Source organism: Terrabacter sp. FW104-15G4B, assembly GCF_058790095.1.
The window spans coordinates 1-56,636 of record NZ_JBYTCI010000003.1 but is presented as its reverse complement, the minus strand read 5'-3'; the positions used below and the strand labels follow the sequence as shown (position 1 = coordinate 56,636).

At 70.5% G+C, this 56,636-nt stretch carries 52 protein-coding genes (1 of these 52 running past the window's edge); 36 read left to right on the top strand and 16 right to left on the bottom strand.

What is annotated here, in order from left to right; genetic code table 11:
• The 7 genes from AC3WRT_RS03675 to AC3WRT_RS03645 form a co-directional block, all read left to right on the top strand.
• Window positions 1–441, top strand: partial view of an ABC transporter permease gene (locus AC3WRT_RS03675; RefSeq protein ID WP_492719244.1) — the 3' portion only. It extends 372 nt beyond the left edge of the window; the window shows 441 of its 813 coding nt (coding positions 373–813); the start codon falls outside the window, past its left edge; it ends in the stop codon at window positions 439–441.
• A 36-nt stretch (window positions 442–477) separates the two neighbouring features.
• Window positions 478–1,296 carry an ABC transporter permease gene (locus AC3WRT_RS03670; RefSeq protein ID WP_492719242.1) on the top strand — a complete coding sequence of 273 codons (819 nt, stop codon included), beginning with the start codon at window positions 478–480 and terminating at the stop codon, window positions 1,294–1,296.
• A gap of 243 nt (window positions 1,297–1,539) precedes the next feature.
• Window positions 1,540–2,556, top strand: a complete 1,017-nt coding sequence (locus AC3WRT_RS03665) for an ABC transporter permease (protein WP_492719240.1) — start codon at window positions 1,540–1,542, stop codon at window positions 2,554–2,556.
• A gap of 103 nt (window positions 2,557–2,659) precedes the next feature.
• Window positions 2,660–4,390 (top strand): ABC transporter substrate-binding protein, encoded by a 1,731-nt coding sequence (locus tag AC3WRT_RS03660; protein ID WP_492719238.1) that lies wholly within the window; start codon window positions 2,660–2,662, stop codon window positions 4,388–4,390.
• Window positions 4,391–4,554: 164 nt separating this feature from the next.
• Window positions 4,555–5,571: an ABC transporter permease gene (locus tag AC3WRT_RS03655; RefSeq protein WP_492719236.1), complete on the top strand. Its 1,017-nt coding sequence runs from the start codon at window positions 4,555–4,557 to the stop codon at window positions 5,569–5,571.
• Between the two features lie 40 nt (window positions 5,572–5,611).
• On the top strand, window positions 5,612–6,664 hold the full coding sequence (locus AC3WRT_RS03650) for an ABC transporter ATP-binding protein (RefSeq protein ID WP_492719234.1): 1,053 nt from the start codon (window positions 5,612–5,614) through the stop codon (window positions 6,662–6,664).
• Entirely contained in the window at window positions 6,661–7,743 is a 1,083-nt protein-coding gene (locus AC3WRT_RS03645) for an ABC transporter ATP-binding protein (RefSeq protein WP_492719232.1), read from the top strand. The genes AC3WRT_RS03650 and AC3WRT_RS03645 overlap by 4 nt, the downstream gene beginning before the upstream one ends.
• Before the next feature lie 10 nt (window positions 7,744–7,753).
• Here the strand turns inward: AC3WRT_RS03645 and AC3WRT_RS03640 are convergent, their stop codons facing one another.
• From AC3WRT_RS03640 to AC3WRT_RS03630, 3 genes are all read right to left on the bottom strand, one after another.
• Complete coding sequence (locus AC3WRT_RS03640) at window positions 7,754–8,767, bottom strand: hemolysin family protein (RefSeq protein ID WP_492719230.1); 1,014 nt, start codon at window positions 8,765–8,767, stop codon at window positions 7,754–7,756.
• Window positions 8,764–10,305 carry a hemolysin family protein gene (locus AC3WRT_RS03635; protein WP_492719228.1) on the bottom strand — a complete coding sequence of 514 codons (1,542 nt, stop codon included), beginning with the start codon at window positions 10,303–10,305 and terminating at the stop codon, window positions 8,764–8,766. The genes AC3WRT_RS03640 and AC3WRT_RS03635 overlap by 4 nt, the downstream gene beginning before the upstream one ends.
• A gap of 148 nt (window positions 10,306–10,453) precedes the next feature.
• On the bottom strand, window positions 10,454–10,780 hold the full coding sequence (locus AC3WRT_RS03630) for a 4a-hydroxytetrahydrobiopterin dehydratase (RefSeq protein ID WP_492719226.1): 327 nt from the start codon (window positions 10,778–10,780) through the stop codon (window positions 10,454–10,456).
• Window positions 10,781–10,848: 68 nt separating this feature from the next.
• On the opposite strand from AC3WRT_RS03630, the gene AC3WRT_RS03625 reads away from it, so the two are divergent.
• The 5 genes from AC3WRT_RS03625 to AC3WRT_RS03605 all read left to right on the top strand — a co-directional run bounded on the left by AC3WRT_RS03625 (window position 10,849) and on the right by AC3WRT_RS03605 (window position 18,030).
• Window positions 10,849–11,304 (top strand): (deoxy)nucleoside triphosphate pyrophosphohydrolase, encoded by a 456-nt coding sequence (locus AC3WRT_RS03625; protein ID WP_492719224.1) that lies wholly within the window; start codon window positions 10,849–10,851, stop codon window positions 11,302–11,304.
• 103 nt (window positions 11,305–11,407) lie between these two features.
• Window positions 11,408–13,306 (top strand): translational GTPase TypA, encoded by a 1,899-nt coding sequence (gene typA / locus AC3WRT_RS03620; RefSeq protein WP_492719222.1) that lies wholly within the window; start codon window positions 11,408–11,410, stop codon window positions 13,304–13,306.
• Between the two features lie 67 nt (window positions 13,307–13,373).
• Window positions 13,374–15,134: an ABC transporter substrate-binding protein gene (locus AC3WRT_RS03615; protein WP_492719220.1), complete on the top strand. Its 1,761-nt coding sequence runs from the start codon at window positions 13,374–13,376 to the stop codon at window positions 15,132–15,134.
• A 33-nt stretch (window positions 15,135–15,167) separates the two neighbouring features.
• Window positions 15,168–16,088, top strand: coding sequence for an N-acetyl-1-D-myo-inositol-2-amino-2-deoxy-alpha-D-glucopyranoside deacetylase (mshB, locus tag AC3WRT_RS03610; RefSeq protein WP_492719218.1), 921 nt, complete (start codon window positions 15,168–15,170; stop codon window positions 16,086–16,088).
• Window positions 16,089–16,269: 181 nt separating this feature from the next.
• Entirely contained in the window at window positions 16,270–18,030 is a 1,761-nt protein-coding gene (locus AC3WRT_RS03605) for a VanW family protein (RefSeq protein WP_492719216.1), read from the top strand.
• Window positions 18,031–18,055: 25 nt separating this feature from the next.
• On the opposite strand, the gene AC3WRT_RS03600 is transcribed toward AC3WRT_RS03605, so the two are convergent.
• Complete coding sequence (locus AC3WRT_RS03600) at window positions 18,056–19,186, bottom strand: GNAT family N-acetyltransferase (RefSeq protein ID WP_492719214.1); 1,131 nt, start codon at window positions 19,184–19,186, stop codon at window positions 18,056–18,058.
• Window positions 19,187–19,250: 64 nt separating this feature from the next.
• Here AC3WRT_RS03600 and fdxA point away from each other — a divergent pair, with 64 nt between their 5' ends.
• From fdxA to AC3WRT_RS03585, 3 genes are all read left to right on the top strand, one after another.
• Window positions 19,251–19,577: a ferredoxin gene (gene fdxA, locus AC3WRT_RS03595; protein ID WP_020143133.1), complete on the top strand. Its 327-nt coding sequence runs from the start codon at window positions 19,251–19,253 to the stop codon at window positions 19,575–19,577.
• Window positions 19,574–20,698, top strand: a complete 1,125-nt coding sequence (gene dapC, locus AC3WRT_RS03590; RefSeq protein WP_492719211.1) for a succinyldiaminopimelate transaminase — start codon at window positions 19,574–19,576, stop codon at window positions 20,696–20,698. Before fdxA ends, dapC begins: the two co-directional genes overlap by 4 nt.
• Window positions 20,699–20,838: 140 nt before the next feature.
• Window positions 20,839–22,119: a citrate synthase gene (locus AC3WRT_RS03585; protein WP_492719209.1), complete on the top strand. Its 1,281-nt coding sequence runs from the start codon at window positions 20,839–20,841 to the stop codon at window positions 22,117–22,119.
• A 101-nt stretch (window positions 22,120–22,220) separates the two neighbouring features.
• Here AC3WRT_RS03585 and AC3WRT_RS03580 read toward each other — a convergent pair whose 3' ends face one another.
• Together AC3WRT_RS03580 and dapD are read right to left on the bottom strand one after the other, a co-directional pair.
• Window positions 22,221–23,051: a hypothetical protein gene (locus AC3WRT_RS03580; protein ID WP_492719207.1), complete on the bottom strand. Its 831-nt coding sequence runs from the start codon at window positions 23,049–23,051 to the stop codon at window positions 22,221–22,223.
• A gap of 185 nt (window positions 23,052–23,236) precedes the next feature.
• Window positions 23,237–24,169: a 2,3,4,5-tetrahydropyridine-2,6-dicarboxylate N-succinyltransferase gene (gene dapD, locus AC3WRT_RS03575; RefSeq protein WP_492719205.1), complete on the bottom strand. Its 933-nt coding sequence runs from the start codon at window positions 24,167–24,169 to the stop codon at window positions 23,237–23,239.
• Between the two features lie 93 nt (window positions 24,170–24,262).
• Between dapD and dapE the strand changes: the two genes are divergently transcribed.
• The 4 genes from dapE (at window position 24,263) to AC3WRT_RS03555 (ending at window position 27,876) form a co-directional block, all read left to right on the top strand.
• Window positions 24,263–25,405, top strand: a complete 1,143-nt coding sequence (gene dapE, locus AC3WRT_RS03570) for a succinyl-diaminopimelate desuccinylase (protein ID WP_492719203.1) — start codon at window positions 24,263–24,265, stop codon at window positions 25,403–25,405.
• Between the two features lie 82 nt (window positions 25,406–25,487).
• Complete coding sequence (locus AC3WRT_RS03565) at window positions 25,488–26,201, top strand: LOG family protein (RefSeq protein ID WP_492719675.1); 714 nt, start codon at window positions 25,488–25,490, stop codon at window positions 26,199–26,201.
• Complete coding sequence (locus AC3WRT_RS03560; protein ID WP_492719200.1) at window positions 26,198–26,665, top strand: cell division protein DivIVA; 468 nt, start codon at window positions 26,198–26,200, stop codon at window positions 26,663–26,665. The genes AC3WRT_RS03565 and AC3WRT_RS03560 overlap by 4 nt, the downstream gene beginning before the upstream one ends.
• Complete coding sequence (locus tag AC3WRT_RS03555) at window positions 26,662–27,876, top strand: hypothetical protein (protein WP_492719198.1); 1,215 nt, start codon at window positions 26,662–26,664, stop codon at window positions 27,874–27,876. The genes AC3WRT_RS03560 and AC3WRT_RS03555 overlap by 4 nt, the downstream gene beginning before the upstream one ends.
• A gap of 235 nt (window positions 27,877–28,111) precedes the next feature.
• Here the strand turns inward: AC3WRT_RS03555 and AC3WRT_RS03550 are convergent, their stop codons facing one another.
• Complete coding sequence (locus AC3WRT_RS03550; RefSeq protein ID WP_492719195.1) at window positions 28,112–28,924, bottom strand: enoyl-CoA hydratase/isomerase family protein; 813 nt, start codon at window positions 28,922–28,924, stop codon at window positions 28,112–28,114.
• Window positions 28,925–29,075: 151 nt separating this feature from the next.
• Between AC3WRT_RS03550 and AC3WRT_RS03545 the strand changes: the two genes are divergently transcribed.
• Window positions 29,076–29,249 carry a DUF3117 domain-containing protein gene (locus tag AC3WRT_RS03545; RefSeq protein WP_013493416.1) on the top strand — a complete coding sequence of 58 codons (174 nt, stop codon included), beginning with the start codon at window positions 29,076–29,078 and terminating at the stop codon, window positions 29,247–29,249.
• 119 nt (window positions 29,250–29,368) lie between these two features.
• Here the strand turns inward: AC3WRT_RS03545 and AC3WRT_RS03540 are convergent, their stop codons facing one another.
• A complete protein-coding gene (locus tag AC3WRT_RS03540; protein ID WP_492719192.1) occupies window positions 29,369–29,992 on the bottom strand; it encodes an O-methyltransferase in 624 nt (207 codons plus the stop codon).
• A gap of 72 nt (window positions 29,993–30,064) precedes the next feature.
• On the opposite strand from AC3WRT_RS03540, the gene AC3WRT_RS03535 reads away from it, so the two are divergent.
• The 7 genes from AC3WRT_RS03535 (at window position 30,065) to AC3WRT_RS03505 (ending at window position 37,785) form a co-directional block, all read left to right on the top strand.
• Window positions 30,065–30,523, top strand: coding sequence for a hypothetical protein (locus AC3WRT_RS03535; protein ID WP_492719190.1), 459 nt, complete (start codon window positions 30,065–30,067; stop codon window positions 30,521–30,523).
• A gap of 132 nt (window positions 30,524–30,655) precedes the next feature.
• Window positions 30,656–31,312: an RNA polymerase sigma factor SigE gene (sigE, locus tag AC3WRT_RS03530; protein WP_492719187.1), complete on the top strand. Its 657-nt coding sequence runs from the start codon at window positions 30,656–30,658 to the stop codon at window positions 31,310–31,312.
• Between the two features lie 19 nt (window positions 31,313–31,331).
• Window positions 31,332–32,054, top strand: coding sequence for a hypothetical protein (locus tag AC3WRT_RS03525; RefSeq protein WP_492719185.1), 723 nt, complete (start codon window positions 31,332–31,334; stop codon window positions 32,052–32,054).
• Window positions 32,051–33,685, top strand: a complete 1,635-nt coding sequence (locus AC3WRT_RS03520; RefSeq protein WP_492719183.1) for a S1C family serine protease — start codon at window positions 32,051–32,053, stop codon at window positions 33,683–33,685. Before AC3WRT_RS03525 ends, AC3WRT_RS03520 begins: the two co-directional genes overlap by 4 nt.
• Before the next feature lie 55 nt (window positions 33,686–33,740).
• Window positions 33,741–34,097, top strand: coding sequence for a Sec-independent protein translocase protein TatB (gene tatB / locus AC3WRT_RS03515; protein ID WP_492719181.1), 357 nt, complete (start codon window positions 33,741–33,743; stop codon window positions 34,095–34,097).
• A gap of 53 nt (window positions 34,098–34,150) precedes the next feature.
• Window positions 34,151–35,959: an ABC transporter ATP-binding protein gene (locus tag AC3WRT_RS03510; protein ID WP_492719179.1), complete on the top strand. Its 1,809-nt coding sequence runs from the start codon at window positions 34,151–34,153 to the stop codon at window positions 35,957–35,959.
• Window positions 35,956–37,785, top strand: coding sequence for an ABC transporter ATP-binding protein (locus AC3WRT_RS03505; protein WP_492719177.1), 1,830 nt, complete (start codon window positions 35,956–35,958; stop codon window positions 37,783–37,785). Before AC3WRT_RS03510 ends, AC3WRT_RS03505 begins: the two co-directional genes overlap by 4 nt.
• A gap of 129 nt (window positions 37,786–37,914) precedes the next feature.
• Here AC3WRT_RS03505 and AC3WRT_RS03500 read toward each other — a convergent pair whose 3' ends face one another.
• From AC3WRT_RS03500 to AC3WRT_RS03485, 4 genes are read right to left on the bottom strand one after another with little or no spacing between them, the layout of a single operon-like run.
• The gene (locus tag AC3WRT_RS03500) at window positions 37,915–39,057 is read right to left on the bottom strand and encodes an Mrp/NBP35 family ATP-binding protein (protein WP_492719175.1); all 1,143 of its coding nucleotides are present in this window, start codon (window positions 39,055–39,057) and stop codon (window positions 37,915–37,917) included.
• A gap of 57 nt (window positions 39,058–39,114) precedes the next feature.
• Window positions 39,115–39,675, bottom strand: coding sequence for a DUF1003 domain-containing protein (locus AC3WRT_RS03495; protein WP_492719173.1), 561 nt, complete (start codon window positions 39,673–39,675; stop codon window positions 39,115–39,117).
• The gene (locus tag AC3WRT_RS03490) at window positions 39,672–40,979 is read right to left on the bottom strand and encodes a magnesium transporter MgtE N-terminal domain-containing protein (RefSeq protein ID WP_492719171.1); all 1,308 of its coding nucleotides are present in this window, start codon (window positions 40,977–40,979) and stop codon (window positions 39,672–39,674) included. Before AC3WRT_RS03490 ends, AC3WRT_RS03495 begins: the two co-directional genes overlap by 4 nt.
• Before the next feature lie 18 nt (window positions 40,980–40,997).
• Complete coding sequence (locus AC3WRT_RS03485) at window positions 40,998–41,681, bottom strand: hypothetical protein (protein WP_492719169.1); 684 nt, start codon at window positions 41,679–41,681, stop codon at window positions 40,998–41,000.
• An 89-nt stretch (window positions 41,682–41,770) separates the two neighbouring features.
• Between AC3WRT_RS03485 and AC3WRT_RS03480 the strand changes: the two genes are divergently transcribed.
• Window positions 41,771–42,844, top strand: a complete 1,074-nt coding sequence (locus AC3WRT_RS03480; protein WP_492719167.1) for an HpcH/HpaI aldolase/citrate lyase family protein — start codon at window positions 41,771–41,773, stop codon at window positions 42,842–42,844.
• A gap of 6 nt (window positions 42,845–42,850) precedes the next feature.
• Window positions 42,851–43,732 (top strand): HpcH/HpaI aldolase/citrate lyase family protein, encoded by an 882-nt coding sequence (locus tag AC3WRT_RS03475; RefSeq protein ID WP_492719165.1) that lies wholly within the window; start codon window positions 42,851–42,853, stop codon window positions 43,730–43,732.
• Window positions 43,733–43,741: 9 nt separating this feature from the next.
• Here AC3WRT_RS03475 and AC3WRT_RS03470 read toward each other — a convergent pair whose 3' ends face one another.
• The 3 genes from AC3WRT_RS03470 to AC3WRT_RS03460 form a co-directional block, all read right to left on the bottom strand.
• On the bottom strand, window positions 43,742–44,623 hold the full coding sequence (locus AC3WRT_RS03470; protein ID WP_492719163.1) for an RNA polymerase sigma-70 factor: 882 nt from the start codon (window positions 44,621–44,623) through the stop codon (window positions 43,742–43,744).
• A complete protein-coding gene (locus AC3WRT_RS03465) occupies window positions 44,620–45,222 on the bottom strand; it encodes a carboxymuconolactone decarboxylase family protein (protein WP_492719161.1) in 603 nt (200 codons plus the stop codon). The genes AC3WRT_RS03470 and AC3WRT_RS03465 overlap by 4 nt, the downstream gene beginning before the upstream one ends.
• A 125-nt stretch (window positions 45,223–45,347) precedes the next feature.
• A complete protein-coding gene (locus AC3WRT_RS03460) occupies window positions 45,348–46,130 on the bottom strand; it encodes an alpha/beta hydrolase-fold protein (protein ID WP_492719159.1) in 783 nt (260 codons plus the stop codon).
• Between the two features lie 82 nt (window positions 46,131–46,212).
• Here AC3WRT_RS03460 and AC3WRT_RS03455 point away from each other — a divergent pair, with 82 nt between their 5' ends.
• The 3 genes from AC3WRT_RS03455 to AC3WRT_RS03445 are packed head-to-tail and all read left to right on the top strand — an operon-like array spanning window position 46,213 to window position 49,193.
• Window positions 46,213–47,088, top strand: a complete 876-nt coding sequence (locus tag AC3WRT_RS03455; protein WP_492719157.1) for an extensin family protein — start codon at window positions 46,213–46,215, stop codon at window positions 47,086–47,088.
• Between the two features lie 48 nt (window positions 47,089–47,136).
• Window positions 47,137–48,546 carry a proline--tRNA ligase gene (gene proS / locus AC3WRT_RS03450; protein ID WP_492719155.1) on the top strand — a complete coding sequence of 470 codons (1,410 nt, stop codon included), beginning with the start codon at window positions 47,137–47,139 and terminating at the stop codon, window positions 48,544–48,546.
• Complete coding sequence (locus AC3WRT_RS03445) at window positions 48,546–49,193, top strand: nitroreductase family protein (protein ID WP_492719153.1); 648 nt, start codon at window positions 48,546–48,548, stop codon at window positions 49,191–49,193. The genes proS and AC3WRT_RS03445 overlap by 1 nt, the downstream gene beginning before the upstream one ends.
• 84 nt (window positions 49,194–49,277) lie before the next feature.
• Here the strand turns inward: AC3WRT_RS03445 and AC3WRT_RS03440 are convergent, their stop codons facing one another.
• A complete protein-coding gene (locus tag AC3WRT_RS03440; RefSeq protein ID WP_492719151.1) occupies window positions 49,278–50,186 on the bottom strand; it encodes a serine protein kinase RIO in 909 nt (302 codons plus the stop codon).
• 260 nt (window positions 50,187–50,446) lie between these two features.
• Between AC3WRT_RS03440 and AC3WRT_RS03435 the strand changes: the two genes are divergently transcribed.
• From AC3WRT_RS03435 to AC3WRT_RS03420, 4 genes are all read left to right on the top strand, one after another.
• Window positions 50,447–53,713: a DUF7379 domain-containing protein gene (locus tag AC3WRT_RS03435; protein WP_492719149.1), complete on the top strand. Its 3,267-nt coding sequence runs from the start codon at window positions 50,447–50,449 to the stop codon at window positions 53,711–53,713.
• A 64-nt stretch (window positions 53,714–53,777) separates the two neighbouring features.
• A complete protein-coding gene (locus AC3WRT_RS03430) occupies window positions 53,778–54,653 on the top strand; it encodes a caspase family protein (RefSeq protein WP_492719147.1) in 876 nt (291 codons plus the stop codon).
• Window positions 54,654–54,808: 155 nt separating this feature from the next.
• The gene (locus AC3WRT_RS03425) at window positions 54,809–56,008 is read left to right on the top strand and encodes an acyl-CoA dehydrogenase family protein (RefSeq protein WP_492719145.1); all 1,200 of its coding nucleotides are present in this window, start codon (window positions 54,809–54,811) and stop codon (window positions 56,006–56,008) included.
• A 42-nt stretch (window positions 56,009–56,050) separates the two neighbouring features.
• Complete coding sequence (locus AC3WRT_RS03420) at window positions 56,051–56,611, top strand: YflT domain-containing protein (protein WP_492719143.1); 561 nt, start codon at window positions 56,051–56,053, stop codon at window positions 56,609–56,611.
• Window positions 56,612–56,636 lie beyond the last annotated feature (25 nt).

The window sequence follows — 56,636 nt, the reverse complement described above, 5'->3', positions numbered from 1 at the left end:
GTGGCGCCGGGTGGGGTGCTCGATGCCACGGTCGGGTGGACGCCGGGCTACGGTTTCGGCGCCCTCGTGCTCACGCTGACCTACCTGTGGCTGCCCTACATGGTGCTGCCCGTCTACGCCGCGTTCGAGCGGCTGCCGGAGAGCCACCTCGAGGCGAGCGCCGACCTGGGCGGGCGGCCGACCACGACCTTCCGCCGCGTCGTCGTGCCGGCGCTGCTGCCCGCGGTCGCGGCCGGCTCCGTCTTCACCTTCTCGCTCTCGCTCGGGGACTACATCGCGGTGCAGATCGTCGGGGGCAAGCTCCAGGTGCTCGGCACGGCCGTGCTGCAGAACATCACGCTCGACCTGCCCTTCGCGGCAGCCCTCGGCACGGCGTCGGTCGTGATCATGGTCCTCTACCTGCTCGCCGTCCGGCGCACGGGCGCGCTCGAGAGCCTGTGAAGCCGGCGATGAGGGGACTGCGATGAGGAGGCGACCATGAGACCGGGACGCGGCGCCAAGGTGGCCCTGACCGCCTTCGCCACCCTGGTGCTCGCCTTCGTCTACGTGCCGCTCGTCGTCGTGGCGGTCAACTCGTTCAACAGCGACCGCACGTTCGGGTGGCCGCCCCCCGGCTTCACGACTCAGTGGTGGCGGGCAGCGTTGCAGGCACAGGGCCCTCGCGACGCCCTGCTGACGTCGGTGAAGGCGGGACTCGGCGCGACGGCGATCGCGCTCGTCCTCGGCACCCTGCTCGCGCTGGCGCTGACCCGATACGACTTCTTCGGGAGGCACTCGATTTCGATCCTGGTCATCCTGCCCATCGCGTTGCCCGGGATCGTCACCGGCATCGCCCTGCAGTCGGTCATCCAGAACATCCTGAGCCCGGTCTTCGGTATCGGGGCCGGCCTCTTCACGATCATCGTCGGCCACGCGACCTTCTGCATCGTCATCGTCTTCAACAACGTGACGGCTCGCATGCGCCGGCTCGGGGGGTCACTCGAACAGGCGTCCGCCGACCTGGGTGCACGTCCGATCACGACGTTTCGACGCGTCACGTTCCCGCTGCTGCGCTCGAGTCTGCTGGCCGGGGCCCTGCTCGCCTTCGCGCTGAGCTTCGACGAGATCGTCGTGACGACCTTCACTGCCGGTCCTGACACCCAGACGCTCCCGATCTGGATCTTCAACAACCTCTTCCGCCCCAACCAGGCCCCGGTCGTCAACGTTGTGGCCGTCGTGCTCATCCTCGTGTCGATCGTCCCGGTCTGGGTGGCCCAGCGGCTGGGCGGCGCGGACGCCGCGGAGAGCCGCCTGTAGCCACCGCTGGCGGGCGCTCGAGCCGGCCGTCTTCGGCCCGGCGCCGCCCTGGCTCACATCGCGAGACGGTAACGGTTCGGGTTCAGCGAGGGCGCAACTTCAGCGTTTCGGGCTAAGAACCTGTTGCAGGGATGCTCGGTGCGTTAGCGTCCCCGAGACGAGACGCATTCGCAGCTGCGCTCGAGACGATCGTCAGGTTCAGCGACGACCGAAGGGAACCCTGAGCAACGGAGGTGCGACGCCTTGTCCGAGATCCACAGAGACGTCGAGGTCGGTGGCCGTACAACGGTTGAGACGCTCGACCTCGCGCAGGAACCCGGCGGGAAGAAGATCGAGGGTCGCACTCCGTGGCAGCTGGCGCGGATGCGCCTACGCCGCGACCGGCTCTCGATGATTGCCCTCACGATCTCCTGTCTCGTCGTCCTCATGGGCGTCCTGGCGCCCATCCTCGGCGCGCTCGGCATCCTCAAACCCTATGACTTCAACCCGGAACTGATCGACCCGGCCCTCGGCGGCTACCCGATCGGGCCGCTGGGCGGTATGTCGTGGACGCATCCGCTGGGGGTCGAGCCCGGCACCGGGCGCGACACGCTGTCCCGAGTCGCGCTCGGGCTGACGTTCTCGCTCATCGTGGCCCTCAGTGCGACGCTCATCGCCGTCGTCGTCGGGACGGTGCTCGGACTCATCGCCGGCTTGCTCGGCTCCTGGGCCGACTGGTCCATCTCGCGCTTCGCAGACATGGTGCTGGCGTTCCCGCTCGTCCTGATGCTGCTCGCACTGTCCGGCATGTTCATCGAGGTCATCGGAAAAGTGGTCCCGAACGACAACGTGGCGACCGGGATGTACATCATCTTCGTCCTCGGCTTCTTCGGCTGGCCGGTCTTCGCCCGCATCATCCGGGGCCAGGTGCTCTCGATGAGGGAGCGTGAGTTCATCGAGGCCGCGCGCAGTCTCGGCGCGTCCAACGCGAGGATCTACTTCAAGGAGCTCTTGCCGAACCTGTGGGCGCCGATCCTCGTCTACGGCACGCTGGTCCTTCCGGCCTACGTCTCGGCCGAGGCAGCGCTGTCCTTCCTCGGGGTCGGCATCAAGCCCCCCACGCCGACGCTCGGCAACATCCTGGCCAACTCGGTCAACTACGCCTCGAGCGTCCCCGTCTTCTTCCTCGTCCCCGGTCTGGCGATCGCCACCGTCGTCCTGAGCTTCAATCTGCTCGGCGACGGCCTCCGCGACGCCCTCGACCCGAAGGCGGACCGATGATGCCTGCAGTCTCAGCTTCTGTGAGGCACATGGAAGATTGCCCTCGGCAACCGCCCGAGGGTGGGTGCGCCGCTACAACGGTGCGTTTCATCAAAGGAGTGGTATGAGCAGCAGCAAGAGGACTACGGCCCTCGCGGCTCTGGGGATCGCTTCCGCGCTCGGAGTTTCCGCGTGCGGCGGGGGTGGCACCACAGGTGGCACGACATCCGGATCCGGTGCAGCAGGGGGCGCCCAGAAGGGCGGCACGATCTACTGGCTCACGAAGCGGCCGGCCGAGCACATGGACCCACAGCGGACCTACATCGGCCGCGACATCTTCAACCAGCAGCGCCTGGTCTACCGCAACCTTGTGCAGTTCCCGTCGGGCAAGTCGGGCGCTGCTGCGATCGTCCCCATGGCCGACGTGGCCACCGACGCGGGCAAGAGCTCGGACGGCGGCAAGAAGTGGACGTTCACGATCAAAGACGGCGTGAAGTGGGAGGACGGCAAGCCCACGACGTGTGAGGACTTCAAGTACGGCTTCTCGCGCAACTTCGCCACCGACGTGCTCACAGGCGGACCCTCGATCTACCCGCTCAACTTCATGCCGTCCGTCGCGAAGGCCTACAAGGGGCCCTACCTCAAGACTGGCCAGGAGGTCTACGACAAGGCCGTCACCTGCAACGGCAACGTGCTGACGTACAACTTCGAGAAGCCCTGGGTCGACTTCCCGCTGGCCGTCGCGGGCCTGAACTTCGCCGCACCGTTCCGTCAGGACAAGGACCAGGGCGACAAGAACAACTACGTCATCTTCTCCAACGGTCCCTACAAGGTCCAGGGGGGCAAGTGGACGAAGGGCACGGGCGCGACCTTCGTGCGCAACGACCAGTACGACCCCAAGACGGACGGCGGCCGGCAGGCGAACCCCGACAAGTTCGTGTTCACCGAGGGACTCACCAACGAGATCATCACGCAGCGTCTCATCGCTGACGGTGGCAACGACAAGTACGCGGTCACCGACCGCGTGATCCCGCCGGCGTTCTACAACCAGATCACCGGTGATGTCGCGAAGCGTGCGACCAACGTCGTCTCCCCGTACACCTTCTACATCCTGCCCAACTTCAACAAGATGAAGGACCCCAAGGTCCGGCAGGCTCTCGCCATGTCGACCGACCGGGCGGGCTACATCAACGCCCTCGGCGGTCAGAAGGCGGCGACGATCGCGAAGAGCATCATCGCTCCGGATCTGCCTGGCTACAAGGACAACCCGGCCTTCACCATGCCACCGCAGGGTGACCCCGCGGCCGCGAAGAAGCTCCTCCAGGAGGCCGGTGTTCCGGTGCCCTACCCGATCACGTACACGTACCAGGGCGGCACGCCGACCAGTGACAACGCGGCGGCGGCCCTGAAGGCCGGTTGGGACAAGGCTGGCTTCAGTGTCAAGCTCGCGCCCCTGACCGACACGTACTACGACGTGATCCAGAACCCGGCCAACAACTCCTTCGACGTCACCGAGGGTGGCTGGGGTGCTGACTACCCGTCCATCTTCACGGTGCTGCCGGCGCTGTTCGACTCGCGGATCAACCTGACGGGGAAGTCCAACGGCCAGGACTACGGCAACTACAAGAACCCCGACGCCGAGAAGATCATGGACGAGGCTGCTGCGGCGACGACCCAGGATGCCGCGAACATCAAGTGGCAGGAGCTCGACGCGTTCCTCGGAAAGGACGTTGCCTACATCCCGAACTACATCCAGAACTTCTACTACCTGCGCGGTTCTGGTGTCGGCAACTACAACCAGAACCCGGCAGTGAGCATGTACCCGGACCTCGGCGTGATCAGCGTCAACAAGTGAGCGGCTGACCACGGATCGGTGCGTCGGTCCTGAACTGGACCGGCGCACCGGTGGGGGGCGAAGGACTCCGCCCCCACCCTCACCGTTGATGGTCCGCCATTCTCCGCACTCCAATTCACACCCACTACCGGAAGGACGAGCCCCAACACGGGGCGACAACGTACATGTACTCGTACATCGTCCGCAGAGTGGCTGTCGGCATGGTCATGATCCTGGCCATGTCGCTCGTCACGATGTTGCTGTTCTTCGCCAGCCCCGCCGACCCGGCTCGCTTCACGTGCGGCAAGAACTGCACGCCGGAGCTTCTCGAGCAGAACCGCAAGGCGCTCGGCTATGACCAGCCGGTCCTTTCCTACTGGGTGGACTTCACCAAGGGACTCTTCGTCGGCAGTGAGTTCCCCAAGGATCCGGAGCTGAAGAAGTCGGCGCCCGAGACCATCGCCGAGTGCCCGGCGCCCTGCCTGGGATACTCGCCGCTGGCGAGTCGACCGGTGCGGGACATCGTTGCCGAGAAGCTCCCGGTCTCGGTTTCCCTTGCCATCGCGGCCTTCATCATGTGGATGGTCGTGGGAGTCGGGCTGGGGATCGTGTCCGCCTTGCGCAAGGGTCAGGTTGCCGATCGTGCGATCGTGGGGACCGCCCTGATCTTCTACGCCTTCCCGACCTTCTTCATCGGCTTGTGGCTCTACATCTTCCTGGCGCTCAAGTGGGGCCTTGTCCCCGTTCCGACATACACCCCCATTGCCGAAGGTGGTGTGCTGACGTGGCTCCAAGGACTCTTCCTGCCCGCGCTGGCCCTTGCCCTCGTCTACATCGCGGGCTACATCAGGCTCACCCGGGCCTTCGTCCTCGAGGTCCAGGGGGAGGACTACCTGCGGACTGCGCAGGCGAAGGGACTCACGTCCGGACGCATCCTGTTCAAGCACACGCTCCGCGGAGCGTTGACCCCGATCGCCACGGTGGCGGGTCTGGACCTCGCGGGTCTCCTTGGCGGCGCCATCATCACCGAACAGATATTCAACTACGACGGACTCGGCCGGGAGGCGGTGAGTGCAGCCACGACCTATGACCTCCCGGTCACGGTCGGTATCGTGCTTGTTGTGGCGACATTCGTGATCGTCGCCAACATCGTGGTCGACGTGCTCTACGCGGTCATCGACCCGCGCGTCAAGTACAGCTGACCACGACCCGGCCGCTGCGCCACGAAGGATTGGACAACGCATGAGCACATGGGTGCCCTCCGAGGGGACCAGCGACGCGCTGCTCTCCGTGCGCGACCTCAAGGTGACCTTCCCGACCGAGGACGGACTCGTCAAAGCCGTCGACGGGCTCACCTTCGACCTTGACGCGGGGCAGACGCTCGGCATCGTGGGAGAGTCCGGATCGGGCAAGTCCGTCACGAGCCAGGCCATCATGGGCCTGCATCGAGGGACCCGCGCCGTGGTCGAGGGCAGCATCAACTTCGAGGGCAAGAACCTGCTCAAGCTCAACGACGACGACCTGCGGGCCATGCGCGGACGCGACATCGCGATGATCTTCCAGGACCCGCTCTCGGCCCTGCACCCGTACTACTCGGTGGGCAACCAGATCATCGAGGCGTACAGGGTGCACCACCGCTCGGCCTCCAAGGCTGCGGCGCGCGCGCACGTCATCGACATGCTCGGCAAAGTGGGCATCCCCAACCCGCAGAAGCGCATTGACGCGTACCCCCACGAGTTCTCGGGTGGTATGCGCCAGCGCGCGATGATCGCGATGGCACTCGTCAACACACCGCGCCTCGTCATCGCCGACGAGCCGACGACGGCCCTGGACGTCACCGTGCAGGCCCAGATCCTGGATCTGCTCGTGGACCTGCAGAGCGAGATGGAGTCGGCGATCATCATCATCACCCACGACCTCGGGGTCGTGGCCGAGATGGCTGACAAGATCATGGTGATGTACGGCGGTAAGGCGGTCGAGGGCGGCACGGCCGACCAGACCTTCTACTCAGCCGAGCACCCGTACACCTGGGGTCTGCTGCAGTCGATGCCCCGCATCGACCAAGAGCGCCTGGCACGGCTCCGGCCGATCCAGGGCAACCCCCCGTCGCTCATCAACCCTCCGTCGGGTTGTGTCTTCCATCCGCGCTGTGCCTACCGGGACGACGAGGAGCTCGGCTGTTCGACCATAGTCCCCGAGTTCGACGTAGGCGACTGGCACCCGGTGCGGTGCCTGATCCCGGCACCGAAGCGCAAGTTGATCTTTGACACGGAGATTAGGACGCCCTCATCGTGACGAACCAACCGGACTCCGACGTGGTCAGCCAACCGGACTCCGACGTGACCAACCAACCGGACTCGGACGTGATCCTCGAGGTTAAGGACCTCAAGAAGCACTTCCCGACCCGAACCTCCGGGATCATCCGCCGGCCGTCCGACCCGGTCAAGGCTGTTGACGGCATCTCCTTCACGGTGCGCCGCGGCGAGACCCTCGGCCTCGTGGGCGAGTCGGGATGTGGCAAGTCCACGGCCGGCCGCACGATGCTGCAGCTGCTCCCGCCGACCGGCGGCTCCATCCACTACAACGGTCGTGACATCACGGGCGCCCACGGCCGCGACCTGCGACGGCTGCGCACCGAGATGCAGATGGTCTTCCAGGACCCCTACGGCTCGCTCAACCCACGACAGACCGTCGGCGCCATCGTCGCTGCCCCCTTCGACATCCAGGGCATCAAACCGGAGGGGGGCGTCAAGGCCGAGGTGCAAGGACTCATGGAGCGCGTGGGCCTCAACCCGGAGCACTACAACCGGTACCCGCACGAGTTCTCTGGGGGCCAGCGCCAGCGCATCGGCATCGCCCGCGCGGTCGCCCTGCGCCCCAAGCTGATCGTGTGCGACGAGCCCGTGTCGGCCCTCGACGTGTCGATCCAGGCGCAGGTCGTCAACCTGCTCGAGGACCTCCAGGCCGAGTACGACCTCACCTACGTCTTCGTCGCGCATGACCTGTCCGTCATCCGACACATCAGCGACCGGGTGGCCGTGATGTACCTCGGCAAGTTCATGGAGGTTGCCGAACGCGACGAGCTCTACAAGAACCCGCTCCACCCCTACACGCAGGCCCTGCTCTCAGCTGTGCCGCTCCCGGACCCGCGCAAGGAGAACAAGCGCGAGCGCATCCTGCTCACGGGTGACCTGCCCTCGCCCATCAACCCGCCCTCGGGTTGCGTCTTCCACACGCGCTGTCCGAGGCACCGCGAGGAGCTGAGTGAGACAGAGCGGAAACGGTGCACAACCGAGGTTCCTGTGCTGGAGAACCGGGGCGGTCACGAGGTCGCCTGTCACTTCGCCGGTCCCCCCAAGGTCGCGGTGCTGTAGCCCCGGGCCGTCAGGCATCGGTCTCGTCGTCGAACTGGCCGAGGACCCGTTCGAGGAGGTCCTCCATCGTGACGAGCCCGATCGGGCCGGCCGGCCCGTCGACGAGGACGAGCTGGGCGTGCTGGACCCGCATCGCCGACACGGCGTCGAGCAGCGAGAGACCGGCGTCGAGGTGAGTCGTGGGAGCCGTGACGGTGGTGACCGGCGCGCCGGGCGCGGCTCGCACGATGTCGCGGACGTGTGCGATGCCGAGCGGCGCGCCCCCCTCGCGGACGACGAGCCGCGAGCGGCCCGTCTCGCGCGAGACCGCCTCGGCCTCGGAGCACGTTGCGGTCGTGGCGACCCCGACGGCCCGGTCGATCGGCACGACGACGTCGACCAACGGTGTCGAGTCGAGGTCGATGGCCCCGGTGAGCACCCGGTGCTCCGGCTCGGCGAGCATGCCGTGGTCCTTGGAGCTCGCGATGAGCAGCTGCAGCTCCTTGGGGCCGTGGACCTGGCCCAGCTCGTCCTGCGGGGTGACGCCGACGAGCCGCAGGCACCCGTTGGCCATGGCGTTGAGCAGGCTGAGGGCCGGGCGCATCACCCAGGCGAACCCGCGGAACGGCAGCGCGAGCAGGACGGCGGATCGTTCCGGGTGCGCGATGGCCCAGGACTTCGGGGCCATCTCGCCGACGACCATGTGCAGGAAGACCACGATGCCGACCGCCAGCACGACCGAGACGACGTATGCCGCGGCCTCCGGGACGCGCACGAAGCTGAAGACGGGGGTGAGCAGCTCCGCGACGGCAGGCTTGGCGAGGGAGCCGAGGCCCAGGGTGCAGAGGGTGATGCCGAGCTGGGCGCCGGCGAGCATGAGCGAGAGCTCGCGGCGGCCTCGGACCGCGGCCCGGGCTGCGACGCTGCCGCGCTCGGCGAGGTCCTCGAGCCGGTGCCGCTTGCTCGCGACGAGGGCGAACTCAGCGGCCACGAAGAAGGCGTTGAGCACGAGGAGCAGGAGCGAGACGAGCAGGGCGGTGATCATCGGCCCGCCTCCGTCCGCGCGTCGGCCGGGCGGTCCGCGGCAGCACCGTCGCTGGTGTCGACGCCTCCCGGGCCGCTGGAGTCGCTCTCGAGCGACTCCAGGTCGGACATCAGGTCGAGCACCTCCACGCGGACGGACGACGGCACGTGCCGCGCGACGGCCTCGACGGTGAGGCGCACCGAGACCGGCAGGTGCCGGGTCTCGGGTTCGTGCTGGTGGTCATGGGCCCTGGCGTCGTCGTCGAGATCCGCTGCGGCGTCGTCGGACTGGTCGCCAAGGTGGCGCTCGCGGACGACCTCGCGGCGTGCCTGGAGGCGCACCTCGTCGCCCACCACGGCCATCCGCCCGAGGTCCTCGAGGATCAGCCCGCTGAGGGTCGAGTACTCGTCGCTGCTCTGCAGCCGCAGGTCCGTCGCGGTGTCGAGCTCGTCGAGGCGCAGGTGGCCGGGCACCACCCAGGTGCCGGCGGCGGCCTCGACGACTCCCGGCTCCGGCGCGTCGTCCTCGTCGAGGATCTCGCCGACGACCTCCTCGGCGATATCCTCGAAGGTCACGATGCCGGCGAAGCCACCGTGCTCGTCCACCACGACGGCGAGCTGCCGGTGGTCGGCGCGGATCTGTTCGAGCACCCGCGGCAGGGGCGCGCTCGTCGGCACGACCGTGGGGTCGGACACGACCGAGCCGACCGCCGTGGTGCTGCGCCGCGCGGGCTCGACCGACAGCACCTCGGCGATCCCGGCCACGCCGACGATGTCGTCACCGTCGCGGCCGGTCACCGGGAAGCGGGACCAGCCGGTGTCGAGAAGGTCCACGAGCTCGGAGACTGGGGCGTCCGCGTGGATCGTCGTGACGCGGACGCGTGGGGTCATGACGTCGCCCGCATCGAGCTGGCGGAAGCGCAGTCCGCCCTCGAGGACGTCGGACAGGTCGTCGTCCAGCAGGCCGCCTGCGTGCGACTCGTCGATGATCCGCGTGAGATCCTCGGCCGTGGCGCCCTGCTCGAGCTCCTCGACCGGCTCGATGCCGGCCTTGCGTAGCAGCGTCGTCGAGGCCCGGTCGAAGAGGCGCACGACGGGACCCGCGACCCGGAGGTAGACGAGGGTCGAGCGGCTGAGGGCACGGGCGAGCGGCACGGTGCGGGCGATGGCGTAGTTCTTGGGGGCGAGCTCGCCGAAGACCATCTGCACGACGGTGGAGAAGACGAGGACGGCCGTGACCGACAGGCTGAGCCGGGCGGCATACGACATCGAGGAGTCCAACAGCTCGGCGAGGCCGGTGCCCACGAGCGGCTCGGAGACATAGCCGACGAGCAGCGCGGTGACCGTGATGCCGAACTGCGCGGCCGAGAGCGTGAAGGACAGCTGCGAGGTGACGCGCAGCGCCCGCGCCGCCGCGGGGTCCCCACCCTCGGCGAGCTGCTTCAGGGCGTTGCGGTCGACAGCGACGTAGGCGAACTCCTGGGCGACGAAGTAGCCCGTCGCCGCCGTCAGCACCAGGATCAGTGCGACACCGAGCCCGATGCCCAGAGCGGTGCTCATGCGATCACCACCCGAGGGGACGAGTGGTGGGGGAGAGGTGGCCGGACCGGGTCCGGCCAGGGACTATGGCCCTCCCGGGACTCGGACCGCGAGTCGGAGCGTGACTGGGATCGCATGCCGACAATCCTAGGTGACCGTGCCGGGGCGCTCAGCCGCTCGCGGGAGCGCTCCCGGCGGCTCGGGCACCGAGCCGGGCGGCCTCCTGGCTGATCTGGTGGGCCAGCTCGACGTCGAGCTGGGTGAGCCCGCCCTCGGAGTGGGTGGACAGCGCGAAGGACACCGTGCGCCAGCGGATGTCGATGTCCGGGTGGTGGTCCATCGTCTCGGCCGCGGCCGCAACCTCCTGCACGAGCGAGATGCCGGTCAGGAAGGCCGGTGCCTCGAAGGAGGCCCGGATGGTGTCGCCGTCCCGTGTCCATTCGGGCAGCGCAGCCAGCAGGCGCCCGACCTCCTCATCGGTGAGCAGTCGTGTCATGCGTCCAGTAAACGCCTCCGGCACGCACGGGGTCAGGTCCACGTTCGTGTGAGAGCATCTCTCCCGCCATGAGCAGCCCTGTCCCCGTCCCGCACCCGGTCCGCCTCGTCGTGGGAGCGGCCGTGGTCGACGACCTGGAGCGCCCGACCCGGCTGCTGTCTGCCCGCCGCACCGAGCCGTCGGCGCTCGCCGGCGGCTGGGAGCTGCCCGGCGGCAAGGTCGACGACGGTGAGTCCCCGCTCGCGGCCCTGCACCGCGAGCTGCTGGAGGAGCTCGGCGTGCGCGTGCGCCTCGGCGCCCACGTGCCGGGTCCGCAGCCCGGCGCCACGTGGCCGCTCGGCGAGAGATACGAGATGCTGGTGTGGCTCGCCGAGGTCGTCGAGGGCACGCCCGAGCCGATCGAGGACCACGACGAGCTGCGCTGGCTGGGCCTGGAGGAGCTGCGTGCCGTGGCCTGGCTGCCCGCAGACCTACCCATCGTCGAACGGCTCGAGGCGATGCTCGGGGCCGGCCCGCGACCCTGACCACCACCGAACGACCCGTGACGCACACCGCCCCTGTGACCCGTCACACGACCCACGACGCCGTGGTCCGAAGCACCTCCGAAACCCTGAGAGACTGTTCCTCATGCCCATGAAGACCCGCGCGGACATCCGCAACGTCGCCATCGTCGCCCACGTCGACCACGGCAAGACCACCCTCGTCGACAAGATGCTCTGGCAGTCCGGCGCGTTCGGCGAGCACCAGCACGTCGACGAGCGCGCGATGGACTCCGGTGACCTCGAGCGGGAGAAGGGCATCACGATCCTCGCGAAGAACACCGCCGTGCACTACACCGGCAAGGCGGCCGCCGACCGCGGGCTGACCGACGGCGTCACCATCAACATCATCGACACCCCCGGCCACGCCGACTTCGGCGGTGAGGTCGAGCGCGGCCTGTCGATGGTCGACGGCGTCGTCCTGCTCGTCGACGCGTCCGAGGGCCCGCTTCCCCAGACCCGCTTCGTGCTCCGCAAGGCGCTCGCCGCGAAGATGCCGGTCATCCTCTGCATCAACAAGGTCGACCGTCCCGACTCGCGCATCGCCGAGGTCGTCGACGAGGCGTACGAGCTGTTCATGGACCTCGACGCCACGGAGGAGCAGATCGACTTCCCGATCGTCTACGCGTCGGCCAAGGCCGGTCGTGCGTCGCTCGAGCGCCCCGACAACGGTGGCCTCCCGGTCGGTGAGGACCTCGAGGCCCTCTTCGACACGATCCTCGAGACCATCCCCGCGCCGACCTACGACGACGAGGCCCCGCTCCAGGCCCACGTCACCAACCTCGACGCCTCCAACTTCCTCGGCCGCCTCGCCCTGCTTCGTGTCTTCAACGGCACGATCAAGAAGGGCCAGCAGGTCATGTGGTGCCGCCACGACGGCTCGCAGCAGCGCGTCAAGATCACCGAGCTGCTCATGACCGAGGCTCTCGAGCGCAAGCCCGCCGAGGAGGCGCGTCCCGGCGACATCATCGCCGTGGCCGGCATCCCCGAGATCACCATCGGCGAGACCCTCGCCGACCCGGAGAACCCGATCCCGCTGCCGCTCATCACCGTCGACGAGCCCGCCATCTCGATGACCATCGGCACCAACACCAGCCCGATGGTCGGCCAGGTCCGCGGCTCCAAGGTCACCGCCCGCATGGTCAAGGACCGCCTCGACAAGGAGCTCATCGGCAACGTGTCGCTGCGCATCCTCAACACCGAGCGTCCCGACGCCTGGGAGGTCCAGGGCCGTGGTGAGCTCGCGCTCGCCATCCTCGTCGAGCAGATGCGACGCGAGGGCTACGAGCTGACCGTGGGCAAGCCCCAGGTCGTGACGCGCGAGGTCGACGGCAAGGTCCACGAGCCGGTCGAGCGCCTGACCATCGACACCCCCGAGGAGTTCCTCGGCGCGATCACGCAGATCATGGCCGCCCGCAAGGGCCGCATGGAGCAGATGACCAACCACGGCACCGGCTGGATCCGCATGGAGTTCCTCGTGCCCAGCCGTGGCCTCATCGGCTTCCGCACCGAGTTCCTCACCGAGACGCGCGGCACGGGCATCGCCCACCACGTCTTCGAGGACTACGAGCCGTGGTTCGGCGCCATCACGACCCGCACCAGCGGCTCGCTCGTCTCGGACCGCAAGGGCGTCGTGACGTCCTACGCGATGGTCAACCTCCAGGAGCGCGGCACCCTCTTCGTGGAGCCGACCACCGAGGTCTACGAGGGGATGATCGTCGGCGAGAACTCCCGCGCCGACGACATGGACGTCAACATCACCAAGGAGAAGAAGCTCACCAACGTGCGCGCCTCCTCCTCGGACAACTTCGAGAAGATCGTCCCGCCGCGCAAGCTCAGCCTCGAGCAGAGCCTCGAGTTCTGCCGCGAGGACGAGTGCGTCGAGGTGACGCCCGAGTCGGTCCGCATCCGCAAGGTCGTCCTCGATGCGGGCGAGCGCGCGCGCACCGCCTCGCGGGCGCGGTCGGCAGCAAAGGCCGAGGGCTGACCGACCCGTGCGTGTCGGAGGACGTGTCGCAGGACGTGTCGGAGGGCAGGTCGCGGGACCCGGCGTCGTGGGTCGGCTGAGGCGGTCACTGGCCGTCGCAGCCGGCGCTGCCCTCCTCGTGGCGGGCGCAGTGGCGTGCTCGGGCGAGTCCCAGCCCACGTCGACCCAGGGCGCCCTCGGCGCGGCCTCGTCGCCGCCGGAGGGGCGCCCCCAGTCGGGAGGCACCCTGCAGGTGCTCGTGTCCGGCACCGTCGCCACATGGGACCCGCAGCTGATGTACGTCGGCCCCGAGGCGTTCTTCGCCCAGCGCACCTTCGCGCGGGGCCTGACGGCATACGGCACGGGCGCACAGCAGCGCGCGGTCCAGGCGGACCTGGCGACGGACACGGGCCGCCCGAGCAACGGCGCCCGCACGTGGGCGTTCACGCTGCGTGAGGGGGTGGCGTGGGAGGACGGTTCGCCGATCACGTGCGACGACGTGCGGCACGGCGTCGCACGGACCTTCGACCGCCGCACCCACGTCGGCGGCACCAACTACGCCAGCTACCTGCTCGACATCTCGACGACGGTGACGCCCGAGGGCGTCGAGAAGCCGGTCTACGCCGGGCCGGCCGACCGGGCGCACCAGGCTGACTTCGACCGGGCGGTCTCGTGCGCGGGACGCACGATCACCTTCCGCCTGCGCGATGCCGAGCCGGACTTCCCGCACATCGTGGCGCTGCCGGAGTTCGCGCCACGCAAGGCGTCCGCCGACACGTCGAGCGACAAGGCGGGGTATGCCGTCGTGTCGAGCGGTCCGTACCGTCTGGCGAAGCCGTGGGTCGTCGGCACGGGCGGCACCTTCGTGCGCAACCAGCACTGGGACCCCCGCACCGACCCGATCCGCAAGGCCTACCCCGACGAGATCCGGGTGAGCTCGGGGCTCGGGGAGGCGTCCGTCATCCAGCGCCTGCTGAACCAGGAGGGGGACGACGCGTATGCCGTCTCGTGGGTCCAGGCGAGCCCGACCCTGCGCAACCAGGCCGGCACCGACCTGCGGGCCCGGCTGACCTTTCCCTACACCGGCAACGTCGACTACCTCGCGGTCAACATGCGCAGCCCGGTCATGGCCAACCCGGCCGTCCGCCAGGCCCTGGCCCTGTCGACCAACCGCGCGACCTACGTCGCCGCCACGGGCGGCGAGGGAGCCGGCACGCCGAGCTGGTCGATCCTCTCACCCTCGGTCGACCCCCGCTTTGTCCAGGTGCCGTCCGGCTCCCGCGTGGAGGGCGACCCCGAGGCGGCCCGCCAGGTGCTGCACCGGGCCGGCGTGCGGCTGCCGGTGCGGCTGCGCGTCGTGTACGCGCGCTCGGTGCTGGCCGACAAGGCGTATGCCGCCCTCGCTGCAGGGTGGGAACGCGCCGGGTTCGACGTGGAGCTCACCGGAGTCCCGCCGGAGGAGTACTACGAGACGGTCGAGAAGCCGAGCTCGGTCGGGTCCTTCGACCTCTTCCGAGGCGTGTGGACCCCGGACTGGCCGTCTGCCGGTGGAGTCCTGCCGGCTCTGTTCGACCCGCGCATCAACATCGACTCCTCGGGTCCCGGGCAGGACGTGGGCTACTTCAGCAGCGACGCCGTCAACGCCCTCATCGACAAGGCCGACGCGACCGGCGACCCGGCCGCCCGCGCCAGGGTGTGGGAGCAGGCCGACCAGGCGATCCGCGACCAGGGCGGCTACCTCGCCCTGGCGGCCACCAAGGCGCTGTACCTGCACGGCTCGGGAGTCAGCTCGTACGAGGACCACGCCGTCGGCGGCATCGTCGACCTCGCCACGGTGTCCGTGCGCTGACGCCCCGACCACCCCTTCCCGGAGAGGACCCTCGTGCCGCGACTGCTCTTCGTCCACGCCCATCCCGACGACGAGACGCTGACGTGCGGCATCGCGATGGCTCACCACGTCTCGCGGGGGCACGAGGTGCACGTGCTCACCTGCACCTTGGGGGAGGAGGGCGAGGTCATCCCGCCCGGCCTGGCCCACCTCGAGGGCGACCCGGACGACCGACTGGGTCCCCACCGCCACGGTGAGCTGGCCCGGGCGCTCGCGCGCATCGGGGCGCAGGGCCACCTGCTCGGGGCCGACCCCGCGGCCGGGCGACTCTCGCGGTTCCGGGACTCGGGCATGGTCGGATCGCGCGCAGCCGCGAGGCCGGAGGCGTTTGCCGGTGCGGACCTCGACCTGGTCGGCGGCCTGGTCGCGGACCTCCTGCGCGAGCTGCGCCCGGACGTCGTCGTCACCTACGACGAGCACGGCGGTTATGGCCACCCGGACCACGTGCAGACCCACCGGGCCACGCGCCGCGCCTTCGAGCTGCTCGACGACTCCCAGCTGCCCCGGCGAGCCTACGAGATCCTGACGCCGTCGAGCTGGGCCGTGGAGGACCGCTCCTGGCTCCGCTGCGCCGACCCGGCCCTTCTCGACCCCACCGGCTGGTGGGCGCACCAGGACCTCGGGCGCGGCGCGCCCGATGCGCCGCGGCTCGTCGTACCAGCCCCCGGCGACGCGTTCCCGCCGTCCGTCGTCGACGACGACCTCGTGACGCACGTCGTGCTCGATCAAGCCGCCCGCGCCGTCAAGAACGACGCTCTGCGGGCCCACGCCACGCAGGTCATCGTCGCCAGCGAGGACGTGCACGCCCTCTCCAACCTCGTCGCGGCGCGCACCACCGGGCGCGAGGGCTTCCGGCAGGTCAACCCGCGCACGTGGCGGCCCACCGGCCGCCGGGGGAGCGACCTGCTCGACTGACTGATCGAAAGGGCGATCCGTCCGCTCTGGCCTGCTGGTGACGGCGTCCGCCGGACGGACTGCACTTTCGATCGGGGACGGAGTGCTCTTTCGATCGTCGGGGGACTCGGCGCGTCGGTTGGCGGCCGTCGGGCACCGGGAGCGCTACCTTCGTGCCACTCGACCCCTGCACGGAGAGCCCATGTCCGACCACTGGCACGACCGGCGCAACGACGAGCGCCGCGAGGAGCGCCGCGACCGACGTCGAGAGCGACGCTCGACGGCCGCACGCCTCCTCGCCTCCGTCGTCGTGCTCGGGGGCGGCTATGCCGGCCTGTGCCTCTGGTCCTCGCAGCACGTGCCGGCGACGGCCTCCGTGGGAGGCATCCAGATCGGTGGCATGACCCCCGAAGCCGCCCGCACCTCCATCGCCAGGGGCGCGCACTCGCTGCTGCAGAGCCCGATCGCCCTGAGCGTGCCCGGCCGGCCGGAGCCGGTGCAGGTGGTGCCCCAGGAGGCTGGCCTCTCGGTCGACACCGAACGCTCGCTCGAGGGGCTCACAGGTCTCGTGCTCGACCCCAGGGTGGTCTGGGACAAGCTGACCGGAGCGGTCCGCGAGCCGCTGCTGACAACGACCGACGACGCGGCGCTCACCACCTATCTGGCCCGGCTGGCGCCGAGCCTGGCCGTCGCGCCCGTCGAGGGGCGAGTCACCTTCCCGGGTGGGCTGGTGTCGGTCGACCTTCCCGATCCGGGACGAGCTCTCGATGTCGCAGCCACGAAGCTCGCGCTGCGCCGGGCGTTCCCCGACTACTCATCAGCGGCGGCCGTCTTCCGTGAGATCCCGCCACAGGTCAGCGCAGAGCGGCTCCAGCAGGTCGCCTCGCAGTTCGGGAGCACCGCTATGTCCGGCTCCCTCACCGTCGTCGCCGGGAGCACGCAGGTCCTGGTGCCACCAGCGGCGTACGCCCCCATGGTGTCGGTGGTGCCCGACGGCGCAGGCGGCCTCGCGCCGCACTTCGACATGCCGGCCCTGGCTCGGCTCGTGCTGGGCAAGGTCAAGGTGACGACCCGAGCGGCGAGCAGTGCGCGGTGGGTCTTCGAGCCAGGCAACGGCAAGCCGCGGCTCGTTCCCTCGGTCGACGGCCTGGCCGTGGATGAGCAGGCCCTCGCCGACCGGGTGGTCGCTGCCATCTCGGGGCCCGACCGGACCGTCGACGTGCAGGCGTCGGCGGCCCGCCCACCGTTCACGACCGAGGACGCGCAGAGGGCGGGCGTCAGGAGCCTCGTCGTCGACTTCCAGTCTCCGTTCCCGACCGATGACACGTCGCGGACCCACAACCTCGTCGTGGCGACGCAGCGCATCAACGGCACCTACATCCCACCGGGAGGCACCTTCAGCCTCAACGGGATCCTCGGCGAGCGCACCGAGGACAAGGGGTATGCCGACGGCACCGTCATCATCGACGGCCGCCTCACCCGAGGCACCGGCGGCGGCATCAGCCAGGTCTCCACGGTCGTCTACAACCTGGCGTACTTCGCCGGGGTCGACTTTCTCGAGTTCAGCCCTCACGCGTTCTTCATCCCCCGCTACCCCGAGGGTCGCGAGGCCACTGTGTACTGGCCGACGATCGACAACAAGTGGAAGAACGACACGTCCTTCGGGATGCTCCTGCAGACGTGGGTCGACGGCGGCGTCGTGCACGGCCGGGTGTGGAGCACGAAGACCTGGGACATCGCCTCGGTCAAGGGGCCTCGCCGAAACGTCGTGCCGCCCAAGACGGTTCGCACCGACAGCGTCAAGTGCTACCCGCAGCAGCCCAACCCGGGCTTCGACGTGACGGTGACCCGCCAGTGGCGCCGTCCCGGCTCCCCAGCGGTCGTCAGGAGCGAACCGGTCACCACGCACTACGTGCCGGAGGACCACATCGTCTGCACGAACCCGGCCGCCACCCCGCCGTGACCGGAGCTTGTGGGAGCGCTCCCCGTCAGGAGGCGGGGCGCGCGAGGTAGGTGTAGTGGTGGTGCACGCCGAAACCCAGCCCCTCCCAGAACGCCACGCCGTCGGCGTTGTCGGCCGAGACCTGGAGGTAGATCGCCGGCATGTTGTTCTCGCGGGCGACCATCGCGACCGCCGACACGATCGTGGCGCCGAGGCCCTTGCGGCGGTGGTCTGGGTGCACCCACAGCCCGAAGATGCCGGCCCAGCCGGGGTGGATCGCCATTCGGGCCAGCGCGACGATGCGGCCGCTCTCGGGGTCGTGCACCGACAGGAAGAGCTGGCCCTCGCTGCCGGTGAGCACGGCCTCGGTCGCGCCCGGCACGATGGAGCGCTGCTCGCCGTAGCTCATCAGCCAGTCGAGCTTCAGCTCGGCATCAGCCGTCACGGGCACGGACTGCTCGGTGAGCGGCGGCACGGCGGCCGACAGGCCCGTCATGACGAGCACCCGCTGCCACTCCGGGCGGTCCCCGCCGACCACGTAGCCGCGCTCCAGCAGCGCAGCGGCCGCGGGCACCTGCTCGAGCTGCGAAGCGCGCTCGCCGTGGACCTGGAAGATCGGCGGGCGCCCGCGGTCGGCATACCAGCGCTCGACGAAGTCGATCGCCTTGTCGAGCGGCAGGCTCGGGTCGCCCACGACGAGCGCGGAGTTGGCCCGACCGGTGAAGCCCTCGGAGGAGCGCAGCACCCAGTCGCCCAGGCCGCCGCGGTCGAGGGCCTGCCAACCCTTGGCCATCAGCTTCTCGAGGTCGTCGGCGGAGATGCGCTCGTGGGCACGGCCCGGCCGGCTCGCCGGCGGCGGGACGTTCTTGGCCGCCACGACGTCGGCACGGATGAGCTTGACCCGTTCGGTCCTCGTGTCGACGACGAGGAAGTCCTCGTTCCGCGCGACGAGCTCGCCCAGGAAGTCGGTGGCGGCTGCCTCCGAGCCCTCCTGGAGCCGGTAGCGTACGACCACACGACTGCCGACCGTCAGCCCCGCGCTGAGGCGGTGCCCGTCGGTGTCGTCGCTGCGGGCCGAACCCTGGTCCAGGCGGTTGCCCTCGATGCTCTCGGGGCCCTCGAGGCCGCCCTCCGGGGTGGTCTCATCCGTGGGGTCGTGCATGGGCTCGCCGTTCATGTCCGGCATAATAGGCGGTGCAGCATCCGCTCCCGAACGCTCCATAGCAGGAGGCCCGCTCCCCATGACCTACGTCATCGCCCAGCCTTGCGTCGACCTCAAGGACCGCGCCTGCATCGAGGAGTGTCCGGTCGACTGCATCTACGAGGGCAAGCGGTCGCTGTACATCCACCCCGACGAGTGCGTCGACTGCGGCGCCTGTGAGCCCGTCTGCCCGGTCGAGGCGATCTACTACGAGGACGACGTCCCGGAGCAGTGGGCCGACTACTACAACGCGAACGTCGAGTTCTTCAACGACCTCGGCAGCCCCGGCGGAGCCGCGAAGCTCGGCGTCATCGACAAGGACCACCCCCTCATCGAGGCCCTGCCGCCGCAGGAACACGACGAGTGACGGCTCCGGTCCGAGGACTCGACCTCCCGGACTTCCCGTGGGACTCGCTCGCGCCCTACAGGGCGCGAGCGGTCGCACATCCGGACGGCATCGTCGACCTGTCGGTCGGCACCCCGGTCGACCCGACCCCCGAGGTCGTACGCCGGGGGCTGGCCGAGGCGGCCGACGCGCCGGGCTACCCCCTCACCGTCGGCACCACGGACGTGCGCGCGGCGATCTGCGAGTGGTTCGAGCGACGTCGCGGCGTGACCGGCCTCGGCCCTGACGCCGTCCTGCCCACCATCGGCAGCAAGGAGCTCGTCGCCTGGCTGCCGACGATCCTCGGCCTCGGCACCGGTGACCTCGTCGGCATCCCCGAGGTCGCCTACCCCACCTACGACATCGGCGCGCGCATCGCCGGCGCGTCCAGCGTCGTGGCGCAGTCGCTGACGAGCCTCGGCCCGCTGACGGCGGCCACCACGCCGAAGCTGTTGTGGCTCAACAGTCCCGGCAACCCCAACGGCCAGGTGCTCGGCGTCCCGCACCTGCGCAAGGTGGTCGCCTGGGCCCGCGGGCACGGCGTCGTCGTGGCCAGCGACGAGTGCTACGCCGAGCTGGACTGGCGAGAGGGCCAGGTCGGCACGTCGACGCCCAGCGTCCTGCACCCCGACGTGAGCGGTGGATCCCATGAAGGCCTCCTGGCCGTCTACTCGCTCTCGAAGCAGTCCAACCTCGCCGGCTACCGCGCGGCGTTCCTGGCCGGCGACCCCACCCTCGTGCGCAGCATCCTCGAGGTCCGCAAGCACGCCGGAATGATCATGCCGGCACCCGTCCAGCACGCCATGGCGGTCGCCCTGCGCGATGACACCCACGTCGAGTCGCAGCGAAAGGCGTACGCCCGCAGGCGCGAGCAGCTGCTCGCCGCGGTCACCCGCGCGGGGCTGCGCATCGACCACTCCGAAGCGGGGCTCTACCTGTGGGCCACGCGCGAGCAGGACTGCTGGACAACGGTTTCGGAGCTGGCCGACCTCGGCATCCTCGTGGCTCCCGGCTCCTTCTACGGCGCCGCCGGCGCCCAGCACGTGCGCATCGCACTGACCGCGACCGACGAGCGCATCGCGGCTGCCTGCTCACGGCTCTGACCGCTGGGCGGCGGGCGCCGGGGTACGTCGGAGGTGCCGCCGCGGCGAGGACCTGTTTTCTCAGCCGCCCCGACGCTGGGGTAACGTCGCTCGCGGATACGTCCGGCGACGTTGGCCGGAGTTACAGGAGGCGAGGAACAGTGACGAAGGCAGTGGACGCGACACTCAAGGTCGCAGACAAGGAACTCACGTTCCCGGGAGTCGATGCCGTCGACGGCAACGACGGGCTCGGAGTGGGGTCCCTGCTCAAGGAGACCGGTCTCGTCACGTACGACGTCGGTTTCGTCAACACGGCGTCGTGCAAGAGCGCGATCACCTACATCGACGGCGACGAGGGAATCCTGCGCTACCGCGGCTACCCCATCGCCGAGCTGGCGGAGAAGTCCTCGTTCGTCGAGGTTGCCTACCTGCTCATCTACGGCGAGCTGCCCACTCCCGAGGAGCTGACCCGCTTCGAGGACCTCATCCGCCGGCACACGATGCTGCACGAGGACCTCCGCGCGTTCTTCAACGGCTTCCCGCGCGACGCGCACCCGATGCCCGTGCTCAGCTCGGCCGTCTCGGCCCTCGGCACGTTCTACCAGGACAGCCTCGACCCCTTCGACCAGGAGCAGGTCGAGATCTCGACCGTCCGACTGCTCGCCAAGCTGCCGACCATCGCAGCCATGGCGCACAAGAAGAGCGTCGGGCAGCCCTACATGTACCCCGACAACTCGCTGTCGTTCGTCGAGAACTTCCTGCGGATGACGTTCGGCTACCCCGTCGAGCCCTACGAGGTCGACCCGACCGTCGCCAAGGCCCTCGACCTGCTCTTCATCCTGCACGCCGACCACGAGCAGAACTGCTCCACGTCGACGGTGCGCCTCGTCGGCTCCGCCCACGCCAACCTGTTCAACTCGGTGTCGGCCGGCATCCACGCACTCTCTGGCCCGCTGCACGGCGGCGCCAACCAGGCCGTCCTCGAGATGCTCGGCAAGCTCCACCAGTCGGGCGACGACCCGAAGAAGTTCATGGAGAAGGTCAAGAACAAGGAGGACGGTGTCCGCCTGATGGGCTTCGGGCACCGCGTCTACAAGAACTACGACCCCCGCGCGGCGATCATCAAGAAGGCCGCTGACGACATCCTCGAGAAGCTCGGCCAGAACGACCCGCTCCTCGAGATCGCCAAGGGCCTCGAGGAGATCGCCCTGGCCGACGACTACTTCGTCGAACGCAAGCTCTACCCGAACGTCGACTTCTACACCGGTCTGATCTACAAGGCCATGGGCTTCGAGTCGAAGATGTTCACGGTGCTCTTCGCCATCGGCCGCCTGCCGGGCTGGATCGCCCAGTGGCGCGAGATGATGCACGACCCCGAGACCAAGATCGGCCGCCCCCGCCAGATCTACACCGGCGAGCCGGAGCGCAGCTACCCCGCCTGAGCCCCCTGGCTCGGCCTACACCGTCGAAAGGCCACAAACCGGGCCGTTCGTGACGCCGCTGGGCGTCCGGAGAGCCCGGTTTGTGGCCTTTCGACGTTGGGTCAGTGCAGGTCGACGGTGACGGTCTTGCCGGCCGCCCCCGAGGACCAGCCCTTGTCACCGGAGGCGCGGTCCCAGACGCGACCGCCGATGGTGACCTTCGTGGCGCCGTAGAGCTCGGCCCGAGCAACTGCCCAGTGGGCGACGGCCCAGGCCGTCGTCGCGTCCGGCGCAGTGACCGTGAGCGTTCGCTCGCCGGCCCGGACCGACGTCACGCCCATCTGCTCGGCGAGGTCGCTCGCCACCCGCTGCGGCGACAGGCTGGTCCGGGCGGCGTCGAGCCGGCACGTCAGCCCGGCGGGGGAGCGGCCGGTGAGGGTGGAGGCGAGGACCCGGCCCTGGCTCTCGTGGTCGCGGTACGCCTCGGGGAAGCCGCTCTTCTGCACGCGCTGTGCGATCTTGGTGATGTCCGCGGACTCGTAGCCCTGGTACTTCTCCAGGGCGTCGTAGAAGGCGTTCGTGGCGTGCACCGGGTCGAGGATCTGCTTCTCGCTGCCCCAACCCTGGCTGGGCCGCTGCTGGAAGAGCCCGAGCGAGTCCCGGTCGCCGTAGCGCAGGTTGCGGATCTTCGACTCCTGGAAGGCGGTCGTCAACGCGATCGTGGCGGCTCGGGGTGGCATGTCCCGCCTCATCGACAGCGCTGCGATGAGCGCGGCGTTGGCGGTCTGCTCCGGGTCGAAGGTCTCGGTCATGCCGGACGCCGCGATGGTGCACTGCGGGCTCACGACGCTCTGGATGAGGTAGCGGCCGCCGAACCACGCGCCCGTCGCCACCAGGGCGAGCACCGCCAGGACCACGACCCAGCGGCGCCGGCGACGCCGGGCTGCCGGCATACGACCCCGCGGTGCCCGGCGTGCAGGAGCCCGGCTGCCGGACGCACCGCTAGCCCTGCCCGGCGTCGCGCTGCGCGCCGGGACGCGGCGCCTGGAGTCGGCGAGGGTCGGGCCCGGTCGGTTCTTCGGCATGGGGTCCTCAGCTGTGCGGCTCTGGTCTGAACCGGGTCGGGGGCCGGTATCGGTCAGTCGTTGGAATGGAGCGCGGCGTTGAGGGTGATCCCCGTCCCCGCCCGGTCGCGAGCCTCGACGGCGCCGGTGACGCTGTTTCGGAGGAACAGGATGTTGCTCGCTCCCGACAGCTCCTTTGCCTTGACCACGGTGCCGTCGGGAAGGGTCACCTTGGCGCCGGCCGTGACGTAGAGCCCGGCCTCGACGACGCAGTCGTCGCCGAGTGCGATGCCGATGCCTCCGTTGGCTCCGACGAGACAACGCTCGCCGATGCTCACGCGTTCCGTGCCGCCGCCCGAGAGCGTGCCCATGATGGAGGCGCCCGCCCCGATGTCGGAGCCGTCACCGACGACGACGCCCTGCACGATGCGCCCCTCGACCATCGAGGTGCCCAGGGTGCCGGCGTTGAAGTTGCAGAAGCCCTCGTGCATGACCGTCGTGCCCGCCGCGAGGTGCGCGCCGAGGCGCACCCGGTCGGCGTCGGCGATGCGCACACCCTGGGGCACGACGAAGTCGGTCATCCGCGGGAACTTGTCGATGCCGTGGACCGAGACGTGCTGACCGGATGTGCGCAGCCGCAGTCGCGTCTGCTCGAACCCCTCGACCGGGCAGGCGCCGAGGCTGGTCCACACGATGTTCGGCAGGACTCCGAAGATGCCGTCGAGGTTGATGGTGTTGGGCTGGACCAGGCAGTGCGACAGCAGGTGCAGGCGCAGGTAGGCGTCAGGCGCGTCCGCGGGGGCGGCGTCGAGGTCGATCTCGACGAGGCGTACCTCGGTGCTCACCCGCCGCACCGTGTCCTGGCCGGCGAGCGACGCAAGTCCCGTCGGGGCGGGCGCATCGGCAGGCGGCGTGCCGAGCGCCGGCTGCGGGAACCAGGTGTCGAGCACCTGACCGTCCTCCGTGATGGTGGTCAGTCCGTGTCCCCATGCGCTGCGCTCCGACATGCCGGCAAGGATATGGGGACGGCGCGAGACGTGCGACGTGGACCCGCCGGACCGCGACGCTCGGGGCCGCCGGCTCCGGATAACCTTCCGCGTATGCCGTCGACCCCGCAGTCCTCCGACCTGACCGCTGACCGGACCGCCGAGAAGGCCGTCGCCACGGAGCCCCGTGGCTCCGCGACGCTCGACCTGTCCACCGACGTCACGACGCTCACGGCAGCGGTCTGCGACATCGAGTCGGTCAGCCAGAACGAGGCGGCCCTCGCCGACGCCATCGAGGCGGCCCTGCGCCCGCTGGCGCACCTCGAGGTCATCCGGGACGGCAACACCGTCATCGCCCGGACACACCTCGGCCGGGCCGAGCGCGTCGTGCTCGCGGGGCACATCGACACGGTGCCGCTGACCGACGTGCCCAACCTGCCCACCAGGCGCGACAACGGTGATCTCTGGGGTCGCGGCACGGTCGACATGAAGGGTGGCGTGGCCGTCATGCTCCGCATTGCGGCGCAGGTCACCGAGCCGACTCGCGACCTCACCTTCCTCTTCTACGAGTGCGAGGAGATCGACGCCGCCTTCAACGGTCTGGCGCGCCTTGCCGACACCGCACCGCAGCTGCTCGCCGGCGACTTCGCCGTGCTCCTCGAGCCGACCAACGGCGCCATCGAGGGCGGCTGCAAGGGGACGCTGCGTGCCGAGATCGTCACCAAGGGCGTCGCTGCCCACTCCGCCCGCCCCTGGAAGGGCCACAACGCCATCCACGACGCCGCCGCGGTGCTCGCACGCCTGACGGCCTACGCAGCCGAGACGATCACCGTCGACGGACTGGACTACCACGAGGCGCTCCAGGCCGTCGGGATCAGCGGCGGCGTCGCCGGCAACGTCATCCCGGACCGGTGCACGGTCACCGTCAACTACCGCTACGCGCCCGACAAGGACACCGAGCAGGCCCTCGCGCACGTGCGCCAGGTCTTCGAGGGCTTCGAGGTGACGCTCTCCGACGCGGCCGACGGCGCCCGGCCGGGCCTGCACCTGCCCGCCGCCCGGGCCTTCATCGAGGCCCTCGACGTCCCGGTCGACGCCAAGGAGGGCTGGACCGACGTCGCGCGCTTCACGGCCCTCGGCATGCCGGCCGTCAACTACGGCCCCGGCGACCCGAATCTCGCGCACATGGACGACGAGCGCTGCCCGGTGCAGCAGTATGCCGACGCCGAGGCCGCACTGCTGCGCTGGCTACGCTGACGCGGCCGCATAGGCTGGCGCCGTGAACGACCACGAGCCCGCGGCCACCGCGGCCGGGCAGCCCTCCGAGGACCGCCGACAGATGGGGCCGGTGACGATGCGCCGGCACAAGGTGCCGCCGACCACCACGGACCAGCGGCTCCTCGAGGCGCACCAGCCCAACGAGTGGCTGCACGCCGACCCGTGGCGGGTGATGCGCATCCAGTCGGAGTTCGTCGAGGGTTTCGGGACCCTGTCCGAGCTCGGTCCGGCGGCCGCCGTGTTCGGTTCCGCGCGCACCCGAGCCGACGACCCGGCATACGCCCTCGGGGTGAAGGTGGGCCGGCTGCTGGCCGAGGCGGGCTACGCCGTCATCACCGGCGGGGGACCGGGCGCCATGGAGGCGGCCAACAAGGGCGCCTTCGAGGCGCGGGGCACGTCGGTCGGCCTCGGCATCGAGCTGCCCTTCGAGACCGGTCTCAACGAGTACGTCGACCTCGGCATCAACTTCCGCTACTTCTTCGCCCGCAAGGTGATGTTCCTCAAGTACTCCCGCGGCTTCATCGTGCTACCGGGCGGCTTCGGCACCCTCGACGAGCTCTTCGAGGCCGTGACCCTCGCGCAGACCCAGAAGGTCACCGAGTTCCCCATCGTGCTGATGGGCGTCGCCTACTGGCAGGGCCTGATCGACTGGCTGCGGGACACCGTGCTGGAGAGCGGCATGATCGGCACGACCGACCTCGACCGGCTGATCCTCACCGATGACGCGCAGGAGGCGGTCAGGGCGATCCGCACCTACGAGGAGCCGACGTCGTGAAGTGGTTCATCCTGTTCGTCGGGATCGTCGTGCTGTGCTTCGTCGTCGCCCTGATCCTCGGCCTGGCCGGTGGCGGCATGGGCCGTCCGGCGCCGAGCCTCAGCCACGAGCCACTGCCGGACGAGCCGATCCGCGATGCCGACTTCGACGAGCTCGTCTTCGACGTCGGTCTTCGCGGTTACCGCATGAGCCAGGTCGACGGCGTCGTCGACCGCCTCCGGCGCGAGCTGCGCGAGAAGGAGGAGGAGATCGCCGTCCTGCGTGGTGACGCTCCGGTCTCCGAGACCGAGCCCGCGGAGCCCGCCGAGCCCGCCGAGCCCGCCGAGCCCGCCGAGCCAGCTGAGCTGGCAGAGACCGCTGAGCCAGACGAGCCCGCAGAGCACGCCGAGCCCGCGGCCCCGGGATCGCCCGACGAAGCCGCCGCGCAGTCCGATCGGACGGTCGGCCGCGAACGCACCACATGACCGAGGTGCTCGCCCTGCGACCGCGACGCGTCTTCCTCGGCTGGGTGCTGGCGATCTACGCCCTCGCCCGCGTCGTCACGACCACGATCCTGCTGCTCGTCATGCAGCACCAGGTGCCGTCCGGCATGACCGGCGGCGAGCACGCGCCGGTGACGTACTTCCCCTTCACGGCGTTGTGGGACGGGCAGTGGTACCAGGTCATCGCGCAACACGGCTACCCCTCACAGCTGCCCGTCGGTCAGGACGGCGTCGTCCAGCAGAACCCGTGGGCGTTCTACCCCCTCTTCCCGCTCATGGCCCGAGCCGGGATGGCCCTCACCGGGCTCGGCTTCCCGGCCGTCGGCTCGACGATCGCACTGCTCTGCGGTGCCGGGGCCGCCGTGCTCATGGGGCTGCTGCTGCGCGATCGCATCGGTGAGCCCGCGGCATACCTCGTCGTCGCGCTGTGGGCCAGCTTCCCGGCGGCGGTGACGCTGCAGTTGGCCTACACGGAGTCCTTGGCGATGCTCCTCCTCGTGGCGTACCTGTACGCGCTGGCCAGGGAGAGGTGGCTGGTGGCGACGGTCGTGGCGCTGCTCGTGGGCCTCTCGCGGCCGATCGGCGTGCCGCTCGTGCTGGTCACGCTCGTCGTGGTGGTCCTGCGCTGGCGGCAGCGACGGGCGCGCCCGCTCACCAGGGCAACGTATGCCGCCATGGGCGCCGCGCTCGTCGGCTGCGGTGTCGCGGGGCTGCTCTGGCCCGCCATCGCCTGGTGGCGCACCGGGGTCCGCTCGGCCTACACCGACACGATGGCGTCCTGGCGCGGCTCGGGGACGGTCGAGCCCTTCAAACCGTGGGCCGGCATGTCGGACTACGTCTTCGGCGACACGTGGGGCCCGGTCATGCTCGTGGCCGTGCCGCTCTTGATCGTCGCCATGGTCGCCGGGCCGTGGGCGCGTAACCTCGGAGCCGACCTGCGCACCTGGACACTGGCCTATCCGGCCTACCTCGCCGCGGTGCTCGACCCGTACACGAGCATCTTCCGCTACCTCGTGCCGCTCTTCCCGCTCCTCGTCGTCATGCTGGGAGCCGGGTGGGCCGACCGTCGCGGCAACGGCTGGAAGCGGCTGTTGTGGCGGTTCGTGCCACTTCTCGTGCTGTGCATCGTCGGGCAGTACTACTGGACCGACATCCTGTGGCGCTTCATCCCCCCGAGCGACTACCCGCCGTGACCTGAGGGGCCGCCCGCTCCGGGCTCCGAGGGTGGTAGACCTGCTGATGATCCGGCGTCGGGTGGGGTGATCACCCCACCGGCACGCAGACCATCGCGCAGACCATCGGGTTCGCGTCCACACCTCTCCGGCGCCGCGCCGCCTCCACAGGGGAGCGACTGCGCCAGCGAGGACCGGCCTGTCACGAGCAGTCTTGGCACACCGTCGCGCCGCCGAGGGGAGGCTCAGGCTCGAATCAGGAACCGGTGTAGGTGGGCTTCTCCTTGGCGAGGAAGGCGTCGACGGCCGCCCGGTGGTCGCTGCTGCCACCCGTGAGGGCCATCAGCTGCGCCTCGTTGGCCAGGGCGTCGGCGAGGTCCGTGCCCGCGGAGTGGGCCACGGCGCGCCGGATCGAGCCGTAGGCCAGGGTCGGGCCGTCGGCCAGGGTGCGGGCCAGCTCGGCGACCGTGCCCTCGAGCTCGTCGGCGGGCACGACCTTCGTGACCAGGCCCATCGCGAGCGCCTCCTGCGCCGACACGGTGCGCGGCATGAGCAGCAGCTCCTTCGCCCGGGCCGGCCCGACCAGGCGTGGCAGGGTCCACGAGGCGCCCGAGTCGCACGAGAGCGCGATGCCGGCGAAGGAGGTGTTGAGCCCCGCCTGCTCCGACGCGATTCGGAAGTCGCAGGCGAGCGCGAAGCTCATCCCGGCTCCTGCCGCCACCCCGTTGAGGGCGGCGACGACCGGCTTGTTCATCGTGGCGAGCGCGAGAACGATGGGGTTGTAGTGGTCGGTGACCGTCGTCGCGAGCGTCGAGGTGGGGTCATCGAGGCTGCGTACGTGCTCCTTGAGGTCCTGCCCGACGCAGAAGGCGCGACCGCTCCCGGTCAGCACCACGCACCGCACGCCGCGGTCCTCGCCCACCTGCGCCAGGGCTGCCACGAGGGCGTCCTTCAGGGCGTTGTCGAGGCTGTTCATCGCCTCGGGGCGGTTCAGCCGCAGCCACGCCACACCGTCGGCGACCTCGACGAGAAGTGGTGCGGGGGCGGGGGAGCCAGGCGTCTGCGTCATGGGCGCCACTCTGGCCCAATCCGTCTCGCGGTGGAAGCGCGGCAGGCCCCGCAGGCCCGCGACGTGCGGTCAGTCACATCTCAATTAGGTCTCGCAAACGAGACACGGGATAATGGGGCCAAAGACCGAGGATTCCTAGGGAAGGGGAACCATGGCAGCAATGAAGCCGAGGACCGGCGATGGCCCGCTCGAGGTCGTCAAGGAGGGCCGCGGCATCGTGCTGCGGATGCCCCTTGAGGGCGGCGGGCGTCTCGTCGTCGAGATGACCCCCGACGAGGCTGCGGCTCTGCGTGACGCGATCCAGGGTTGTGACGGCGTCAACTGACCCTTCGCCGGATCCAGGTTCGACGGCCCCCGACCTCACGGTCGGGGGCGGGCCCCGTCTCCCATTCCCCTCGAGCAGCGGGCGTATGCCGTCCGGCCGGCCGGACGTCATACGTGTTCTCAGCGCTTGACCGCCACGAGCAGGCCCTCGCCGACGGGTAGCAGTGACGCGGTGAACTGGTCGTGGTCGCGGATGGTGCGGCCGACCTCGCGCAGGGTCCGGGTCTCGGAGTCGCGGTTGGCGGGGTCGGACTCCTTGTCGCTCCATGTCATGACGAGGGTGCCGCCGCGGCGCAGCAGGCGCGTGGCCTGGGCGAGGTAGTCGGGGTACTCCTGCTTGTCGGCGTCGACGACGACGAGGTCGTAGGCGCCGTCGGTCATGCGGGGGAGCACCTCGAGGGCGCGGCCGGCGATGACGCGGGTGCGCTGGTGGGCGATCCCGGCGGCGCCGAACGCGTCCCGCGCCGCACGCTGGTGCTCGGTCTCGAGGTCGATCGTCGTGAGGATGCCGTCGGTCGGCATGCCGCCGAGCAGCCACAGGCCCGACGCGCCGGCGCCCGTGCCGACCTCCATGACGGCCTTGGCTCCCGTCGCCGCGGCGAGCATCTGCAGGACGCCACCGACACCGTTGCCGACCGGTGGCGCACCGAGCTCCTCCCCGCGGCGGCTGGCCTCCTCGACATGCTCGCTCGGGGTGACGAAGTCCTCGGCGTGCGACCAGGCGGCGACCTTCTGCGAGCTCATGTTCGTCACCCTACTGTGACCACGTCGGACGACTCGGCACACCGCCGCGGGAGACCGGGTAAGGATTGTCGTATGGACGAACAGGACCAGCCGATCCCGCAGCACCGTCGGCCGGAGGGCGTCGACGACGCCACGGTGGAGGCCCTCGGCAAGCTGTCGGAGGCGTTCGAGGTCGTCGAGGACGCCCGCGGTCACCTCTACCGGTTCCACCGGCTGACCGGCACGGCGGACCTCGCCCTCGGGGATGCCGTCGACCTCTTCCGCCAGGCCGGTCACGACGACCTCGCCGACCGGCTGGAGACCGAGCTGGTCGGCCGCAACGTGCTCGAGGGCCGGTGGACCTTCCAGATCGTCGAGGACTACGACGACGACTACTACGCGACGTTCAAGAGCCTCGAGGCCGCAGCCCGCGACGAGCTCGTCGGCGGGCGTCGTCACCTCTACGAGGCGGAGATGAAGGAGGACCGGCGCACCCACGGCCGGCGTCACCATGAGGCGGTGCCCCACGACGGAAGCCCGCAGGCGCCCTGAGCGCGGCCCACAGGTGCCGCACAGGTTGCGGCTGGCCACCCGACAGCCCCATCCGAGACCATCATCGGGAACGAATGGCCGACTGATGACGTTCAAGTCGTTGAAACCCCTGCGTGAAAGGGCCACCCCCTCGTGAGCACCAGCGTGACATCCACCTCTCCCACCCCGGTGGAGGCCGAGTCGACGTGGACTCCTCCCACCTGGGAGGAGATCGTCGAGCAGCACTCAGCGCGCGTCTACCGCCTGGCCTACCGGCTCACGGGCAACCCGCACGACGCGGAGGACCTCACGCACGACGTCTTCGTCCGGGTCTTCCGGTCGCTGAACTCCTACCAGCCCGGCACGTTCGAGGGCTGGCTGCACCGCATCACGACCAACGTGTTCCTCGACAAGATGCGCCGCAAGCAGCGCATCCGCTTCGACTCCCTCCCGGAGGACGCCGCCGGCCGGCTCGCCAGCCTCGAGAAGGGCCCGGAGCAGACGTACCACGACTCCCGTTTCGACGACGACGTCCAGCGCGCCCTCGACGCCCTCGCCCCGGAGTTCCGCGCGGCGGTCGTGCTCTGCGACATCGAAGGTCTCAGCTACGAGGAGATCAGCGCGACGCTCGGCGTCAAGCTCGGCACCGTCCGTTCGCGCATCCACCGCGGCCGCGCCCAGCTCCGGGAGGCGCTCGCGCACCGTGCGCCCGAGGTCGCCGCCGCGGCCCGTCCCGCCAAGCCCGAGTCCCGCGCCGCGCGCGCCGGCCTGCGCCTTCCCGGTCGTCGCGTCGCCGCGAGCTCACGCTGATGGAGCCGGAGGTCATGTGGTGACGCCGCACCTCAAGGGCTATGTCCGGGCGTACGTCGACAGGGCGCTGCCGCCCGCGATGTTGCACCTCTACGACAAGCACCTCGTGTGCTGCGAGGTCTGCCGGGCAGCCGCTGACCAGGAGCGCCGGATCGTCGCCGCGCTACGTTCCGACACCGGAGTGCCGATGAGCCTGCGCAGCTCGCTCATCGGTCTGGCGTCCTCGGCGCAGGACGAGCGCCGGCCGGCGACGACCGGCCCACGCACCTCGCGGGCCCCGGGAGTTCCGGTGCCGCCCGTCGGGTTCCGTATGCCGTCCGCCGCGTCGTACGACCCCGTCCCCACCGTGCGTCCGACTGCTCCGGCGCTGCACCGCTCGCCGATGCGCGCCGCCGTCGTGGCCTCGATCGCGGCCGGTGCGTCGGTGGCCGCAGCGTGGGGCCTCGCGGTCTCGCCCGTCCCCGGGTCCCGCGCCCCGCTGGTGCGCGGGCCTGTTGCGACGTTCGGCGCGAGTCCCGTCAGTGCGGTCGATCTCGGTGCGACGGTGCTGCCCGGGAGCCAGGTCCTGTCCTCCTCGGGCGATGCGCGGCGGTCCGGGGCGGCTGGCGCCGGCAACCTGCCCTACTGGGTGATGACGACTCGCTCGTCCACCGTGGATGCGCCCCCGACACCCGGCTTCCCGACCGTCACCGTGGCCCCTGTTCGGGTGGTCAACGTCGGTTCGGCACAATCAGGCCCATGAGCGACGAGTCGAGGACGCCGGCCCCCGAGCCGACCGCAGCTTCCGAGCCGGCCGAGCCGACCTCAGCTCCCGAGCCCGGGCCGGCTCCGGAGCGCGAACAGACCGGCATCATCGACCTCCACGACACGCGAGCCATCCGGACCGATGCGCCGTCGCCCGCGCCTGTGCCCGCGCCTGCCGGTCCCGCTGAATCGGGCGACGCCTGGTTCGACGTCTTCGGCAGCGAGCACCCGACCGAGGGGCCGTCCGTCCCGGCCCGGGCCGACGCGTCGTGGGGCAGCGACCGCGCCGATGCGCTCGCCGAGGATGCACACCACCGGTCCGCGTACGCCCCGCCGGTCGCCGACACGCCCGCACCTGCCGTTTCGGGGTCGCGCGTCGCGTCGCCCGCCACCGGTCCCCGCAGCGCCGCCGACGCGCAGCCGAGCAGTGACCACGCCTCGAACCAGCCGGCATACGTCGGCCCGGTGCCGCACCAGCCCGACGGCGAGCCGGAAGCGGGCCTCCCTGCGCCGGGCGGCGTGCTGCTGACGGACGAGCGCACCTCGGCACGACGGCCTCGTGGCCGCGGCAGACTCGTCGCGGCCGTCGTCGGCCTCTGCCTGCTCTCGGGCGTCATCGGGGGCGTCACCAGCCAGCTCGCCGAGGACCACGTCAACCTCGCCGGCTCGACCCTGCCCGACCCGGGGCCCGGTGCCACTCAGCGCCCGGCCGGCTCGGTCGCGAACATCGCCGCCGTCGCGCTCCCGAGTGTCGTCACCATCAAGGTCGACGGCGGCAGCGAGGGATCGGCCACGGGCTCCGGCTTCGTCATCGACGGCAAGGGCCACGTGCTGACCAACAACCACGTCGTCGAGGGCGGCGTCAACGGCGACATCGAGGTCGTGCTGAGCAACGGCGACACGGAGAAGGCCTCGATCGTCGGCCGCGACGCAAGCTATGACCTCGCCGTGCTCAAGATCGCTCGCAGCGACCTCACGCCTCTGCAGCTCGGCCCGTCCGACAAGGTGGTCGTCGGCGACCAGGTCATTGCCGTCGGTGCCCCGCTCGGTCTGGACCAGACCGTGACGACGGGCATCATCAGCGCCCTGAACCGGCCCGTCACGCCCGGTGAGGGCAGTGAGTCCTCCTACATCAACGCGATCCAGACCGACGCTGCGATCAACCCCGGCAACTCGGGCGGCCCGCTGCTAGACCTCAACGGCAAGGTCATCGGCGTCAACAGCGCCATCGCCCGGGTACCGGGCACGAGCGGCTCGACGGGCGGCAGCATCGGCCTCGGCTTCGCCATCCCCAGCGACCAGGCGCGGCGCACCGCAGACCAGCTCATCGCGACCGGCAAGGCCACACACCCGATCATCGGCGTGAAGCTCGACCGCACCTTCTCCGGCGAGGGCGCCGAGGTCGTCGCGACTCCCGACGCCGTCACCTCCGGCGGGCCTGCGGCCAAGGCGGGCGTCAAGGCCGGCGACGTCATCGTCGGCTTCGAAGGCAAGCGCGTCCGCACCCCTGACCAGCTCATCGTCTCCATCCGCGCGCGGGCCGTCGGCGACACCGTGACGCTCAAGGTCGAGCGCGGCGGCAAGGAGCTCGAGCTGCGGATGACGCTGGAAGCCGATCCGGCCAGCTAGAGCTCAGCGCGCCGCCATAGGATGGCCCAGCCGGTACGCGTGGAAGCGAGGGACTGTGTTCGACATCAACGGGTGGGAGCTGCTCCTGCTCGGTGTCCTGGCGATCCTCATCCTGGGTCCCGAGCGACTGCCCGAGTATGCCGCGAAGTTCGGCAAGTTCGTCCGCCAGGCCCGCAGCATGGCCGACCGTGCCAAGCAGCAGCTCAAGGACGAGATGGGCCCGGAGTTCTCCGACGTCGACTGGCGGGCCTACGACCCGCGCCAGTACGACCCGCGCAAGATCGTGCGCGACGCACTGTCGTCACCGCCCGACGAGGACTACGAGCCGTCGCCCGCCGCCGACAAGCCGGTCAGCACGCCGCAGGGGCACAACCCCCTGATGCCGACGCCCTGGGACGACGAAGCCACCTGAATCTCTGACCCAGAGGTATCACTGTCCCCTTCGGGCGTTATGGTCAGACCTTGATGCCTGCCGACCCGACCTCGCACCCGCCCGCCTCCGTCCGGTCCCTGTGGCGCCTGCGGGGATACCTCCGCCCGCACCGCTGGGCCCTCGTCGCCATGTTCGCGGCCTCGATCGCCGGCGTCGGCCTGTCGATCGCCATCCCGCTCGTGACCCGAGCCATCATCGACGGACCCATCACCCGGCACGAGCTGGGGCCGGTGCTGCCGCTCGGCCTGGCCGCGCTCGCCCTCGGCATCCTCGAGGCGGTGCTGATCTTCGTGCGGCGATGGGTCCAGTCCAACGCCGTTCTCGGGCTCGAGACCGACCTGCGCCGCGACCTCTACGAGCGGCTGCAGTCACTGCCCATGAGCTTCCACACGCGGTGGCAGTCGGGCCAGCTGCTGTCCCGCGCCACCACCGACCTCTCGGCGATCCGGCGCTTCAGCGGGTTCGGCCTGCTCTTCCTCGTCATCAACGTCCTGCAGGTCGTCGTGGTGACGACCGTGCTGCTCACCATGTACTGGCCCCTCGGGCTCGTCGTCGCGGCGACGGCCGTTCCCATCATCTGGCTCTCGATGCGCTTCGAGAAGGCCTACGTCCTCGTCTCGAGGCGGGTGCAGGACCAGCAGGGCGACCTCGCGACGCAGGCGGAGGAGGGCGCCGTCGGCATTCGCGTCATCAAGTCGTTCGGACGCAGCGACCACGTCGCGCGCCGCTACGACGAGGCCTCCCTGGAGCTGCGCGCGACGAGCCTCGACAAGGTCCGGCTGTCGGCGAAGTTCTGGACGTTCCTCGAGGTCATCCCCAACCTCGCCGTGGTCATCGTGCTCCTGCTCGGCGCCATCGGGGTCGGCAAGGGCGCGCTGACCCCCGGTGAGCTGGTCGCCTTCATCACCCTGATGCTCTCGCTGGTCTGGCCCGTGTCGTCGCTCGGTGTCATCCTCGCCATGGCGCAGGAGGCCATGACGGCGGCAGCTCGCGTCCTCGAGATCTTCGACACCGAGCCAGACATCGTCCCCGGTGACCGCCACGTGCCGGCTCCACGGGGGCACCTGCGCTTCGAGCACGTCGACTTCGCCTTCCCGGACGCCCCTGACGAGCCGGTGCTCCGCGACGTCAACCTCGACCTGCCACCCGGAGAGACCGTGGCCCTCGTCGGCGCAACGGGCTCGGGCAAGACCGCCTTGACCGCCCTCGTGCCGCGCCTCTTCGACGTCACCGCCGGTCGCATCACCATCGACGGGGTCGACGTGCGCGACCTCGAGCTCGTCGAGCTGCGCAGCCTGGTGGCGACCGCCTTCGCCGAGCCGACCCTCTTCTCCATGAGCGCCCGTGAGAACGTCACGCTGGGCCGGGCCGACGCCCCGGAGGAGGAGGTCCTGGCGGCCCTCGAGATCGCCCAGGCCGGCTTCGTCCACGATCTCCCGTGGGGCCTCGACACCCGCATCGGCGAGCAGGGCATGTCGCTCTCGGGTGGCCAGCGCCAGCGCCTGGCTTTGGCCCGCGCAGTGTTATCGCGACCGGCGGTGCTCGTCCTCGACGACACCCTGTCCGCTCTCGACGTGCACACGGAGAAGCTCGTCGAGCAGGCGCTGTCGAGCGTGCTGTCCGAGACGACCGGCCTCGTGGTCGCGCATCGAGCCTCGACCGTCATGCTCGCCGACCGGGTGGCGCTGCTCGAGCGCGGCACCATCACCCACGTCGGCACGCACCGGGAGCTGCTGGACACCGTCCCGGCCTACCGCGAGCTGCTCGCCGCAGACTCGTCCGACCCGTCCGACTCGTCCGCGCCGTCTGACGCGCCGGCCTCCGAGGGAATGCACGTATGAGCACACCGGCCGAGCAGTGGCGCGGTGTCGCCGACGGCGACGTCGAGGGGGACCTGACGGCCGAGACGTCGGCGCGGCTCGAGGGCCGCTCCCGCCGCCTGCTGGGCGAGGTCCTGCGCCCTTGGCGACGGGCGCTGTGGTGGCTCATGGTCGTCGTCGTCATCGAGAACGCCGCCCGGCTGTCGATCCCGTATCTCGTCAAGGAGGGCATCGACACCGGGATCCCGCCGATCCGCGAGTCCGGCGACCTCGAGCCGCTGCTGCTGGTCGTCGGCCTCGTGCTCTTCGCGACGGTCGCTCAGGCCGTGGCCCGCAACCTCTTCCTCGTCCGCTCCGGCCTCATCGGCCAGGACATCCTGCTCTCGATCCGCCGACGCGTCTTCCGGCACTTCCAGCACCTGAGCCCGGCCTTCCACGACCGCTACACCTCCGGTCGCGTCATCTCGCGACAGACCTCCGACGTCGACGCCATCTACGAGATGCTCGAGACCGGCTTCGACGGCCTCGTCACGGCAGCCCTGACGCTCGTCGGTACGTCGATCCTGCTGCTCGTGCTCGACGTCAAGCTCGGCATCGTCGCGCTGCTCTGCGGTCCGGCCCTGGCGCTGCTGACCAACTGGTTCCGCAAGGAGTCCGCGAAGAGCTACCGGGCCACGCGTGAGAAGGTCGCCCTGGTCATCGTGCACTTCATCGAGTCGATGAACGGCATCCGCGCGGTCCAGGCCTTCCGCCGCGAGCCGCGCAACCAGGAGATCTTCGACGACGTCAACGACCAGTACCGCCGCGCCAACCTCGTGGCCTTCCGGCTCGTCGCCTGGTTCATGCCCGGCATACGGCTCATCGGCAACGTCACGATCGCCGCCGTGCTGCTCTACGGCGGCTACCTCGCCTACCACGGCGAGGTCACCGTTGGTGTACTCGCGGCGTTCCTGCTCTACCTGCGACAGTTCTTCGAGCCGATGATGGAGATCTCGCAGTTCTACAACACCTTCCAGTCGGCCTCCGCCGCGCTCGAGAAGCTGGCCGGCGTCCTGGACGAGGCGCCCGACGTGCCCGAGCCGACCGATCCGGCGGAGCTGGCCGACCCGCAGGGCGAGGTGCGCTTCGACGGCGTGCAGTTCTCCTACGTCGACGGTGCCACGGTGATCCCGGGCCTCGAGCTGACCATCCCGGCCGGGCAGACGGTGGCGCTCGTCGGCACGACAGGGGCCGGCAAGACGACGATCGCGAAGCTGGCCACCCGCTTCTACGACCCCACCCGAGGAGCTGTGCTCCTCGACGGCATCGACCTGCGGCGGCTGGCCTCCGACGACCTGCACCGGGCCGTCGTCATGGTGACCCAGGAGAACTACCTCTTCAGCGGCACCGTCGCCGACAACATCCGGTTCGGTCGTCCGGACGCCACCGACGAGCAGGTCGAGTCGGCCGCGCGCTCGCTCGGAGCGCACGACTTCATCGCCGCCCTCCCGCAGGGCTATGACACCCCGGTCTCCAACCGTGGTGGCCTGCTCAGCGCCGGGCAGCGCCAGCTCGTCGCCTTCGCGCGCGCTTTCCTCGCCGACCCTGCGGTGCTCATCCTCGACGAGGCGACGTCATCGCTCGACGTTCCCTCCGAGCGGCTGGTGCAGCAGGCGCTGGGGACCATCCTCGCCGGGCGCACGGCCATCGTCATCGCCCACCGGCTCTCGACGGTCGAGATCGCCGACCGCGTCCTCGTCCTCGAGCACGGCCGGGTCGTCGAGGACGGCGCGCCGGAGCAGCTCGTCGCCGCCGGGGCCGGCCGCTACTCCGACCTGCACCACGCCTGGGTCAGCTCCCTGGCCTGACGCCCGCCCCGATCAACCAAGAGAGCAATTCCCCCGAGCGAAGGAGCAGTTCGTCCGATCGGACGAACTGCTCCTTCGATGTGGGGGTGCGAGGTCAGGGGTGGAGACGAAACGCTCTTTCGGTCGGAGTCAGCGGCCGGCGGGGGTCAGGCCGAGGGAGCGGCCGGCAAGGCCGCGCGCTCGTGACCCGAGCCGGCGGGCGATGCCCCGCAGGGCCACTGCCGCGGCGGAGTCCGGCGTGCTGAGCACGACAGGAGTGCCCGAGTCGCCCCCCTCACGCAGTCGCGTGTCGAGCGGGATCTGGCCGAGCAGCTCGACCGGGGCCCCGATGCTCTTCGTGAGCGAGTCGGCGACCGCCTGGCCGCCGCCCGAGCCGAAGATCTCCTGGCGGGTGCCGTCGGGCAGCTCCAGCCAGCTCATGTTCTCGATGACACCGACAACCCGCTGGTGGGTCTGCAGGGCGATGGAGCCGGCGCGCTCGGCCACCTCGGCCGCCGCCTGCTGCGGGGTCGTGACGACGAGGATCTCGGCGGTCGGGATGAGCTGCGCGACGGAGATGGCGATGTCGCCGGTGCCGGGCGGCAGGTCGAGCAGGAGCACGTCGAGGTCGCCCCAGAACACGTCACCGAGGAACTGCTGCAGCGCGCGGTGCAGCATCGGGCCACGCCACACGACGGGCTGGTTGCCGGGGACGAACATGCCGATCGAGATGACCTTCACGTCGTGGCTGATGGGCGGAAGGATCATGTCGTCGACCTGCGTCGGGCGCTGCTGGACGCCGAGCATCCTCGGCACCGAGAAGCCGTAGACGTCCGCGTCGACCACGCCCACCCGCAGGCCCTGCTCCGCCATCGCGGCAGCGAGGTTGACCGTCACCGACGACTTGCCGACGCCACCCTTGCCGGATGCGACGGCATACACCCGCGTGAGGCTGTTGGGCTTGGCGAAGGGGATCTCCTTCTCCGGGGCGCCACCACGCAGCTGCGAGCGCAGCTCGGCACGCTGCTCGTCGCTCATGACGTCGAGCTCGACCTCGACGGAGGTCACACCCGGGAGGGCCAGCAGCGCGTTGCTGGAGTCCTTGGTCAGGGTGTCCTTCATGGGGCAGCCGGACACGGTCAGGAAGATGGCGAGGTCGACCTTGCCCGCGTCGTCGATCTCGACCGACTTGACCATGCCGAGCTCGGTGATCGGCTTGCGGATCTCGGGGTCGTTGACCTTCGAGAGCGCCGTGAGCATGGCGTCACGGCTGGGCAGTACGGCGACAGACATGTGTTCCATCGTATGCCGGGTCCTGCTTGACCCAGACCACGGCGGGGGTGCGCTCGCTCACCCTCCGTGGCGCGTGTCCTGGGCCTCGTCGTCGGCACGGCGGATGAGCGACCGGTCCTCGAGCTCGTCGAGGAGCGAGCGCAGCTCGGACCGCACGAAGTCACGAGTGGCCTGCTCGCGCAGCGCCAGACGCAGCGACGCCACCTCGCGCGTCAGGAACTCGGTGTCGGCGAGGTTGCGCTCGTCGCGGGCCCGGTCCTGCTCGAGGGCCACGCGGTCGCGGTCGGCCTGGCGGTTCTGCGCGAGAAGGATGAGGGGCGCGGCATACGAGGCCTGGAGGCTGAGCATGAGCGTCAGGAAGATGAACGGGAACGCGTCGAAGATCAGCGGCGGCGGGGCGAGGACGTTCCAGGCGATCCACGCCGCGACGAACACCGTCATCCCGATGAGGAACTGGGCCGTGCCCATGAAGCGCGCGAACTTCTCGGACAGGACGCCGAAAGCCTCCTGGGTCATGGGCACCCGGGGCAGCACGCGGGCGCGCTGCTCCTGCGGCTGGTCGAGCTTGTCGAGGCGCACCGCCCGCGTGCTGGTGCGCCGCTCGGCGCGCTCGCTCACGGCTTGACCCCCAGCTCATGGCGTTCCTCGCGCCAGTCCTCGGGCAGGATGTGGTCGAGCACGTCGTCGACCGTGACGGCGCCGATGAGCCTGCCGTCGTCGTCGACGACGGGCAGGGAGACCAGGTTGTAGGTCGCCAGGGTGCGGGTCACGGTCTCGAGCGACGCGCTGGCGGCCACGGGCTCGATCTCCTTGTCGATGATGGAGCCGACGGCGGCGTGCGGCGGCTCGCGCAGCAACCGCTGGATGTGCACGAGCCCGAGGTAGCGGCCCGTCGGAGCCTCGAGCGGCGGCCGGCAGACGTAGACCATCGAGGCCAGCGCAGGCGCCAGCTCCTCACGGCGCACGGTGGCCAGGGCCTCGGCGATGGTCGCCTCGGGCCCGAGGATCACCGGTTCGGTCGTCATCATTCCGCCGGCGGTGTTCTCGTCGTACGCCAGCAGCCGGCGCAGGGGAGCGGCCTCGTCCGGCTCCATCAGCTGGAGCAGCTGCTCGGCCTGCTCGGGCGGCAGGTCGGCGAGCAGGTCGGCGGCGTCGTCGGGCTCCATGGCCTCGAGGACGTCGGCGGCCCGCGAGTTGGCGAGGCCGGCGAGGATCTCGACCTGGTCGTCCTCGGGCAGCTCCTCGAGGACGTCGGCGAGCCGCTCGTCGTCGAGGGCGGCCGCCACCTCGGCACGGCGCTTCGGGTTGAGGTCGTGGATGACCTCGGCGAGGTCGGCCACCTTGAGGTCGTCGTAGGTCTCGAGGAGGCGCTCGGCGCTCTGTGCGCCCGCCTGCTGGTGCAGCCCCACGACGTCCCGGATGTCGACGAGCATCGTCTTGCCCGAGCGGCGACGGGTCAGGCGCGACATGGCCTTCGAGGCCGAGGAGACGCCGGCCGGGGCCTGCCGCACGAAGACGCGGGTGCCGAGCCAGTCGCGGCGGGGCCCCTGCTCGATCGCGAGATCCTCGACGAGCGCGTCGGCGAAACCGGCCTCGACGGCCTCCGGCGTCGTGACCTTGACCGTGCGGTCGAACAGCTCGGCTGCGACGAGGACCTCGTTGGTGCGCTGCTCGAAGCGGCGCATGTTGACCAGGCCCGTCGTGATGACGGCACCGGCGTCGATCGAGGTGACCCGAGTCATGGGCACGAAGACGCGGCGCCGGCCGGGGACCTCGACGACGAGACCGATGACGCGGGGCTGCGGCCGGTTGGCCGAGAACATCACCACGACGTCGCGCACGCGCCCGACCTGGTCACCGAGCGGGTCGAAGACGCTCAGTCCGGTCAGGCGCGCGACGAAGACGCGGGTGCTCGCACTCATGGGGCCTAGGCTAGGGGGTCAGCGTCCGCGTCGACGGCTGCCACGGCGTTGGCGCTTCTTGCGCAGCTTGGCGCGTTCCTTCGCGGCGCGGCGGGCGGCCTTGGCGTCGGCGCGGGCCCGCTTGCGCTGAGCCTTCTCCTCGCCTCGGCCACCCCAGTGCCACGGTCGCCAGGAGGTCGTCGTCGCGGCGGTCCTGGCGGGGGGCTCCCGGTGGTCGGTGGCGGCATACGACCCGGGGGACTCGAGCGGGCTGTCGAAGGGCACGAGTGCCGTCACGGTGCACTCCGCGGCCCACCGCGTCACCGAGTCATCGACTGAGTTGAGCCGCGAGCCGCGCAGCACCTCGGTGGCGCGCTGCCACTCGGGTGTCCCGGGCTCGAGCACATGGGTCCGTGCCCGGACGGTGAGCAGCCGGCCGCCGGTGTCCTTGCTGCGCAGGATGAGCCGGACCTCCTCGGGCAGCCACGGCAGGGGCTGCTCGCCCGGGCCGCTCACGACGAGGGCCGCGCCGTCGTCCCAGGCGTGCCACGCAGGCCACGTGCGGTCGCCCGCGACCTCGATCCACAGCAGTCCGGACTTGGACATCGCCTCTCCGAGCAGCGCCGTGGCGCTCGCAGCCGGGGAGACGGTCGCCTCCGGCGACGGCCGAGCGCCAGCGGGAGTCGTCTGCTGGGTCAGCCGCTCGGGTGCGCGCTCGGTCACACCGCCACCCTAGTGATCCCGCCCTCATCGGTGGAGTGCGTGACTGTCGTCATAACGCGGTTCGCCGGCCCGTTGCTACGTTGACGCCCATGCGCAGCGCCAAGGACTTCTTCCGGCCGCTCGCGGTGGGGGCGCCGATGCCCCTGACGCAGGTGCCCGCCCGCCCGTCACGGGTCATCCACTTCTTCGACCCCAGCAACCCCAAGATGGCCGCGAAGGTGCCGAGCCTCGTCGGCACCGTCGACGTGCTCCTCGGCAACCTCGAGGACGCCGTCAAGGCCGACCGCAAGGAGGCAGCGCGGGCCGGGCTCGTCGAGATCGCGAAGGCCACCGACTTCGGCGAGGACACGCAGCTCTGGACACGCATCAACGCACTCGACAGCCCGTGGGCGCTCGACGACCTGACCACCCTCGTCACCGAGATCGGCAACACGCTCGACGTCGTCATGGTCCCCAAGGTGCAGGGCGCCGAGGACATCCACTACGTCGACCGGCTCCTCGCCCAGCTCGAGGCCAAGGCGGGGCTGACCCGACCGATCCTCGTGCACGCCATCCTCGAGACCGCCCGCGGCATGGTCAACGTCGAGGAGATCTGCGGCGCCTCGCCCCGCATGCAGGGGCTCTCGCTCGGACCCGCCGACCTCGCGGCAGACCGGCGGATGAAGACGACCCGTGTCGGGGGCGGGCACCCCGGCTACCTCGTGCGCACGGACCCGGTCGGCGGCGACATCACGGGAGAGCGCGCCACTGCGCAGCAGGATCTGTGGCACTACACCATCGCCCGCATGGTCGACGCGTGCGCCATGCATGGCATCTACCCCTACTACGGCCCCTTCGGCGACATCCAGGACGTCGTCGCCTGCGAGGACCAGTTCCGCAACGCGTTCCTGCTCGGCTGCGTCGGCACGTGGTCGCTGCACCCGGTGCAGATCGAGATCGCCAAGCGGGTCTTCAGCCCCTCCGCCGAGGACGTCGCCCACGCGCGCCGCGTCGTGGCCGCCATGGGCGACGGCACCGGCGCGGTGATGCTCGACGGCAAGATGGAGGACGACGCCAGCCTCAAGCAGTGCCTCGTCATCGTCGAGCTCGCCGAGCGCCTTTCGAAGGCCGATCCAGCGCTGGCCGAGCTGTATGCCGTCGCGCCCGTCGCACAGGAAGGCTGAGCTGCCATGCCCGCCGAGCCCGCGGCATACCGCCCCCGTCGTTCGGTGCTCTACCTGCCGAGCTCCAACGAGAGGGCCCTGGAGAAGGCGAAGTCGCTCCCGGTCGACGCGCTGATCCTCGATCTCGAGGACGCGGTGGCGCCCGAGGCCAAGGTGGCCGCACGCGAGCAGGCCTGTGCTGCAGTGCAGTCCAGCGAGTATGGCCGGCGTGAGCTGACGATCCGCGTGAACGGTCTCGGCTCCGAGTGGCACGACGCCGACCTGGCGGCCGCTTGTACGGCCGGTCCCGACGCCGTCGTGGTGCCCAAGGTGAGCTCGGCCGACGAGGTGCGCGGGCTGGTCGCTGCGATGGACGCCGCGGGCGCGCCGGAGCGCACGCGGCTCTGGGCGATGGTCGAGACCCCGGTCGCTGTCCTGCACGCCGAGGAGATCGCCCGCGCCTCCGACCGGCTGGCCTGCCTCGTGCTCGGAACCAACGACCTCTACAAGGAGCTCGGGGCGAGCTTCGCGCCGGGACGAGCGGCCATCCAGACGTCGCTGCAGCTGGCTGTCCTCGCTGCCCGCGCCGCGGGTGTGGCCCTCCTCGACGGAGTGTTCAACGACGTCAAGGACGCCGAGGGCTTCCTCGCCGAGGCGCGTCAAGGACGCGAGCTGGGCTTCGATGGCAAGACGTTGATCCACCCCGGCCAGGTACAGCCCTGCAACCAGGTCTTCGCCCCGAGCCCGGAGCAGGTCGAGGAGGCGCGTGCGGTCATCGCAGCCTTCGAGACGGCGCAGGCCGAGGGCAAGGGTGTGGTCACGCTGAAGGGCCGCCTCATCGAGAACCTGCACGTCGACACGGCCCACAAGGTCCTCGCCACGGCGGAGGCCATCGCTGCTCTCGGCTGATGTGCCGGGTCAGGTGACCGCCCCGAGCTTGTCCGGGTTGCGGATCGCGTGCAAGGCGGTGACGCGGTCGTCGTCCACGGTGAGGAAGAGCACCGAGTCGATGCCCTCGACCGACGTCATGACGACTGCCAGCTCGCCGTTCACGGTGCGCAGGTGCGGCGCCAGACCCTCCACGTCGGGCCGGCCGAGGACCCCGACCAGCCAACGGATCACCTTCTGCGCGCTCTGGATCGGCCGCAAGGCGGCCTTGCGGAGCCCACCCCCGTCGGTCACCAGCGTCACGTCGGGCGCAAGCACCTCGAGCAGGCCCGCGACGTCACCTGTGGACGCGGCCGCGAGGAACCGCTCGGTCACCTGACGGTGGCGGGCCGTGTCGACGACGGAGCGCGGCTGCCGTGCCTCGACGTGCGAGCGGGCCCGGTGCACGAGCTGCCGGACAGCGCCAGGGGAGCGGTCGAGGGCCCCGGCGACCTCGCCGGACGGCATACCGAACACCTCGGCCAGCACGAACGCCGCACGCTCCAGGGGACTCAGCGACTCGAGGACGATGAGCATCGCCATCGACACGTCGTCGGCGAGCTCGGCCGCAGCCGCGCCATCGTCTCGTGGGTCGCTCGACACCGGCTCGGGCAGCCACGGACCGACGTAGCTCTCGCGGCGGGCTCGCAGCTGCCGCAGACGGTTCAGCGCCAGCCGCGTCGTGATCGTCAGGAGGTACGCGCGTGGCTCGTCGACCGTGGACGCGTCGACGGCGCTCCACCGGATCCACGCCTCCTGCACGACGTCCTCAGCGTCGGAGTGGCTGCCGAGGAGCCGGTAGGCGGCACCGACGAGGAGGCGGCGATGCTCCTCGAAGACGGCGGTCAGGTCGTCGGTGCGGTCATCGTTCACCGGGCAGGCACCTCGCCGTGGTCCTTGAAGCCCTGGCTGGTCAGGCCGAGGGCGGCGTTCGTGCGGGAACGGAGGTTCTCCAGCGAGATCATCGCAGTCAGCTCGACGAGCTGCTCGTCGGTGAGGTGCGTGCGCAGTTCGGCCACCTGTTCGTCGGTGACCTCCGGCGGCGTGGTGGTCATCGCCTCGGCGTAGGCGAGCACCGACCGCTCGAGCGGCGTGTAGACGGTGGCCTCGCGCCAGTCGGCGAGGTGCTCGAGCTTGGCGACGTCGAGGCCGTTCTCGCGCGAGACGTACCACCCGAAGTCGATGCACCAGCTGCAGCCGGCCTGCGCCGCGACGGCGGCGCACGCGAGGTCCTTGAGTCCGGCCTCGACGCTCGACCACTTCTCGACGGACAGCTCGAACCGAGAAACCGACAGCAGCACCCGCCGGTTGTGCATCATCGCGAGCCCGGGCTCGAGGACGGCGCCGTACCGGCGCCGGCTCCACGCGGAGACGAACCGGACCAAGGGTGTCCGGCGGTGCTCGAGGGGCACCCGGGCGCCGGGCGAGCGCCCGGTGACCGGCGTGAGCGGGGTGGTGCGGATGTCGGACATTCGACTCTCCTCGGTCGGGGCGCCGCTCCCGGCGCCGTCGAGGAATGGACACGCCCCAGGAGCCGGATGTGACATCGCGCTGCGCGGGTCACGGGTCGCGGTACACGCAGGGGGAGACCGGAGCATCAGGAACGGGCCGCGGCCCACGCCAGCTCCGCCTGCACGTTGCCGCTCCAGAAGTCGTCGTCGTGGCCTCCCGCGGTGAAGTGGGACTCGACGCCGGGCAGGCGACGCGCCAGGACGCGGTTCGCCGAGATGAAGGGGTCGGACGTGCCGCAGTCGAGGCGCACCGGGATCCCCCTCAGCCGTTCGAGCCGGTTGAAGATCGAGTGGCTGTCGAAGTCGGCCCGCCCGTCGTAGGCGCGTACTGGTGTCTCGCTGCCCTTCTGCCACAGGGCGGCGCTCGCGGCGACGACGCAGCTGACCCTCGAGGAGCCGAGCTCGCTGGCGAGAAGCAGCGCCCCGAAGCCGCCCATCGACCATCCCAGCAGGGTGACGGGAGCTGAGCTCGACAGCCCGGCAGCCCTGAGCGCCACGGGGATCAGCTCGTCACGGACCATCGCGCCGGTGTCACTGCCGTCCTGTCGCGCGTGCCAGTAGGAGTCGCCTCCATCGACGGACACGAGCGCCATCCCCGACGGCTCGACGGCGTCAGCGAAGCCGAGATCGAAGGCGTCGTCGGCGGACCCGCCGAAGCCGTGCAGTGCCACGACGAGCCCGCGAGGTGGCCCGGAGCGTGGCACTGCCAGGCGCCACTTCGGCGCCTCCACCCCGAAGCTGTCGCTGAGCACGCCGTCCCTAAGTGCTGGTCCCGTCGCCGACGTGCAGCCGGCGACACCGGACACGGCGGCCAGTCCGAGGGCGCCGGCCAGCAGGGCGCGCCGGGAGAGTCTGCGACGATCACGCATGGCCGGAGCGTAGGGCCGGTGCGGCACCCGCAGCCGTCACCGCGCCAGGGAAACCTCAGGGCGCCTCACGCGTTCAACCGGCATGAGCCAGGACTCGCAGGCGGGCCAGCGTGGACCGACCGGCCCAACCCGCCGGCGGGTGCTCACCCTCGGGGCGGTCGGTGCTCTGGGGGCCGTCGTCGGCGGCGGCGCGTATGCCGTGTCGCGCGGTGCCGGCCTCCCCTCCCTCCCGCAGCTGCCGGCTGTGGGCGAGCCGTGGCCGCCGGAGCTGCGCATCGAGCCGCGTCCGGTGGACTTCGGGGAGCTGCAGGCACGGCGCGCGATCGGCTGGGCGGCGCACGTGTACGAGGTGAACGGGCACGCGGTCACCTACTACGTGACCGAGCCGTTCGGGGCGCGCCTCGACCGCTGGCTGGCGCTGCACCGCCGCCACGTGGGGCAGGCCCCGGACGAGATCCGGTCCTACGGCGCGTGGGTGCGCGGGTCGTCGACGTCGTGGCACAGCTCCGGCGAGGCCATCGACATCGCGCGCCTACGCTCCGACGGGCGTGACCTCAGCTCCCTGCGCCACGACCAGTGGCGGGACGCCCCGGCGAGTGAGCTGCGTCGCCGCCTCGCGCTCTACTGGCGCACCGCGGCGGGGCTGCACCACGAGTTCGCCGACGTCCTGACCTACCTCTTCGACGCCGCGCACGACAACCACATCCACGTCGACCTCGGGCGCTTCGGACCAGAGCGGCCGCGGATCATCCGGCGCTCGAATGCGCAGGTGCAGGCGGTGCAGGCGATGTGCCGGCACGTGTGGGGCCGGACCGACGTGGAGATCACCGGGGAGTTCGACGACGTGACCCGTTCGGCCACCACCCGCATACTCGAGCAGTCCGGCGGTCCGGGCGAGCTCGCCGACAGCCGGGAGGCCTGGCAGGCCTTCATGGTCGCCACGATGGAGCAGGCGTAGCACAAACGACGGGACGGCGACCCTGCGCCCGATCGTAGGATCGAGGCCATGGCCAAGACCGTGCTCACGCCCCAGTCCGAGGACTTCCCCCGCTGGTACCAGGACGTCGTCGCCAAGGCCGAGCTCGCCGACAACGGGCCGGTGCGCGGCACGATGGTGATCCGGCCGTACGGCTACTCGATCTGGGAGCGGATGCAGGCCGACATGGACCGGCGCATCAAGGAGGCCGGGGCGCGCAACGCGTACTTCCCGCTCTTCATCCCGGAGTCCTACCTCACGCGCGAGGCGGAGCACGTCGAGGGCTTCAGCCCGGAGCTGGCCGTCGTGACGCACGCCGGCGGCAAGGAGCTCGAGGAGAAGGTCGTCGTGCGCCCGACCTCCGAGACCGTCATCGGCGAGTTCATGGCGAAGTGGACGCAGAGCTACCGCGACCTGCCGCTGCTGCTCAACCAATGGGCCAACGTCGTGCGGTGGGAGCTGCGTCCGCGCATCTTCCTGCGCACCAGCGAGTTCCTGTGGCAGGAGGGTCACACCGCCCACGCCACCGAGGAGGATGCACGCCTCTACGCCCAGCGGATCCACGAGGAGGTCTACGCGGCGTTCATGCGCGAGATGCTCGCCATGCCGGTCGTGCTCGGCCGCAAGACGAAGCGCGAGCGGTTCGCCGGGGCGACGAACACCCTTGCGCTGGAAGGGATGATGCGCGACGGCAAGGCGCTGCAGATGGGCACGAGCCACGAGCTGGGCCAGAACTTCGCCAACGCCTTCGACATCACCTACCTCTCCGAGCAGGGGCGACAGGAGACCTGCTGGACGACGTCGTGGGGCAGCTCCACCCGCATGCTCGGCGGGCTCATCATGTGCCACGGCGATGACCACGGCATCCGCGTCCCGCCGCGGCTGGCGCCCGTCCAGGTGCTCGTCATGGTCGTCAAGGACGGCGAGGGCGTCGTGGAGGCGGCACGTCAGGTCGTCGCCGACCTGATCGCCCTCGGCGTGCGGGCGGAGCTCGACGCGCGCGTCGACACGCCCTTCGGGCGGCGCGCCGTCGACGCCGAGCTCAAGGGCATCCCGGTCCGCGTGGAGGTGGGCCCGCGCGATCTCGCGGAGGGCTCGGTGACGCTCGCGCGCCGCATCGCCGGCGGCAAGTCCTCGGTGCCGCTCGGCGCCGTCGTCGACACGGTGACCCGCGCCCTCGACGAGGACCACGATGCGTTGTATGCCGCCGCGCTGGCCCATCGGGACGCGAACACGTCCGCCGTCGCCACCCTCGAGGAGGCCGAGGAAGCCGCCCGCACCGGCTGGGCGACGATCCCGTGGTCGACGCTCGGGCCGGACGGTGAGGCCACGCTCGCCGAGTCGGCGGTCACGGTGCGGTGCCTGACGATGCCGGACGGGTCGGTACCGACCTCGGAGTCGGACGAGGGCGTGCTCGCCGTCGTCGGGCGGGCCTACTGATGGGTGCCGGCGCTGCCCAGGCACGCGAGCCGGACCGGAAGGCCCAGCCGGAGGTGCTCACCCCGCTGCTGCGCGACCGCGAGAGCATCATGGTCTACGACCGGTCCCACGTGCTCGAGCCGCACGCCCTGCGCGCCATCCTCGAGGCTGCCAGGTGGTCACCGTCGGCCGGCAACTCCCAGCCGTGGGGCTTCGTCGTGGGGCTGCGCGGCGACGACACGCACACGGCCATCGTCGAGGTCCTCTCGACCGCCAACCAGGCCTGGGCGCCGTCGGCGTCGGCGATCATCCTGACGCTGCACCAGGTCGCCACCGACGAGGACCACGAGATCGCCTACAGCGACTACGCGATGTACGACCTCGGCCAGGCCGTCGCCCACATCACCGTGCAGGCACGCTCGATGGGCCTGCAGGTGCGCCAGTTCGCCGGGTTCGACCATCGCGCCGCCCAGGCGGTGTTCGCCGTGCCGCCGCACTGGGCCGTGACGACCGGCATCGCGCTGGGAGTGCCCGCAGGGCCGGACGATGACACCGAGATCCCTGCCTGGCTGCGCACCCGGGCTCGACTGCCCCGCTCGCGCCTGCCGCTCGAGGCCTTCGTGCACTCCGGGAAGTTCGGCCACCCAGCGGACTTCCTCACCGACTGACGGAGAGCAAGACGGATGGAGGCCACCCCACGAACGGGTGGCCTCCATCACGTCTGCAGTCCCCTCGGCCCCCCGCCTGCGAGCTCACCAGCGCGACGTCGCCGCAGCCATGAGGTCACCGAAGAGCAGACCCTCGTCGGCGGCATACCCACGACGAGTGAACCAGTCACACATGTTTCGCGTGTCGCGTTCGAGGAACTCCGGCCCGTGCGGGTTGCCGATGACGTCGACGACCTGCGGCCAGTCGATGAGGACCAGCCGGGAGGCGTCACCCTCACCTTCGAGCAGCACGTTGTACGGCGAGAGGTCGCCGTGCGCCCAGCCCAGCTCGGCAAGCCGGAGCATGGCCTCGCGCAGCTGGTCGAAGAGCACCGGCAGCAGGTCCGGGTCCGGGCGCACCTGCGCGAGGCGTGGCGCGGCCCGACCGTCGGAGGTGCCGATGAACTCCATCAGCATCTCGTCGTCGGACATCTGCACCGGGTAGGGCACCGGCAGCCCCTCGTCCCAGAGCCGGACCAGCGTCTCGAACTCGGCGAAGGCCCAGAGGCCGCTGATCAGCTCCTTGCCGAACGAGGTGCGGGTCCGGATGGCCCGCGTCTCGCGCGACTTCCGCACGCGCCGCCCCTCGAGGTAGCCCGCGTCGCGGTGGAACATGCGGTGCTTGCTCGACCGGTAGCGCTTGCCGGCCATGACGACGTCCCGGTCCGGTGAGCCGGGCACCCACCGGCGCACCAGGTGGACGTCCGCCTCCTTGCCGGTCTTGAGCACCCCGAGATCGGCCTCGACGGCGCCGAGATCGGTGATGACCCACTCGGGGCGTGGCTTGGGGCCGTGAGTCGCGCCGTCCCAGCTCGACCACCGCTCGCCCTCGGGAGGGCCGTCGGGGGCGGTGTCGACCGCGTACTGCTCGGCCTCGAGCTGGGGGGTGCGCCGGCCGGTCAGCCGGGAGTCACCGACGTCGAGGTCGTCTTCGTGAAAAGCGTTGAATGACAAGAGGACTCCAAGGAAGAAGAGATGTGGGCAGGCATGCCCGGGGCCGTCATCGACATGTCGCCCTCCTTGGGTCCGGTGCGCCGGTCGTGCACCGCCGCGCTCGCGACCGAGACTCCCGCACGCCGACGGCGCAGCGCAACCGCTTTTCCGGGATGCCCGGTGGACGGGGGTTTTCGGCGAATCGGTATCACCGCACCGTCCCGCGGCTCTACCGTGACGAGGCGTGCACAGGTCGGGTTCGTCTCGGAGGGGAGCCAGGTATGCCGTCCGCGTCCTTCGGCGGGGGAGCACTCCGTGTCCGTGTGCCGCGCGGCTACGACGCGTCGCCGGCGAGCGACCGCAGCGACCGTGACCTGCCCGACGATCCGCGCGCAGCCCAGCGCGCAGCGCTCGTCAAGGCCCTGAGCAGTGGCGACTTCGTCGTCGTCGACCGGGTCGACCTGACGCCCCGTCGAGAGCGCCACCTCGACGGCAGGCCGCCGACGAACCGTCCCGGCACCGTGAAGCTGGACGTGGACGTGCCGGCCGACCACGACGCGGTCGTGCTGCTCGAGCATGACGGGGTCTACTCGTGGCACCTGCCGGTGGGCGCGGCCGACGGCAGGCGTTCGATCGACCGTGGCCCTCGTACCGTGTCGTTCTCCCTCTCCGTCCAGCCCGAGCGGCCCCGCCGGCCGCTCCGACGCGCCCGTGCCCTGCACACCTCCCCGGCCCGCCCGGACCGCGGCCTGCTCGGCGACCTCGCTCACGGCGCCCTGCAGGCGATCGTGCTGCGCTTCGCCGCACCGGTCGTCGTCGGCCGGGCCGTCGAGCACCTCGAGTCGACGGTCCGGACCGGGCTCGTCCACGTCACCGGAGGAGCCCTCGAGCAGTGGAAGCCGGTCGACAGCCTCGCGGAGGTGGGCCTGCCCACTGATCGGCCGGCACGGGTGCTGCTCCTCGTGCACGGCACCTTCTCGTCGACCACCGGCGGCTTCGGCGCGCTCGCGCTCACCCCCGGGGCCGAGGGCTTCGTCGACACGCTGGTGGCCGCATACGACGCCGTCATCGGTTTCGACCACCGCACCCTCAGCGTCGACCCCGAGCGCAACGCGCGCGACCTGCTGGCCCTGCTCGCGCCGCACGAGAGTGGGCTGCTCATCGATGTCGTCACGCACAGCCGGGGAGGCCTCGTCACGCGGTCGCTCGCCGAGTCGGTGCTGCCGGGCTCCGGCCTGCCGGTGGGCGTCGAGTCGATCGTGTTCGTCGCGGCCACCAACTGCGGCACCCACCTGGCCGCCCCCGAGCGCTGGCACGACCTCGTCGACCTCTACACGAACCTCGTCATGGTCGCCTCGACCGGCCTCGCGCTCGTGCCGGGCGCCGCGCCCTTCGCCGCGGTCGTCGGCGGCGTCGTGCGCGGCATCAGCGCGCTTGTGAAGTACCTCGTCTCGTATGCCGCGACCGGCGAGGGCGTGCCCGGCCTGGCCGCGATGACGCCGGACGGCGACTTCGTCAAGGCCATCAACACGACCCAGCCCGGCCAGCCCGAGCCGGGGACGAGCTGGTACGTCGTCAGCTCGGACTTCCACGTCTCCCTCGTCGACGACCACCACAACCCGCCGGAATTCCCACGGGAGCTCGCGATCGGGCTCGTCGAGGGCTTCGTCGACGGGCTCTTCCACGGCGGCAACGACCTCGTGGTCGACACCGACTCGATGTCGGCAATCGACCTGCCCGGGGGCGGCTTCGTCAAGGACACGTTCGCCCTCGGCACCAACGACGTCGTCTACCACGTGAACTACTTCGCACAGCTGTCGGTCATCGGCGCGATCTCGCAGTGGCTTCCGCTCGGCCTGGGCGCCTCCGACGAGGAGGCGCAGCCGGCCGAGTGGATGACCTCCGGACCCGCGCCCGAACCGGTCGGCGGTGACCGTGGCCTGGAGCGTGCCGAGGCTGAAAGGCGGCCGTCTCGCGCCGTGCCGGCTCGTGCAGTGCCGATGCCCTCGACGGCTGCCCGGCCACCGGCCCGGGCCGAGAGGACGACCGCGGCCGAGCTCGCCGCCGAGATGCCCTCGCTCGTGACGCCGGGCGCCGACTTCACCGTGCGCGTACGCCTTGCCCGAGGGGAGCTGTCGGCCACGCAGGGCACGGTCCACGCGTCGCAATCCGTCCACGTCGCGGAGGGTCGCCCGGTGACCGTCCAGGTCTACGGCAAGGACAACGCCCGGGTCGTCGACACCGATGCCAAGGTCTTCGGCCTGCCCGACGGCGCCTGGGCGAGCGAGCTGACCTTCTGCCTCCGTGCGCTGGCGGTGGGGCCGGTGCGCGTCACCGTCGTGCTGCGACAGGGCCGCGTGCCGGTGGCGAGTCTCACCCTCGAGTCCACGGCCGCAGCAGCCGCGGCGGTGCTCCCCGCTCCCGTGACGGCCGCGGCCCACGCAGGCATCGACGCCCCCGAGCTCGACGGCCTCCCGTGCCTCGACATCGTGGAGGGCCGGCGCGTGACGGGGGAGCGGGTCTACAGCTACGCGCTGCGACTCGTGCCCGGAGAGCCGGAGCGCGTCTTCGAGTCCGCGCCGATCGGCGGCCGCGACGACTTCGTCCGTGACCGGATCGCCGAGGTCGAGCGCGTGATCAAGGATCCCGACCTCACGCCCCGAGAGCGCCTGTGCCAGCTGCAGAACACCGGCACCCTGCTCTTCGACCAGTTCTTCCCCGAGGACATGCAGGACTACCTCTGGAAGCATCGGCACCTCGTGCACGACCTCATCGTCTACACCGACGAGCCGTCCGTGCCGTGGGAGCTCGTGCACCTCAAGCCCGCACGGGGCAAGCGCGGCGTGAAGCCGTGGTTCCTGGCCTCGGGCGGACTCGTCCGGTGGCAGCTCGGCAGCTTCCCGCCGCGGACGGTGCGCGTCCGGCGCGGCCACGCGCGGTCGATCTGCCCCGTCTACGCCGACCCGATGTTCCGCAACGACGCCGGAGTGGCCGAGGCCGGCTACCTCGAGGACCGTTTCGGCGCCAAGCCCGTGCCCGCGACCCCGAGGGGCGTCGAGCGCCTGCTGCGTGGCGGCAGGTTCGACCTGCTGCACTTCTCGGGGCACGGCGCTGCGAGCTCGGACGACATCGCCGACGCCAAGGTGCTGCTGCGCGGCCGGCGGCGCGGCTCCACCGTCGTCCAGCAGTACCTCAGCTCCACGGACGTGGCGCAGAACCTCGACTGGACCGGCCCCGACGCCGTGGGGCCCCTCGTCGTGCTCAACGCGTGCCAGACAGGGCGGTCCGGCACCCTCTTCACGACGGTCGGCGGCTTCGCCAAGGCGTTCCTCGACGCAGGTGCCTCGGCCTTCGTCTCGTGCCTGTGGTCGGTGCAGGAGGAGCCGGCGCGCGTCTTCGTCGAGACCCTCTACCAGGAGCTGCTCAAGGGCACCCCGATGTCTCGGGCCAGCTCGCTCGCCCGAGCCGCCGCCCGCGACGCCGACGACCCGACGTGGCTCGCCTACGTCGTCTACGCCAGACCGGACGCCGTCCTCGAGCTGGTGTGAGACGGCATACGCCGCAGTCGAACCCGCCCAACCGGACGGGTCCACCCAGAAGGAAGGAAGGGTCATGGCACGCAGGGCTCTGTGCGTGGGAATCAACGAGTTCGAGTCGCTGCCGCAGACGAGCTGGCTCAGCGGCTGCGTCAACGACGCCGACGACGTCGCCAAGGCCCTGCGGCCGCTGGGCTTCACGGCCCGCACGACGACGGTGCTGACCGACGCCGGTGCCACCAAGACGGCGGTCATGGCAGCCCTGACGCAGCTCGTCGACACCGCCAGGTCAGGCGACCACATCGTCTTCTCCCTCTCGAGCCACGGCACGCAGGTGCCCAACGAGCCGGGAGGCGACGTCGAGCCGGATGACCTCGACGAGGCCTTCGCCTGCCACGACATCCGGCAGAAGGGCGACCAGTGGGACCGCGACACCGTCATCGTCGACGACGAGCTGCGCGATCTCTTCGCGCGCGTGCCCTCCGGTGTGCTGCTCGAGGTGCTGCTCGACACCTGTCACAGCGGCACCGGCCTGAAGGACCTCGAGGAGATCATGCAGGCCCAGCTGCTCGGCCGGAAGCCGCGCTTCCTGCCCGCTCCCACCCGTGCCGGGCTCGAGAAGGCACGCAAGCTGCGCGCCGTGGCGCCCCCGCGCACCGTCGACCGCAAGGCCCTCGTCGAGCTGACGAGGAGTCCCCGGACCGCCTCCAGGCCGGTGCTCTACGCGGCCTGCAAGCCCAACCAGACGGCGTCCGACGCGACCTTCGACGGGCGCTCCAACGGTGCGTTCACCTACCTCCTCCTCAAGGCCGTGAAGGCCCACTCGACCGCCACACGGAGCGACCTGCTCCGCTCGGTCACCGCCGGGCTCAGGGACGGCGACTTCAGCCAGCGGTCGACGCTCGAGGGACCGACCAAGTGCAGGAAGGTCCCCTTCGGACAGCCCTGGTAGGCGCGGCGGCCGGGACAGGCGGGGGGACGACGAGCCGCCGGTGACCGACGACACAGGTGTCGACACTCACACGCACGGGCACTGACCACGCCGGCGACCCGACGGCATACTCGGTCCGAGTTGACCGCGAGCCCAGACGCAAGGTGGATCCGAGCATGTCCCGACTGCAGCAGACCGACGGCCTCACCGAGGAGCAGACCGAGCTGGTCAAGCTCGTGCGCGAGTTCGTCGACGAGCAGATCCTCCCCGTCGCCACCGAGCTCGAGCACCGGGACGAGTACCCCCAGGCGATCGTCGACGGGATGAAGGAGATGGGGATCTTCGGGCTGATGATCCCCGAGGAGTACGGCGGCCTCGGCGAGTCGCTGCTGACCTACGCCCTCTGCGTCGAGGAGATCGCGCGCGGCTGGATGAGCGTCAGCGGCATCATCAACACCCACTTCATCGTCGCCTACCTGGTGCTCCAGCACGGCACCGAGCAGCAGAAGCAGCACTACCTGCCGAAGATGGCGACGGGCGAGATCCGCGGAGCCTTCTCGATGAGCGAGCCCGGTTGCGGCTCGGACGTGTCGGCGATCAAGACCAAGGCCGTCAAGGGCGACGACGGCGAGTGGTCGATCAGCGGTCAGAAGATGTGGCTGACGAACGGCGGGTCGGCCAACCTCGTGGCTGTCCTCGTCAAGACCGACACCGGGGCTGACTCGGTCTACCGGAACATGACGACCTTCCTGGTCGACAAGGAGTCCGGCTTCGGCGAGACCGCCCAGGGCGTCACCGTGCCCGGCAAGATCGACAAGATGGGCTACAAGGGCGTCGACACGACCGAGCTGCTCTTCGACGGGCACCGCACCACCGACGCCCAGATCCTCGGCGGCGAGCCCGGCAAGGGCTTCTACCAGATGATGGACGGCGTCGAGGTCGGCCGCGTCAACGTCGCCGCGCGTGGATGCGGTGTCGCGAGAAGGGCGTTCGAGCTCGGCGTCTCCTACGCCCAGCAGCGCGAGACGTTCGGCAAGAAGATCGTCGACCACCAGGCGGTGCTGTTCCGACTCGCCGACATGGCCGTCAAGGTCGAGGCCGCGCACGAGATGATGGTCAAGGCCGCCCGGAAGAAGGACTCCGGCCAGCGCAACGACCTCGAGGCCGGGATGGCGAAGTACCTCGCGTCGGAGTACTGCTCGCAGGTCGTCGAGGACAGCTTCCGGATCCACGGCGGCTACGGCTACTCCAAGGAGTACGAGATCGAGCGCCTGTACCGGGAGGCGCCGATGCTGCTCATCGGTGAGGGCACGGCCGACATCCAGCGGATGATCATCGGCCGCCGGCTCGTCGAGGACTACAAGCTCAAGTCCTGAGTGTCCCTGCCTCGCCCCGACCGGGGATGGGAGGATAAGGCCATGAGCCTGCAACCGAAGGGTCCGGGGGGACGCCCCGGATTTGCGACGCTGTCCCTCGAGTACCCCCTCTCGCTCGGGGTGTTCGAGAAGTACACCGAGGCGCAGAAGGCCGTCGACACGCTGTCCGACAACCAGTTCCCGGTCGAGAACTGCCTCATCGTCGGCACCGACCTCAAGCAGATGGAGCGGGTGACGGCCCGGCTCACGTGGGGACGGGTCGCCCTGGGCGGTCTGCTGTCCGGCGTGTGGCTCGGGCTCTTCGTGGGCCTGATCCTCTCGCTCTTCTCGCGCCCCTCGAACCCGACGACCCTGTTGCTCTACACCGCGCTCTACGGCGCCGTGTTCGGCCTGATCTGGTCGGTGGTCGGCTACGCCTTCACCCGCGGGGCGAGAGACTTCTCGTCGGTGAGCCAGGTGGTGGCCACCCGCTACGAGGTCTTCTGCGAGCACAAGTTCGCGCAGCAGGGTCGTCAGATCCTGGCCGACGCGGGCATCGTGGCCACCGCGACCGCGCCCGTCACTCCGCCCGCGGCCCAGCCCGGACCGCCGCCGGCCGTCTGAGCCGGGCTCGACCCCGCCTCCACCC

Coding starts and splice junctions, on each gene's coding strand:
- AC3WRT_RS03670 (WP_492719242.1), top strand. CDS start 478: ATGAGACCGGGACGCGGCGCCAAGGTGGCCCTGACCGCCTTCGCCACC.
- AC3WRT_RS03660 (WP_492719238.1), top strand. CDS start 2,660: ATGAGCAGCAGCAAGAGGACTACGGCCCTCGCGGCTCTGGGGATCGCT.
- AC3WRT_RS03655 (WP_492719236.1), top strand. CDS start 4,555: ATGTACTCGTACATCGTCCGCAGAGTGGCTGTCGGCATGGTCATGATC.
- AC3WRT_RS03650 (WP_492719234.1), top strand. CDS start 5,612: ATGAGCACATGGGTGCCCTCCGAGGGGACCAGCGACGCGCTGCTCTCC.
- AC3WRT_RS03640 (WP_492719230.1), bottom strand. CDS start 8,767: ATGATCACCGCCCTGCTCGTCTCGCTCCTGCTCCTCGTGCTCAACGCC.
- AC3WRT_RS03635 (WP_492719228.1), bottom strand. CDS start 10,305: ATGAGCACCGCTCTGGGCATCGGGCTCGGTGTCGCACTGATCCTGGTG.
- AC3WRT_RS03630 (WP_492719226.1), bottom strand. CDS start 10,780: ATGACACGACTGCTCACCGATGAGGAGGTCGGGCGCCTGCTGGCTGCG.
- AC3WRT_RS03625 (WP_492719224.1), top strand. CDS start 10,849: ATGAGCAGCCCTGTCCCCGTCCCGCACCCGGTCCGCCTCGTCGTGGGA.
- typA (WP_492719222.1), top strand. CDS start 11,408: ATGCCCATGAAGACCCGCGCGGACATCCGCAACGTCGCCATCGTCGCC.
- AC3WRT_RS03605 (WP_492719216.1), top strand. CDS start 16,270: ATGTCCGACCACTGGCACGACCGGCGCAACGACGAGCGCCGCGAGGAG.
- AC3WRT_RS03600 (WP_492719214.1), bottom strand. CDS start 19,186: ATGAACGGCGAGCCCATGCACGACCCCACGGATGAGACCACCCCGGAG.
- fdxA (WP_020143133.1), top strand. CDS start 19,251: ATGACCTACGTCATCGCCCAGCCTTGCGTCGACCTCAAGGACCGCGCC.
- AC3WRT_RS03580 (WP_492719207.1), bottom strand. CDS start 23,051: ATGCCGGCAGCCCGGCGTCGCCGGCGCCGCTGGGTCGTGGTCCTGGCG.
- dapD (WP_492719205.1), bottom strand. CDS start 24,169: ATGTCGGAGCGCAGCGCATGGGGACACGGACTGACCACCATCACGGAG.
- dapE (WP_492719203.1), top strand. CDS start 24,263: ATGCCGTCGACCCCGCAGTCCTCCGACCTGACCGCTGACCGGACCGCC.
- AC3WRT_RS03565 (WP_492719675.1), top strand. CDS start 25,488: ATGGGGCCGGTGACGATGCGCCGGCACAAGGTGCCGCCGACCACCACG.
- AC3WRT_RS03555 (WP_492719198.1), top strand. CDS start 26,662: ATGACCGAGGTGCTCGCCCTGCGACCGCGACGCGTCTTCCTCGGCTGG.
- AC3WRT_RS03550 (WP_492719195.1), bottom strand. CDS start 28,924: ATGACGCAGACGCCTGGCTCCCCCGCCCCCGCACCACTTCTCGTCGAG.
- AC3WRT_RS03545 (WP_013493416.1), top strand. CDS start 29,076: ATGGCAGCAATGAAGCCGAGGACCGGCGATGGCCCGCTCGAGGTCGTC.
- AC3WRT_RS03540 (WP_492719192.1), bottom strand. CDS start 29,992: ATGAGCTCGCAGAAGGTCGCCGCCTGGTCGCACGCCGAGGACTTCGTC.
- AC3WRT_RS03535 (WP_492719190.1), top strand. CDS start 30,065: ATGGACGAACAGGACCAGCCGATCCCGCAGCACCGTCGGCCGGAGGGC.
- AC3WRT_RS03520 (WP_492719183.1), top strand. CDS start 32,051: ATGAGCGACGAGTCGAGGACGCCGGCCCCCGAGCCGACCGCAGCTTCC.
- AC3WRT_RS03510 (WP_492719179.1), top strand. CDS start 34,151: ATGCCTGCCGACCCGACCTCGCACCCGCCCGCCTCCGTCCGGTCCCTG.
- AC3WRT_RS03505 (WP_492719177.1), top strand. CDS start 35,956: ATGAGCACACCGGCCGAGCAGTGGCGCGGTGTCGCCGACGGCGACGTC.
- AC3WRT_RS03500 (WP_492719175.1), bottom strand. CDS start 39,057: ATGTCTGTCGCCGTACTGCCCAGCCGTGACGCCATGCTCACGGCGCTC.
- AC3WRT_RS03490 (WP_492719171.1), bottom strand. CDS start 40,979: ATGAGTGCGAGCACCCGCGTCTTCGTCGCGCGCCTGACCGGACTGAGC.
- AC3WRT_RS03480 (WP_492719167.1), top strand. CDS start 41,771: ATGCGCAGCGCCAAGGACTTCTTCCGGCCGCTCGCGGTGGGGGCGCCG.
- AC3WRT_RS03475 (WP_492719165.1), top strand. CDS start 42,851: ATGCCCGCCGAGCCCGCGGCATACCGCCCCCGTCGTTCGGTGCTCTAC.
- AC3WRT_RS03465 (WP_492719161.1), bottom strand. CDS start 45,222: ATGTCCGACATCCGCACCACCCCGCTCACGCCGGTCACCGGGCGCTCG.
- AC3WRT_RS03460 (WP_492719159.1), bottom strand. CDS start 46,130: ATGCGTGATCGTCGCAGACTCTCCCGGCGCGCCCTGCTGGCCGGCGCC.
- AC3WRT_RS03455 (WP_492719157.1), top strand. CDS start 46,213: ATGAGCCAGGACTCGCAGGCGGGCCAGCGTGGACCGACCGGCCCAACC.
- proS (WP_492719155.1), top strand. CDS start 47,137: ATGGCCAAGACCGTGCTCACGCCCCAGTCCGAGGACTTCCCCCGCTGG.
- AC3WRT_RS03445 (WP_492719153.1), top strand. CDS start 48,546: ATGGGTGCCGGCGCTGCCCAGGCACGCGAGCCGGACCGGAAGGCCCAG.
- AC3WRT_RS03435 (WP_492719149.1), top strand. CDS start 50,447: ATGCCGTCCGCGTCCTTCGGCGGGGGAGCACTCCGTGTCCGTGTGCCG.
- AC3WRT_RS03430 (WP_492719147.1), top strand. CDS start 53,778: ATGGCACGCAGGGCTCTGTGCGTGGGAATCAACGAGTTCGAGTCGCTG.
- AC3WRT_RS03425 (WP_492719145.1), top strand. CDS start 54,809: ATGTCCCGACTGCAGCAGACCGACGGCCTCACCGAGGAGCAGACCGAG.
- AC3WRT_RS03420 (WP_492719143.1), top strand. CDS start 56,051: ATGAGCCTGCAACCGAAGGGTCCGGGGGGACGCCCCGGATTTGCGACG.